This window comes from Shewanella abyssi (genome assembly GCF_023284025.1).
GTDB lineage: Bacteria > Pseudomonadota > Gammaproteobacteria > Enterobacterales > Shewanellaceae > Shewanella > Shewanella abyssi.
Map to the genome: position 1 here is coordinate 1 of NZ_JAKIKR010000008.1, position 57,671 is coordinate 57,671.

Genomic DNA, 57,671 nt, shown 5'->3' on the forward strand with positions numbered 1-57,671 from the left:
TATCTGCATTCTTGTTGCATAAATCTTAACAATGCTTTTAGCGTTATCGCTCTTGCTACACAGTGAGGTTGCCAGCAACCAAGGTTCTTTTTCTCGTTCCGCACTTGCACGAGACTGCTTACTTCGCCTGGCTTTATCACCCATTGCCGTTTTATCTTTTCGTCCTTTAGCATTGCGCTTGAAAATGACTAAACGAGATTTGAAAGAGACTTGCTCACCTAAAAAGTAGACACCGAGATTTTTTGCCCTAGCAGTTGCTTGAACATAGAGGCTTTTAGCTGGCAGCCACTCATCCTCTGAGCGCTTTTTGCAGTGCGTTCTATTTCTAAAACGACCTACGTAATCCCAGTTTAGTGACAAGATTTGCTTGAACCAAGGGATCCTAAAGCCCGCATCGGTCACGATGATAGGCTTACAATCGTGAGGCAACATAGCCTTAAGTTTTGTCAGAAAGAGTAGATGAGTTTTAGGCTTCTCTTTTTTGTTTAACGGATGTATTTCTTCATACAGTGTCAGCGAGCGCCCTTGAGCTGCGAGTGATGCTCGAATGAGAAAGTGCTGCTTCCTGTCGTCAAGATCTGACCAATCTATATGAATGATAGGTTGCTTCACTTTACCGACTAACAAGTAGGTCATGCGGGTATAAATGAACTCGATATCACGATGTAATTTGGTGTTGCTGCAAAGCCTGTCTACGCGTTTAATCTTATGTTTTTCAAAGGCATTACTATCTATATCGCGGCCAAGACCTGTAATTGAAAGAGAGCCACCATTCATTGAACTTTCGATTGCTGAAAACAAACTCTGTCGGCGAGTTTTGTGCATTAATGGGGTGACAAGGGAGAGGCATTTTGATAAAACTTGTTTCGCATTCATGGCATTTACTCGTGGTAACTTTTGTTTGGCGATAAATTTGATCACCAAATGCCATGAATGTTCCTTACTATTTTATCTATCTCATTATTTTCATTTATCTTTTTGTGGGGATTCGTCAGACTCTGACCCCAATTGTTTTTAGCTGTTTCATGATTATTTCCAAACTATATGACGCTAATTAAAATTGAGATCGACTAAAGGAATCGGCGCACAGTATGCTCACTGTTATACAAAACTTCTGTCCGCTGGCGGACAGACCATAGAGCTATGTCTATGGCAGAATTTAAAGCGAGTTATTAGTGTCGCTAAGTGGTTGAAAGCGGTCAGATAGAAAGGCTGGTTACCGTCGTTATGACAGTACTTTTCGCTAAGAATTTAAACAACTTAGTCAAATTGTAGTAATTACACTAATGATGACGTTTATTACTTGAAAACCATACAAAAAATAGGTTATTGTTTCGCCAGCTAAGGAAATGCAGGCAAGACTCAACTCTCTTGTAAAAAGTGCAAGCAATAGAGACATTGCCAACAGGGAAGAAACGCGCACAGCTCTCGCATCCATAATGCAAAGAGTCACGCAAGCATTTGATTTACATCAAACTTCCATTTCAATTCATCACAAAAGTGTGACGAACATGCATATCCAAAAACACCAAATTGTTTAGATTTAACAATGGGTACCCACGTGATTAAATATGGGCAGCCATGTTGCTTCTTTATCCTAAAATACTAAATCAGTTCGATTTGACAATGAGTGTCCATGTTATGATTACACAACTTAACAAAGGTAGATTTAATGAATCAGATGAATTAGATGAATTAGATGAATTAGATGAATTAGATGAATTAGATGAATTAGACTACATTTTACCTCTACCAAACCAAAAATCCATCAATATAATTAATGAATTAAAGGCATCGTCACCCACGCATACATTCACACAGGTTAATTATAATGAAATTGAGGATGAATCAGCTACTTATTCTATTGATAATGAATTTGGAGAAATTATTGGTTTAAACTTAAGTGGTATAGATACAAGTCTGGCCACATTAATAAAAACTGAAATACCAACGTTAAATAAAATATACTTATGTAATTCCAAAATACAATCAATAGATGATATAAAACATTTTACCAACCTCAAAACACTAGATTTAGAGTCATCTACAATTAACGACTTGGCAGGTATGCGCTCACTAAAAAGGCTATTAACACTGAATCTTTCCTTCACGGAAATAGAAGATTTATTTGAAGTAAGTAAATTAAAATCACTAACAGAGTTAAACCTAAGAGATACTAATGTAATTTCATTAAATGGCATTGAAAACCTTAAAGAGCTAGTAACGCTAAATATAGGTATGACGGACATTTCTAGCCTAGAGCCTATAAAAGACCTTGTTAACATTACACGTCTATATTTTTGGGAATCAAAAGTAACTGACATTTCTCATATTAAAAACCTAGTGAACCTCCGTTCCTTATCAATGGCTAGAAATAAAATATCAGACATTGAAGTACTTTCACACTTAAAAAAAGTCAATTGGATTTATGCTCCAGGCTGTGAAATAAAAACCATCCCAAAATCATTATTGGCTCTAAATTTAAACTTTAAAATACTTGATAATATAAGCAGTAACGAATTAGATGTTTTTTGCATTGCGGACAACCCCATTTCTTGCCCTCCAAAAGAAATAATAGCAAGAGGCCATGAAGTAATGGGGTTTTATTATGACTCGTTACAAGGAGAAACAGGAAAGTTAAATGAAGTAAAGTTGATACTACTTGGTGAAGGTTCTGCGGGAAAAACATCCATAATAAATAGGTTCATTGACGACCAGTTTAACCCTAAAGAAGATAAAACAGATGGTATCTCTATTCGTCCATGGTCTGTAAATATTGACCATGAAGAAGTAAAAATTCATTGTTGGGATTTTGGTGGTCAAGAAATAATGAGAGCTACGCATCAACTGTTTTTATCTGAGCGTAGTATTTATTTGATAATTCTAGATGGTAGAAAGGATGAGTCACCTGAATATTGGCTAAAACAAGTAATGTCCATTAGTAAAAACTCTCCAATACTAATGATTTCCAATAAATGTGACCAACACTATGACGACAATTTGACAAGGCAGCAACTTAAAGAGAAATACCCTAACATTGTAGGCTTCTATAAAGTTTCATGTAAGAAAAATGAAGGGGTTGATTATTTAAAGAGTATGATTTTAAGCCAAGTTGCCGAACTGGAAATGCGGAAATTCATACTCGCAAAGAACTGGTTAAACGTCAAGAAATCATTGGAGAAATTAAAAAAATCAGAGGATCACATTTCACATCAAACATTTAAAAACTTGTGTTTTGAAAATGATATCAAGGAGCCTGTCATACAAGATGTATTATTAACCTTATTAAATGATCTCGGTCAGGTAATACATTTTAAAGAACTAGAAGAACTACAAACGCAAGTATTAAACCCAAGTTGGATAACAGAGGGAATTTATACATTAATCAACTCAGAAACCCTGGCTAAAAAGAATGGATTAATTTCAAAATCTGAAGCTGAAAAAATATTAAGGACCAAGTTAGAGAGTAGAAGGTATAGTGGTAAATCTTCATACTTAATGCAAGTAATGGAACAGTTTGAACTATGTTACATGATTCCAACTACTTCTACGGGTAAAAATAAAAACCCAAAATACTTAATCCCTGACCTACTACCAACTGAATTATTAAAAAACCCAAAACTAGTCGATGGCATTGATTTTATTTACAAATACAATGGCTATATACCTCCAGAGATAATGGCTCGTATTATAGTCAAGAGCCATCAATATCAAGTACCTAATAACACATGGCGATACGGGGTATTATTAGAGCATATTGAGTTTTCTAGCAAGGCACTTATAACTATAGATAAAGAAGAGAAAGTTATTAGAATTAAAGTATCTGAAGGAGAGCAAAGATCTTTTCTGGCTGTCATCAGACATTATTTCGCTGAAATCCATAAAAACTACCAATTGGACAACATTGGGCTAAAAGAGTTCTTACCTTTACGCGATGCCATAAACAATAAGGAGAGTTGGATTTCTTACAGTCGTTTGCTCAAAATTGAACAGCGTATTTTATCAGGCTTAGATACCAACACTCAATATGATGATAATTTGGATACTGAATACTCCGTTACAAAATTATTAAATGGAATTGAATCACAAGAATCTAGATATAATAGGTATGATAAGGAACACCTAACCTTGAATGTAAATCAAATAGCAAGCCCAACAATTAACCAAAGCGTAAATCAGAATAACACTCAAACCAATAGCCAAGAGAACCAACAAAAAACCACAATATCTATAAACATTCAACTCCAAGCCTTTCAGTCAAGCGTTACAGATTGGAGCGAAGAAATTATCGAAGATTTATTCGAATCACCTGAGATAAAAGGGAATGAAGACTTTATCAAGCTTGTTCCTAGAGCAGAAAAAGAACTAATCCGAATGGGCTTAGCTTTAGATGATATTAAAAATATAGAAAATCAGGAGCAAGCGATAGGTAAATCAGGAAGTTTTACCAAAGTAAAAAACTTTTTTGAAGACAGTATAAATGGCGTCAATAAGACTGGAGATTTACTCAAAAAAGCAGGTGAAGGTGTCGGAAAATTACAATCACTAGGGAGAGAATACAATAATATTGCTGGCTTATTTGGTTTACCAGTAATACCTACTGTACTTCTCTAGCCTCGCGGCAATAAAATGCACCCTTAATAAGGTTTATTCCCATACTTAAAGGCCAGTGCCAAAAGATCACACCAACTTCCCCTCGGAATCTTTCGCTTCTCAGAAAATTTCGTCGGGGCGCTGGGGAATTTCCAAAAGGGGAACAAGCGCTTTTCTCCTTTAGGTCGGGTGTGGGGTGAAACCCCACGACTTTAGTGGCCACTGGCCATTACAAACAGCCATAAATCCCTTTATCCACACCATCCATGGTGAAAAGGGATAAGTATATCCATATACAAAAAAGCGAATCCTAAGATTCGCTTTTTCTTTACCAAACGTTAGTTATAAGTAACGTGATTATTCATACTCACTGATCGGCACACAGGCACAGAACAAATTCCTGTCACCAAACACGTCATCGATACGGTTAACCGTAGGCCAGAACTTGTTGGCTTTAACCGCTGCCGTTGGGAACACAGCTTCTTCGCGGCTGTATGGACGTGAATCAAATTCTGAGTCCATGATGTCGGCTAGTGTATGCGGCGCGTTGTGTAGCGGGTTGTTGTCGCTTGGCCACTCGCCTGCTTCTACTTTAGCGACTTCGCCGCGGATAGAGATCATAGCTTCGATGAATCTATCTAACTCAACCTTAGACTCAGATTCCGTAGGCTCAATCATTAAGGTTCCCGCTACTGGAAAGCTCATGGTTGGCGCGTGGAAACCGTAATCGTTAAGGCGTTTGGCGATATCCATCTCAGTTACACCCGATGATTCTTTAAGTGGACGCAAGTCGATGATGCACTCATGGGCAACACGGTCATTTCGGCCAGAATAAAGAATTGGGTAATGCTCAGACAGCTTCTTCATCATGTAGTTAGCGTTAAGCAGAGCGACTTGAGTCGATTGACGTAGACCCTTCTTACCTAATAACTTGATGTACATCCAAGTGATAGGCAGAATGCCTGCGCTACCGTATGGCGCCGCAGATACGGCACCATTGTTGTCAGATTCTAGGCCATGCTTGACCACAGTGTGACCCGATAGGAATGGCGCAAGGTGCTTTTTAACACCGATTGGGCCCATACCTGGTCCGCCGCCGCCATGGGGAATAGCGAAGGTTTTGTGCAAGTTAAGGTGGGATACATCGGCACCGATAAAGCCTGGTGATGTAAGACCCACCTGTGCGTTCATGTTGGCGCCATCAAGGTAGACCTGACCGCCGAACTCATGAATAACGTCACAAATTTCCGCGATGGTTTCTTCATACACACCGTGAGTCGATGGGTAGGTCACCATGATGCACGATAGGTTGTCAGCTACTTCTGCCGCTTTAGCGCGCAGATCATCCATGTCGATGTTACCGGCCTTATCACAGGCAGTAACCACGATTTTCATGCCAGCAAGTTGCGCTGAAGCAGGATTAGTACCGTGAGCTGATTGTGGGATAAGGCAGATGTTTCGGTGCGCATCCCCTCGTGACTCATGGTATTGCTTTATCGCTAGTAGACCGGCGTATTCACCCTGTGCACCCGAGTTAGGCTGCAGTGATACCGCATCGTAACCGGTGATATCCACCAACCAAGTCGATAGCTCTTCAAGCAGTTGTGCATAGCCCAGCGCTTGGTTTTGCGGGCAGAATGGGTGCATGTTACCAAACTCAGGCCAAGAGATAGGCATCATCTCGGTGGCTGCGTTGAGCTTCATGGTGCATGAACCGAGTGAGATCATTGAATGGTTCAAGGCCAGATCTTTGTTCTCGAGACGCTTGATGTAACGCATCATCTCGGTTTCGCTCTGGTAGCGATTAAATGTTGGGTGCGTCAGGATAGCATCACAGCGTACTAGCTCAGCAGGAATTGAGCTGCTGCCGTTAGCCACAATAGCGTCATCAAGCTTCGCCACGTCTAAGCCGTGATCTGCGCCCAAGATGACGTCAAATAACTCTGCAACGTCACTGCGTGTGGTCGTTTCCGCCAAGCTCACGCCCAGCATGCCATCGATATCGATGCGCAAGTTCAGGCCTGCCGCTTCTGAGCGTGCAGTCACCGCGGCAACGTCTAGCCCTTTAAGGGATAAGGTGTCGAACCAAGTGCTGTTAACCAGTTCAACGCCGTTAGCGGTTAGGCCTGCAGCTAGAATGTCGGTTAGGCGATGGATACGCTCTGCAATCACCTTAAGACCTTGTGGGCCGTGGAATACTGCGTAGAACGACGCCATGTTGGCCAGTAACACCTGTGCGGTACAGATATTTGAGTTAGCTTTTTCGCGGCGAATATGTTGCTCGCGCGTTTGCATTGCCATACGCAGGGCACGGTTACCGCGAGTATCTTGTGATACACCGATAATACGGCCAGGCAGTGAGCGTTTGTGTGCATCACGAGTAACGAAGAATGCTGCGTGTGGACCACCAAAGCCCATTGGAACACCAAAGCGCTGTGAGTTACCAAATACCACATCGGCGCCCATAGAACCTGGAGACTTAAGGATGACCAACGACATGATGTCGGCCGCGACTGAAACGATGGCCTTTTTTGCCTGTAGCTGAGCAAACAGTTCGCTGTGATCAACAATTTGACCGTAGCGGTTGGTGTACTGGAACTGCGCACCAAAGAGATCGTAGTTAACGGCGTCCTGTGCTGGGCCGACAACCACTTCAAAACCAAAACATTCAGCGCGAGTCTTTATCACGTCGATTGTTTGTGGGAATACGTCATCAGCCACAAAGTAGATGTTGGCTTTTTTCGCTTTAGAAACACGCTTAGCCATTGCCATTGCTTCGGCGGCCGCGGTGGCTTCATCAAGCAGTGATGAAGAGGCTAAGTCAAGGCCGGTAAGGTCCATTGATAGCTGCTGGAAGTTAAGGATAGCTTCAAGACGACCTTGAGCGATCTCTGGCTGGTAAGGCGTATATGCCGTGTACCAACCTGGATTTTCAAGCACGTTACGCTGAACAACGCTCGGGACTTCAGTACCGTAGTAACCCATACCGATGTAGCTTTTGAAGATTTTGTTTTTATCCGCAATGGCGCGAATATAAGCCATGCCTTCAGCTTCACTACATGAATCGCCAACGGCGAGATCACGATTAAGAAGAATTGACTCAGGAACAATTTGTCCGGTCAGATCTGCTAACGATTCAGCACCCACAAAATTCAGCATCTCTTGTTGCTGATCGGCACTTGGGCCGATATGACGACGAAGAAATAATTCGTGCTGCTCTAACTGCGTAAGGGTTTCTTTGGTCATGAGTAACCTAGTTCCATATTTTGCCAGCATCCTGCCTGTAGGGGGCGGACTTACCGGTCTCGTTGTCTTATACCAAGGCCATTCACGCTGAGCAAGCTTGCTCTTGGGATGAATGGTATTGGTATGGTATCTATTTTATTTTTCGTTATTAACCTGGCTTAGACCAAGGGCTATATAACGAACAAAGCCCCAATCTTTAGCAGAGTGGGGCTTTGTTGATTATCGCGACTTATTCGTCGTCAATAACCGCTTGATATCCTTCGGCATCAAGCAAATTTTCTATCTCAGAGAGGTCAGTTGGCATGACGCGGAAGAACCAGCCGTCACCAAATGCATCACTGTTAACAAGCTCTGGTGAATCTTCTAGCGCTTCGTTAACGGCAAGAACTTCACCCGTTAGTGGTGAGTAGATGTCTGAAGCGGCTTTTACAGATTCTGCTACGGCACAATCTTCACCGGCGTTTAGCTCATCGCCAACATCTGGCAGCTCAATAAACACCATGTCACCCAATAGCTCTTGAGCGTGCTCACTGATACCTACTGTGTAGCTACCGTCTTCCTCTTTACGGATCCATTCGTGAGAAGAAGCATATTTAAGTTCAGCTGGGATATTGCTCATTGGTCTTAATCCTTATTCGATAGTTCTAATTCTGTAATTTAATAAGACGTTTACTGATCTGCCTTTATGACTTATATCAGTTTTTTGCGCGTTTGCGCAGCGGTTTCAAACACTCTTTTGCCATTAACCTGATTGATATCATTTCGATAGTCTTCAATAGGATAAGGCGACTACTCATCATTATATTCACCGCTAAGCTAAACGCTAATGAAATATAATTTTTAAAGTGAGCTGAAGCGCAATTTTACCCTAATGGCCAAGTCCATCAACTTAGCCATTAGTCGCTAAATCTATTAAAACGCTTGCTTGCCGTTACGAACGAAACTTGGTTTGATCACTTTAACAGCGACGCGCTTCTTGCGCATCTCTACTTCAGCAACATCACCAATGCTACGCGGTACACGTGCCATGGCAATTGAGTAACCTAGGGTTGGCGAGAATGTACCACTAGTAATGGTGCCCTCTTGCTCAACACCGTCGCTGTCAGTAAAGAACACTGACATGCCGTGACGGATAACGCCTTTAGCTTCCATCACAAGACCGACTAATTTGTCTGCGCCTTGTGCTTTAATCGCTTCGAGGGCCTTACGACCGTTGAAATCACGATCTTCTGGTGCCCAGGCCACAGTCCAGCCCATGTTGGCCGCCAGTGGGTTAACACTTTCGTCCATATCGAGGCCGTAGAGGTTCATGCCCGCTTCAAGGCGAAGGGTGTCACGAGCACCGAGTCCGCATGGCTTAACGCCTGCGTCTAAAAATGCTTGCCATAATGCTTCGGCTTCAGCTTCAGGAACGATAACTTCGTAACCTGTTTCGCCGGTATAACCGGTAGTGGCAATAAAGAGTGAGTCAGCTTGCACACCAAAGAATGGCTTCATGCCTTCGATAGCGGCGTTTTGCGCGTCGTTAAATACGCTGGCGGCTTTTGCCTTGGCGTTAGGGCCTTGAACGGCAATCATTGCCAGCTCTGGACGCTCGGTTACTTCAACGCTGAAACCTTTAACTTGCTCGGCAATCCAAGCTAAGTCTTTTTCGCGAGTCGCAGAGTTCACTACGATGCGATACTCAGTATCAGAAAGGTAATAAGTGATTAGGTCGTCGATAACGCCGCCGTTGTGATCAAGCATGCCGCCGTACAGCGCCTTGCCTGGTACTTGTAGCTTGGCTACGTCATTGGCTAGCAACTTACGTAAGAAGGCACAAGCGTCGTCACCAATCACATCGACCACTGTCATGTGTGATACGTCGAACATACCCGCGTCTTGACGCACTGCGTGGTGCTCTTCGATTTGTGAACCGTAGTTTAGTGGCATATCCCAACCGTGGAAATCTACCATCTTGCCATTTGATTCTAGGTGCTTGTTAAATAGTACAGTTTTGTTAGCCATTTCTATCCCTTCTTTGGGGTATTCGAGTCTGCAACTGGTGTAGGGTGCTTGTCACCAGATCAATTGGGTCGTATTAAAATGCGGCGAAATTATACCTTGAGTATTGCTTTTGTATACAAAAGAATTTTCTAATCCGAACAGTTAAGTCATTAGTTTTTCTCATGCTACACATGTGATTTTTTCACACTAAAAGGCTACTCTTCAAGGACCAAATAACAAGTGCATGAAATTAAACAGTTATTCATCTTTAGCTAAAACAGTTAAATGTTAATCTTGTTCGCTTTGGCACAGCTTAGGCAGGCTTTTTTTGTTGCCGAGCGCCTGCTGAATAAACAGTGTTTTCAATGGCGCAAAATTATCCACCAGATTTAAGCCAAGATCGCGGATCGCTTTCTTGATGGGGTTAGTGCCCTCGAATAGCCTTTTAAAGCCTTCCATTGCGCTGATCATCTCCAGTGCTTCGGCTTTGCGCCAGCGCTCAAGGCTGCGTAGATTTTGGTAATCACCAATGTCTTTACCCTGCTCCTTTAGCTCGCTAACGGTCTCAACAATGCTGGCGGCATCTAAGAAACCCAAGTTAACCCCCTGCCCCGCTAATGGATGAATGGTATGGGCGGCGTCGCCTGCTAGTACCAAACGATGGCGGGCAAAGTGGCGCGCATAACGCATACGTAGCGGAAATGCCTGACGGTCACTTTCCAGCGAACACATGCCTAAACGGCCATCGAATGCGGCGGTGAGTGCACGTTCGAACTGTTGTTTGTCCAGCGCTAGCAGCGCTGCTGCTCTATCGGGAGGCACTGACCACACGATTGAACACAGATTTTTCTCATATAAAGGCAGGAAAGCCAGTGGGCCTTCACTATCGAATACTTGTCTGGCGGTATCACCATGGGGCAGTTCGGTGCGAATAGTAGCGACAATGGCGTGGTGATTGTAGTCCCAGAAGGTCATGGGGATTTTGCACTGTTCCCGCACCCAGGAATTAGCACCATCGGCGGCAATCACTAATGCGGCACTGATGTTTTCGCCATTATCTAAGGTCAGCCACGCCTCGCGCTCACCAAAGGCGATGCGCTCAAGGCGTTGGTTTTCGATGTAGGTGAGCTCGTCAAATTCGCTCGCGCGCTCGGCTAATGCAAAGGCGATAGAGTCGTTTTCGATGATGGCGCCAAGATGAGTTTCGCTTAAGGATCCGGCATCGAAGTCGATTTTACCGAGACTGTCTTTGTCCCACACCTGCATTTTTTGATATGGGCTGATGCGACTTGCAGCAAGATAAGGCCATGCGCCCAAGTTAGTGAGTAAGTGCTGACTCGCCTTGTTGATGGCGCTCACTCTTAGTTTAGGCGCGCCAGAGACGGCGTGAGTTTGCCCAGCATCAATCACTACAACGTTTACGCCTTTCATTGCTAGGCCAATGGCGGTGGCTAACCCCACCATTCCACCGCCAACAATCGCAACATCATAAGTTTTTGTGCTTAACATTTTTAACCCTTACTCATTAAACTAAATAGAATATCTATGGTGCTGATTAACTCAGCTTACTTGGCTCAGCTTGTTTGACTCAACTCTTTACCCAGCCCATGGCCCTACGTGCCACGGGCGCTTTCAGCGGCGGAAACCACGATAACAAACGTAAACCTAAGTTGCGGCCGATCACTAACGGCCAATAATCATTGGAGAAACCGCGCACTAATAACTCAATAGAGGTCATGGTGCTGTCTCTGTCGGCATTGCGACGGGCTAAATAATCATGGGTCACCTGGCTGAGGCCAACATCGACGGTGCTGTCACTATGGCTGAGTGATTGCTTTATCACCTGCAGTAAACTGACCACGTCCCGTAGCCCCAAGTTAAAACCTTGGCCTGCGATAGGGTGCAGCGTTTGCGCGGCATTACCTAAAAACACAGTGCGATGATAGATAGGCCGTGGCATATAGGACAGCATTAACGGATAACTAAAGCGCTCGCCAATATCCATAAAACGCCCAGCTCGGTAACCAAATGCGCTTTGCAGCTTTTCGATAAACTCCGCTTTTGGCACCTTAAGCAGGTGTTCGGCTTCTTGCGGTGACAACGCCCACACCATAGAGAGTCGGTTCTCGCCATGGCGATTAGACATCGGCAGCAGGGCTAACGGCCCTGTTTGAGTGAAGCGTTCAAACGCCCAACCTTGGTGCGGCTGCTCAGTTTGAATATTAGTAATGATAGCGGTTTGCTGGAAATCGACCTGCTCTAATGGCTGCTTAAATGCCTGACGCACTTTTGAGTTTAGACCGTCGGCGGCGACCAAGAGTTTAGCGGCTATCTGCTGGCCTGTGTCTAAGGTCAACAGTTGTTGATTAGCTTGCGCCTCTACCTCATGCAAACTTGCTGGGCAGTATAGCTGGATGTCGCTTTTTGCAAGCTGATTGAACAGTTGTTGGCCGACAGCTTCGAGCTCGACTACTTGGCCTAAATAAGGCAGCTGAAAATCGTCGCGACTAAGCTCAGTCATGCCAAAATTGCCACGCTCAGAGATATGAATATGGTTGATTTTACTGGCAAGCGCGGCAATGTGTGGCCATATCTGCAGTTTTTTTAACTCGAAGATAGAACCATGGGAGATGGCAATTGAGCGAGCGTCGAAACCGGGATGGTCATTATTGGGACGATGCGCTTCAATCAAGGCAATTTTGAGCGGACGCTTAGCTTGCAGGGCGATGTGTGCCAACCCAAGCGCTAAGGTTGCGCCGACCATGGCGCCACCGACAATCGCTATATCGACCTGTTCAACCGCTGTTGTATTCGTCATGGAATGTTTAACCCGATAACTGCTTTTATTGCCGTTATTTATTTTAGTCTCTTAGACTAAAACCGCCATGACACCAGTGCGATGGCGGCTTAAGCAACGGATGGTTAGTGCAACACACCAAGATCTATTGGCGTGTCGTCTTCGATAGCTGGACCAAACTCGGAGTAGCATAGTAATGCGGCCATGCGAGTGAACTCCATCAGTTCGATAAGGGCGGCTTCTGACTCATCGTCTTCGGCAACATCGAACTCTACTTGAGCGATCTCAGACAGGTCTTGGATCACTTCGCGCACCTCTGTCGATGCTTTATTCAATTTAGGTTGAATAATCGCAATCCCAGTCAGGAAGCTCTGCACCCATAACGATAGCGCTTCGACGCGCTTTGGCAGTGACTCCTCCTCTTCAGGCAGCATTGGGTTAAAGCCAAAATCAGTATCGGACAGACGCGTTACCGCATCTTGATATAGCTCTTCAACTAATGCCTGCAATTTTGGCGGCAGTGCTTGGCCGTCATTCATCAGCTCTAATAAAGGCAGAGTCCAACCTTTAGATGATTGTTCTACACCGCCACAGATCAAGCCAACTAATGCGCCGTGAACTTCGACAGGGTGCTGAGCAATTTCAGCTTCGTTGAGTGCCGCAAGTAAGTTATCTATACGCAGCGTTGGGAGGGTCGCCATAAAGTCGTTTCCAGTCACAAAATTACTGGCTTCATGCTAGCAGAACTGACTGATTCGACCAAGAGTTGCTACCATAAAGTGGTTAAAAGTTTGCTGGATCAACCACAAAAACAGCAATCAACAATGCTTACGCTGATGACAATGGCTATCGATGGCTAAAAAGTGATGGAACCAAACAGCAACTTAAGTACAGGCTCAACTACCGCAACAGCCCAAAGCGCTTCATGTTTGTACGCTAATGGTTATCTAAACAACAATTAATCTAAACTATCTCTGTTTAGGTGGAGATCGTGTTGCACTTTGCTTTTTAGACCGATATAGTCCGCACAAGTACACGGTTAAAGGATTCCTTTAGGGATGGGTAACAAGGCGATTGAAATTACCCTTATGGGGCGCACCTACTCTATCGCTTGTCCAGACGGACAAGAGACAGCACTTAGGCACGTGGCTCATAATCTTGAAAACCAGTTAGTGTCGTTAAAAGCACGTACGAATAACATTAGCCGTGAAGAAATTGCCATTATGGCCGCATTAAATACCGGTTATGAGCTGTTAGAAGAACAGCAGAAGAATCAAGATTATAATAAGCAGATGGGTGAGAAAATCGGTTTGCTGCAGTCGACTTTAGAGGATGCGTTAGTAGAACGCGCTACGAAAGACGATTAAAACAGGGTATAATCTCCCTAGCTGATGTTAGTTCAAGTTTGAGCTGAAATTGGCATTTTAAAGAATTATTGTCGTAAGCCATTTGAAGGTCAATTGACCTGCTTACGAATACAAGTTTTGCTCCCTGGGATTCGCGCTAGCTGGCAATGTCCCTGTGCCGATATTTACAAAACCCAGGGTGAACGTTTTACTGACATTGTGCAAGCTCGGCTCGTATCGAGAAGCCTTAGGAGGTATGCGTTTACCCGCCTTGAACTACGGTTCAAGGGCTACGTCAGCGGTCGGTATTCTGGGGAGCAATTTAATTTTGCTATAAAATAGCAGCATAGAGCCATCCATTAATCTGGATGGCTTTTTTGCATCAGCGTCATAGCTCCCAAGAATACCGACGTAGTCGGGCTCTTTTTAACAAGAAGCGGGGAGCAATTTAAATTAACAAAAAAACCACCAATATAGGGTGGTTTTTTTGTATCTGCAATTCCTAACTAACGGTTAGCACTCCCTCAGAATACCGTCGTAGCCGGACTCTTAACTAAAAGCTAAGCGCCACGTTATTGATCAAGTACAACTTTATATATTTGTGGTTCCAATGACCTGCGGTCAGCGCATGTGCAGACGCTACTGAGGCTCGCCGCAAGCACCTCCCTGTGGGCTCAACGAAAACGTCCCTGTTTTCGACGGCCTCAGCCGCATCTACACCGGATTATAAAAGCGCAACAATTCAGTGTTCGAGTTAAACATAAAGCTCAAGATATCTAGAAAAACAAAGCCACAAAAAATAGCTCCTCCCCGTCGAAATAGCCGAAGTACGCCTGCACTCTTTGTAAACAAAAGTGCAGGCGCTACTGAGCGCTCACAGCAACCATATATAAGAATTATCTCAACAAAAGCACCTGACCTCCAAGGGCTGAGGGAAAACCAAATTCTGCATGGAACAGAATTGGCCATGCCATCAAAGGCCACAGCCATTATCTACACTGGGTTATTAAAGCGCAATAATTCAGTATTGGTGTTTGTAAATCAGAGACACAATCCTACAAGTACACGATACTGTTAAGTGAGTAACTATAACTTGCAGAAATCAATTTTCCCCATTGGAAATTTCGTTTTTCAGAAATTTCGCCGGGGCGCTGAGGGATTGACTCTTATGAAATCAACAGCGGGCGCAAGCGCTTTGCCCCTTGGCTCTACTCTTGATTACAAGAATGGTCGAAGCGCCACGACCTTTATCAAACGAAGTTTGATTACTTCAAGCTAAAGTGTAGGCAAAACACCACAAAACTAACTGTTTCTGGTTCCACTTTTAGGTGAAACAAAAGTAATAAAACAAGCAGCCCAAAAAGGGGCTGATCTCTAAGCTACTTTTAGTGTAAAATCTCCTCTTTCGTCAGTCAAAAAGCCAAGTAACTTAGATCCTAGGAATTAGGCCCTAAGAATTAGACCCTAAGAATAAACGATGTCACAGACTCTGTTTTATCTGATGCCTAACGGCAGTAACACCCAGCAGCACGCTCAATTTTCAGCATTAGAGCAGGTGGCTATTTTTGCGTGTGAATTAGCGCAACAGGCTTTTGTAAACCAACAGTGGGTCTACATTCATTGCACTGACCAAGATCAGGCTTATGCCATCGATGAACTTTTATGGCAGTTTGAACCGCTATCTTTCGTGCCCCATAACCTTAAAGGTGAAGGCCCGACTGGCGGCGCTCCAGTTGAAATCGGCTTTGATAGGCTTGGAGCCAACAAAAATCGTCATGTTCTGATTAATCTTGCAGACCAAGTGCCGCAATTTGCGGTAAACTTTGCTCAGATTATCGACTTCGTTGCCAACGACGACAGCCATAAAGCGATCGCACGCGATCGCTATCGGCAATATCGCACTCTTGGGATTGCATTAACGACCCAAGACTTGAGCAATACAACCAATTAATTTTTAGTTTGAGATAAGCACGCTCCCATGGAAAAAACATATAACCCGCAGTCTATCGAACAGTCTCTTTACCAAAACTGGGAAGAGAAAGGTTACTTCAAGCCACACGGCGACGAGTCTCAAGGCAACTATTGCATCATGATCCCGCCACCAAACGTGACGGGTAGCTTGCATATGGGCCACGCTTTCCAAGATACCATTATGGATACCTTGACCCGTTACCAGCGTATGAAAGGCAAAAACACCCTTTGGCAGGTCGGAACTGACCACGCTGGTATTGCAACGCAGATGTTGGTTGAGCGTAAAGTTGCCGCTGAAGAGGGTTTGAGTCGTCACGATTTAGGCCGCGAAAAATTTATCGATCGCATTTGGGATTGGAAAAAAGAGTCCGGTGGCACCATCACTAAGCAACTACGTCGTCTTGGCGCGTCAGTTGATTGGGATCGTGAGCGTTTCACCATGGATGACGGCATGAGTGAAGCGGTACAAGAGGTGTTTGTACGCCTGTTTGAAGATGACATGATTTACCGCGGTAAGCGCTTGGTCAACTGGGATCCAGAACTGCACACCGCTATTTCAGATCTAGAAGTTGAGAACAAAGAAAAACAGGGCAGCATGTGGCATTTCCGCTACCCGCTCGCCGAAGGCGCATTGACTAGCGATGGCAAAGATTACTTAGAGATCGCCACCACGCGTCCTGAGACCATGCTAGGTGATAGTGCAGTCGCGGTTCATCCTGATGATGAACGCTATGCGTCATTAATCGGTAAGTTTATTCACCTGCCGATTGTTAACCGTCTTATCCCTATCGTTGCTGACGATTATGTGGATATGGAGTTCGGTACTGGTTGTGTGAAAATCACCCCTGCACATGACTTTAACGATTATGAAGTCGGTAAGCGTCACGAACTGCCTATGTACAACATTTTGACCTTTGATGCGGCTATCCGCTCATCTGCTGAAATCGTTAACACTGACGGTACTGCTAACACTGAATTAGACAATAGCTTGCCAGAGCGCTACGCCGGTCTTGACCGTTTTGAAGCCCGTAAAGCCGTTGTTGCTGAACTTGATACCTTAGGTCTATTGGGCAAAATTGATCCACACGGATTAAAAGTACCCTATGGCGATCGCTCTGGTGTGGTTATTGAGCCGCTACTTACCGACCAATGGTATGTGTCTGTTGCACCTATGGCGAAAACAGCCATGGAAGCGGTTGATAACGGCGAGATTAAGTTTGTGCCACAGCAATACGAGAACATGTACAACTCGTGGATGCGTGACATTAACGACTGGTGTATTTCACGTCAGCTTTGGTGGGGTCACAGGATCCCAGCTTGGTATGACGAAGCAGGCAAAGTTTATGTCGGTCGTGACGAAGCTGAAGTACGTGCTAAGCACAAGCTTGACGATTCAGTAGCGCTACGCCAAGACAACGATGTACTGGATACTTGGTTTAGCTCTGCATTGTGGACCTTCTCTACTTTGGGCTGGCCAAAAGATACTGCCGAGCTTAAAGCTTTCCACCCAACAGATGTGCTAGTGACTGGTTTTGACATCATCTTCTTCTGGGTTGCCCGCATGATCATGATGACCATGCATTTCATCAAGGATGAAAACGGTAAGCCACAAGTGCCGTTTAAGACCGTTTATGTGACGGGTCTTATTCGTGATGAAGTCGGCAACAAGATGTCTAAGTCTAAGGGTAACGTACTCGATCCATTAGACATGATTGACGGTATCGATCTTGAATCATTAGTGCAAAAGCGTACCGGCAACATGATGCAGCCTAAAATGGCCGCTAAAATTGAGAAAAGCACCCGTAAGGAGTTTAGCGACGGTATTGAGCCACACGGTACCGATGCACTGCGCTTTACGTTAGCGTCTATGGCGTCAACCGGTCGTGACATCAGCTGGGATATGAAGCGTCTTGATGGTTACCGCAGTTTCTGTAACAAGATCTGGAACGCATCACGTTACGTGTTGATGAACACTGAAGTTCAAAATGAAGATGCAACTGACGATGCTATCGGCGAAGCACTCGATTGTGGCCAAATTTTAGTTGATGGCAAGCCTGGCGCAATGGAACTGTCTCTGGCTGATCGCTGGATTATCGGTCTGTTCAATGAAACCGTTAAAACCTATGACGAGCACATGGCTAACTACCGTTTCGACTTAGCCGCTAACACGATTTACGAATTCACTTGGAACCAGTTCTGTGATTGGTACCTAGAGCTCACTAAGCCGGTAATGCAAAGTGGCACCGACGCGCAGCTGCGTGGTACCCGTCATACATTGGTGAACGTGCTTGAGCAGATGCAACGCCTGATGCACCCAATGATGCCTTATATTACCGAGACTATCTGGCTGCGCGTTAAGCCGCTAGCGGGTGTTGAAGGTGAGACCTTAATGCTGGCGTCGTTCCCTGAGTATCAAGCTGGCAAAGTTGATAGCGTCGCGATGGAAGACATGGAGTGGGTTAAGCAAGTGATTGTTGCAGTACGTAACATTCGCGCCGAGCTGAATATTGCACCATCTAAGCCACTTAACGCCCTACTTCGTGGTGTGAGTGAGCAAGATAAGGCACGCATTGAAGCCAACCAAACCTTCTTCAAGACCCTGGCTAAGCTTGAGTCTATGACGATTCTAGCGGACGGTGAAACTGCGCCAATGTCGACCACTCAATTGGTGGGTAACATGGAGCTGCTTATCCCAATGGCAGGTCTTATCGATGTGGCTAAAGAAGTGGCCCGTATCGACAAGTTACTTGAAAAAGCGGCGGGTGAATTCAAGCGCATCGAAGGCAAGCTTTCGAACCAAGGTTTTGTGGCTAAAGCCCCTGCTGCCGTGATTGAGAAAGAGCGTGCTAAGCAAGCTGAATATCAACGTGATATTGAAAAGCTAACTGAGCAAAAAGCACAGCTTGCCAAGCTTGAAACAGAGAGCTAGAAGCGGAAGGTTAAAGAAGGTTTTAAGTTTTAAGTTTTAAGTTTTAAGTTTTAAGTTTTAAGTTTTAAGTTTTAAAACTATAAGCCAGTGCAAAAAAGGTGACCATTTGGTCACCTTTTTTATTTTCTGCAGTAGCATCTGCAGGACTGGCTTTAGCCAGGAAGATTTTCTTCCTATACCTTAGTTATTCCAATAAGTTATCTTTATATTCTCTCGCAGCTAAAGCAGCTCCTACAGGGAAAGATAAACCCCATTAAACCTCACAGCCATAGTTGTAGGACCGGCTTCAGCCGGGAAGCTTTTCTTCGACACCTTGTAAACCTTAGTTATTCCAATAAGGTATCTTTATATTCTCTCGCAGCTAAAGCAGCTCCTACAGGGAAAGATAAACCCAATAAAACCTCACAGCCATAGTTGTAGGACCGGCTTCAGCCGGGAGAGGTGCCTAGCCTATCGAAATCGGTATCCTATTCCTGCCGAAATGCTCACAGGGCCCATCGAAACGTCCCGGAATTTGCGTACCACAATATTGGCACTTGCCGCTGTGATTCAGGTGATACTCACCTAACTCATACCAGTCTCGATTGATGACCAACTTATGACATGACGGGCAGTAACTGCTGCCTCCTTGGGTGTCATGAATATTGCCGGTATAGACATAGTTGAGCCCCTGAGCCAAAGCAATTTCTCTCGCCCGCATCAGTGTCGATGCAGGGGTTCTGGGCTTGTCTAACATATGAAAGTCGGGATGAAAGGCACTGAAATGCAGGGGCACATCATGGCCTAAGTTATCGGCTATCCACTTGGTTTGTTGCTCCAGCTCTTTGACTGAGTCATTTTCATCGGGGATCAAGAGTGTGGTTATCTCGAACCATACCTGAGTCTCATGCTTAAGATAGAGCAAGGTATCGAGCACATCGCTAAGATTTCCGCTACATATCTTGTGATAGAAGTCTTGAGTAAAACCCTTTAGATCCACATTGGCCGCGTCCATATAGCGATAAAACTCGACTCTGGGCTCGGGGCAGATATAGCCGGCTGTCACCGCCACTGAGTTTATCCCTAGCTCATGACAGGCCTGAGCCACATCGATGGCGTATTCGAGGAAGATAACCGGATCGTTATAGGTGAAGGCGATACTCCTGCAGCCCATGCGTTTGGCCGTTGCCGCCAATGATTCCGGACTGGCTTTCGAGCCTAAGGTATCGAACTCACGTGACTTACTGATGTCCCAGTTCTGACAGAACTTACAACAGAGATTGCAACCTGCGGTGCCAAAGGAAAGTACAGAACTACCGGGATAAAAATGATTCAGCGGTTTCTTCTCGATGGGATCGATACAGAAGCCACTGGAGCGACCATAGCTGGTGAGCTTTATCTCATTATCTATGTTTTGGCGCACGAAACAGACCCCACGTTTGCCCTCACGCAGCTGACAATGTCTGGGACATAAATCGCATTGCACCCTACCGTCATCCAGTTGGTGCCAGTACTTGGTTTTTACAGTACTCGTCTTTACAAGACTGCCTTGTGCAATATTAGTCTGTCCAGTATTGCTATTAACCAGATTGGTTTCACCTGTATTGGTACTCGATTTAGACATCATCAGCATGTGTCCTGCTTGGCCTATACTTAAAGCCTAGTTTAAAAAGCTTGGGTCAGGGATCAGCAAGCTGGATATCTGCGCGATATCGAAAAGCTAAATGCGGTCACGAGTCAAACTTGCTCCCAGACCAAAGAGAAAGGCAGTCATTAGACTGCCTTTTTTGTTACCTGCAGTAAAATAAGCAACTAGCAAGGGGGTTAATACAAGGTCTGAAAAACCTATAGAACCTATGTAGGACCGGCTTTAGCCGGGAGATGTGCCAACCATGAGCCATCGCAGCTAAAGCAGATCCTACAGGGAGATATTCCTAGGCTTAACTTATCCGGTAGCGCTCAACCTCTAGCCGCATAGACTCAGCCAGACTAGCAAGCTCACGAGTAGCTACGTTACTCTGCTCCGCACCAGCGGCAGTCTGATCGGAAATGTCGCTGATATTGATGATATTTTGATTTATCTCTTCGGTTACCGAACTCTGCTCTTCGGAAGCCGTCGCGATCTGCGCATTCAGGGCGTTGATCTGTTCGATACTGGCCATAATTTGCTGCAGTGCATCACCGGCTTGCTGTGATTTATCGACACTCAACTTCGCCTGCTCGGTGCCTCGCTCCATCATCACCATAGAATCACGGGCCCCCTGTTGTAGTCGCTGGATCGTCTGCTGGATCTCTTCCGTGGAGTCCTGAGTCCGTTTAGCCAAATTACGAACCTCATCGGCCACGACGGCAAAGCCTCGTCCCTGCTCGCCGGCGCGAGCAGCCTCGATGGCAGCATTGAGCGCTAACAGGTTCGTTTGCTGGGAGATCCCCTGAATAACATCGACCACAGAGCCAATTTCATCTGAGTGTTGCGACAATAACTTCATCGCCTCGGTCGCACTGTCCATCTCTTTAGACAGGGTTTCTATGACCTTAATGCTCTCATCGACAATACTCTGACCATTACTGGCGGCGCCATTGGCTTCCTCTGAGGTTGTCGCGGCGGCAGCGGCGTTCTGAGCCACCTCACGTACCGTCGCCGTAAACTGATGAATCGCGGTTGCGATCAGCTGGGTCTGTTGCTGCTGCTCGACCACATTACGTTGGGTCTGAGTCGACACCACAGAGTTTTCTTCGGCAGAGCTTGCCAATCTGGATGTCGAATCATGGGTGTTTTGCACCGCATGCTGAAACCTGGATGCAATTTGATTCACATACTCTGCAATATGTGAAAACTCATCGTCTCCCCCCAGCTCGATACGCTGGGTCAGATCGCCGTTTGCGATTGCATCGGCGGTATTTTCCAGTTGCGTGACAGCATGATTCATCCGTCTGATGATAAGCATTGAGCCCAAGGTGGTAACCAGAATACTGACACCTGAAAATAGCAGTACTAACAGGGTGAAGGCGGCAATATCCTCTTGGGAGCGAATAAACATGCCTTCGCCCTCTATTATTTGCAATGCTTGGAATTTTTCGGCAGCGGCGTCAATTTTGACGAACAGGGGATTAATCTGTGTTAGTAATATCCGGTCCGAATCTTCATAGGCTCCGCCTTGCAGTGCAGCCAGGGCGGGGTCGAAACCTGTATCTGTGATGCTGTCGAGCCCAGTGGCGAGGCGGTCGATCTGCACTTTTTCTTCGGCTATCAGCGAGGCGGTGAGCAGTTCATCGTCGACGATATAATGCAGTGAGTCGAGGGAGGCTTTCACCGCCAGTACATGCCTATCTAGCGAGTGGTCATGCATGGCCGCAGCCTTAGTGCTAGGATCATGTTGCAACGCCAGCAGCAATTCACTACGGGCATTGCCCAAGTCGTTAAGAACCTTACCTATATTGATACTATGTTGCATACCCTGGCTGTATAGTTCTTCGATGGAAGCTCCCGCCTCCTCCATCCCGGAAATGCCCTTGTATCCTAAAAAAACGAATGCGATAACCGTCAATAGGACTATCGCTTGCAACTGGAATCTGATCGACTTCATCCGCTGTAGCGAACCGGAAGTTTGCCGGTGAGCAACAACGACGGCAGCATCGGTCCTCTCCCCCTGAATAGCTAAGCCAACTGACATGAAATCCCCTTTTTATTGTTAGTGTGATTATGTAATTATGTAAGGTGCAATGGCGTAATGGTGTAATGGTGTAATGGTGTAATGTTGCGATGGTGTAATAGTGTAAGCACTTAATATATAGACTAATGCGAACCAAGTTATTGAGATAAGCCACATTTTTGATTGCGAGCGCCAACAGTACCTACTAATAGGTATTGACATTGACTGGTAACTGGAAGTTAAAGTAAGTATTGGCAGGGTTAGTTTCATCTGTCTTTGTACTCGATTTAGACATCATCAGCATGTGTCCTGCTTGGCCTATACTTAAAGCCTAGTTTAATGAGTCTGGCCAGATATCAGATGCTAAGTTCCATTCGCCCTCCCGCCGTCGCAGGACTGTTTTATCCGGCAGATCCTATGGTGCTATCCGCTGAGCTAGCCAGCTATATGGCTCAGGCTCAGGCGCCGCTAGAACAAATATCCAATACGATACCTAAAGCAATTATCGTGCCTCATGCGGGTTATATTTACTCAGGCCTGGTGGCCGCTCATGGCTTCTGCCACATCGAGAACAACAAACATAAAATTAAACGCGTGGTTTTACTCGGTCCCGCCCATACCCTTTATCTGCAAGGCTGTGCCATCCCCGCAAGCAGCCACTTCTCCACGCCCCTGGGCAAGTTGACCATTAACCGTTCTGACGCTGCAAAATTGGCTGCATATGATGCCGTCACCATCTCCAACATTCCCCATAGAGAGGAGCACAGCCTGGAAGTCGAACTGCCTTTCCTGCAGCATTGCCTGGATGAATTTGAGATCCTCCCCATCCTAGTGGGTGACATAGCCCCTGAGCTGATGGCCGAACTGTTGGAGTTAGTCTGGGGTGGAGAGGAAACCTTGATTGTTGTCAGCTCAGATCTAAGCCACTTTCATCCCTATGATGAAGCTAAGCGATTAGACCGGCAAACTTGCCAGAAAATCCTGGCCAATAACTGCGACATATCTTCCGAGCAAGCCTGCGGCTGCCGTTCACTTAATGCGCTTTCTCTGCAGCTTATACGTCATAATTTAAGCATCGCTCAGCTGAGTTATCAAAACTCGGGTGACTGTATCACTAGCTATGCAGCTGACAAAAATCGGGTGGTCGGCTATGCCAGCTTTGTCATCAGTTAACCTGACCGAGTCTGAGAAATGTCGATTGTTAGCACTGGCGCGTAGCAGCTTAGTTGATTCATTTGACTCAGTTCCAGCGGTCAATCGCCCCCCCACTTCGTATCATCAACTCCCCACTTCTCATTGCAAACTCCCAGATGAAGCCGTTATCGAATTGAAGCTAGGTTGTTTCGTTACCCTGACACTCGATGGTGAACTCAAAGGCTGCATGGGCTGCATAGAAGGTGAGCAACCTCTGTCTAAAAGCATCCCGGATCTGGCCACCAGCAGCGCCTTCGACGATCGGCGCTTCTCACCGCTACTGGAGTCTCAGTTAGGCCGAGTCTCAATAGAGATATCTCTGCTCTCACCTCTTACCCCCTTAAATGTCAGCAGCCAGGCTCAGCTTGAGGAATACTTAGCGCGGGATCATTGTGGTTTAGTGCTTAAAGAAGAGGGGTTAAGAGCCGTGTTTCTTCCTCAGGTCTGGGAGCACTTTTCCGGCCCCAAAGCTTTTATCGACGCCCTGAAAGTGAAGGGCGGCTGGCCCGGAAATTATTGGTCAGATAAGATAGAAGTTAAGCTATTTAAGGTTATCCACTTCAGCGAAAAGTCGGGTCTGGAAACCTAATTAAGCATTAACAGCAAATTATAGATTCAAACTCATATTGATGTATGAATATGAGCTCCCATCTATCCTAAACATACTGTGTTTACTGTTCTTTATTCCAGGCGTGCTCCACGCGTTATGGGTTGTCACCAAGTAGCATTTTTCCAGCACTATCCTTGTGCTCAGTTAGCACAGTCAACGTGATATTGAAAAGCTAACGGAGCTGGCCAAGCTTGAAGGTTAAGCCTTTTAACTTAAGCTAACCTGATAAAGAATAAGGCAACCTTGCGGTTGCCTTTTTTATTGGTCTTCAGCCAAGTGACTCTATGACTTAGCCTTTAAGGCCGCAGTCCTTCTTTGCTACAAGGCATTTTAGCGCATTAACAACCAATAACAAGCTGCCAAAAGATATGAACTAGCAACTAGAGTAAATTATGCTTAGTCAACTCAGAGGCCAATAATGATTGGTGAAAGCCGTTAATTATTCGATTGCCTATAACAATTTTTGGCACACCTGCCAAGTCAATAGAGGAGTACAGCTTGTCGGTAGTCGCATCACCCTGCTCTATATCTCTCTCGGTAAAAGCGATATTATTCTCGGTTAAATACTCTTTCGCTTTCTTACAATAAGGGCACCATTGAGTGGTATAGATGACCACTTTATTATTGGTTTCCTCAAAATGTGCTTGGGTATTCACATCGACATAATCTGGCACTTGATTGTACCACTGCCAACCTTGCTTAGCGCCTAGCCCGAGCCCTAACCCTACAGCGATAATCAAGGCATAACTAGCAACATTTCTAATTTTAGTTAACCATCCGCTACTCATATTTTGACCTTTTAATTTTAAAATCGTTGCAACTCGATGTAACGGTTTACATCATTCAATCACGAAAAATGGCACCTTGATGCAAGATGCCATTTTGAATCTAAATAGCCCTAACAGTGCTATTTAACGTGGCCCAGAACCTGGGCAGTAACGTCGTAGCATCTCGCAATACATAGAACCCGGATCATTAACATCATCACACATTTCCTCCAACGAACTACAGCTCGGGATTGCGACTACCGAGGTAGACATCGCTCCCATGCCTACGCCAAAACTTAATGCCAATATCGCGACCTTTAACTTTTTATTCATTTGAAAAATTCCATTTAATCTATTTAATAATTTACTCAGTAATCGAGTTAGTAACTGATTGAGTAATTCCCTTAGTAATAGCCCTATCAAGCAGCTATTTATTCGCCTTTCAGCGAACTCTATCTTAGGCGTTACTCACAACATCACGGTAAAACAAAATCGACCAAAACTAGCACTAGGAGGACAGAAACAGCAACCAAATGGACATTCATGTAACGCTCTCAAGGATCGAGTTTATGAGACCTTTGACAGTGATTTTAACTCTGTACAATAAATCGAAGTATTAAGCTGCAATTGATATTGTTTCGGTGAAACCCCAAACTCTCGCCTAAAACATTTTGTGAAGTAAGAGCTAGAGGAGAAACCCACTTGTTCGCAAATCTGCACAATTTGCAGTTCCCTTTCAAACAACGCCAGCGCTTTATTGAGTCTAAATCGACACAAAACCTGGCTAAAGTTCATCCCAAAAGCTACCCGTAATTTTCGGTGTAAATGCCGATGACTCATCGACAGGCTTTTAGCTACGTCAACATGGTTTAACGGCTGGTGATAATTTCCGGCTAAAATAAAACTGAACCTTTCAGTAAAATTGCCACCTTTATCTCCTATGACTTCTGGCGGAAGCGGAGGTAGACAGGGCAACGCCTGAGTACGACTCTCCTGATTGAATGAGTAAGTTTGCATAAAATCCATTTATCCTACTAATAAAGTCCAATTTCATTAATTGCTAATAAAATATTTATGTCATACTGCATAACCGTATACAGGATACAAAACACACCTTATTGTTACACTAAATTACAGCAATTTAAAATAGCTTCATCCGTCTAAACGCTCACACAGACCGATAGCCAATAATCGATTTAAACCGTTACTTCCATTCTCTTAGCCCCCCCACAGGCCATAACGTTTACAAAATCACTATTTTAGATTAAGTTTATATTTACAGTCTAAAGCAGCCGTCATCTTGGCCAGTTGCTGGTCGTCAATAACAAAGCTATTATCTTACTAAAGGGAAATACTCTATGGATACCAACAAGTTATTACTGATCATCATTGCGATATTATTACCACCAGTGGCGGTTTTCCTCAAAAGTGGCGTGGGTAAAGACTTAGTTATCAATATCATTCTGTGTTTACTGTTCTTTATTCCAGGCGTGCTACACGCGTTGTGGGTTGTCACCAAGTAGCATTTTTCCTGTACTATCATTGTGCTCAGCTATCGCAGTCAACGCGTAAAACAACCTTGTTTTAGGCTTTTTTATTATCTTCAATTAGCTGCAGCTTAACGAGCTCTATCATCGCTTTTGCGGCAAATGAGAGCGTCTGCTGTTTTCTCCAGAACAGAGATAGCTCCCAGCGCAGATCACGACTGGCTAGCGGCACGTTAACCACCGCATCCACTCGATAACGCTCAGCAATAATCTGTGGCAACAACATCACCCCAGTCCCTGCAGCCACCAGCGCGATACCGAAATCAGCATGACTGACGCGAGTAATTTCAGTCGGGGCAAAGCCGGCTTTTTCGCAAGCACTCAAAACCAATTCGTAAAGTGTGTATTCACGCTCGAACATCACTTGGGCTTGCTGGCGCAGATCATTAAGCTGAAGCTGTTTATATGAAGCCAAAGGGTGGCTCTTTGGTACCACGACCACCATTGGCTCATTGCGAATTCGCAGGCCATCAAACTCATCATCAAAATCAATAATCCCCGTTGCTAGCTCAATGTCATCTTTTTTGAGTGCCGCGGTTTGCTCTATCCCGCCGCGAACCAGCAACTGCATCTCAATTTTGGGATACTGTTGTCTAAATTTGGCTATCGCTGGTGCAAATAGCTCTGCGCTACCCAAGGGCGCTAACCCTAACCTTAATGTGCCTCCGGTCAGATTACGTAAGCCATCGAGCTCCGCCAGCATTCGTTGGCGACCATTGATAAGCTGCTCTGCATGGCGGTAAACCACTTTTCCGGCAGCGGTAAGCTTAACTTGCGTGCCGCGCTTACCTCGCTCCAACAACACCATTTGCAGCTCCTCTTCGAGCAACCTAATTGCCTTGGAAAGTGCAGGTTGGGTTAGAAATACCGTTTTACTGGCCTTTGAAAAACCACCCGCATTGACCACCTCAACAAAGTAGTGCAGCGTTTTCAGATCCATTTAGATAACCAATAGTTATAGAGTCTATGCATAATATTCATTTTTTCTATTGAATAAGCAAGCGTAAACTAACGTTATCAACTAAGGCCGCTATTCGATTTTCTATAATTCGGCATTCGGCATTCGGCATTCGAGATTAGGGATCCACATGGCTGCGAAGCAAAGTTCTATGGCGTTAATGATACCCAGTAATCTAAGCCCAAAAACACAATTCCACTTACAACGTATGTTGCAGGTGGCGTTATTTTGCGCTTTTGCTTGGGCCTGCCAAGTTATTGCCACTGAGATTAACTCTCCACTTCCAGGTAGCGTCATCGGGCTTGGACTGTTGTTAGCACTACTGTCGCTAAAATGGGTGCCCGAGCAAACGGTAAGTAGCGGGGCCGCTTGGTTAATTGGTGATCTGCTACTGTTTTTTATTCCGCCTGTGGTCGCGGTCATTAAATATCAAGCATTGCTCAAGGATTTTGGCCTAGTGTTAGTCAGTTCTATGTTAGTCGCCAGCACGATTGTTTTGCTTGGCACTGCCTTTACCGTTGATAGATTGTTTAAGCTGGAACGTAAACACAGATTAAAACTGCAACTCACTCAAGGGGCAAACTAATGAGCCTATCGCTATGGGGCGGATTTTGCTTAGCACTCACCTTAATGGGCTACTACAGTAGTAAGGCGCTTTATCGCCGTCAGCAAAAGATTTGGTTTGCGCCCATTGTTATCGCACCGCTGATGATCTTGTTGGTGGTGGTCACCTTAAACATTCCACTGGCTGACTATTTTAAATACACCCATTGGTTAGCCGCATTATTAGCGCCGGCGACTATTGCCTTTGCGGTGCCCATATACCGTGAACGGGCATTGATAAAGCAATATCCAATCACCTTGAGTGTTGGCGTAATGGTCGGCTTGCTACTGGGTATTGGCTCCTCTTGGTTAGTTGGCTACTTCACCACCCTGCCCGCAGAGCTATCCAACAGCTTGATGGTGCGCTCGGTTTCAACGCCTTTTGCCTTGGAAGCCACTAGCGCCTTTGGCGGGGTACCTGAGCTGACAGCCATGCTGGTGCTTATTACAGGCGTGATGGGGATGCTTATCTGCGAACCTCTGTTTAAGGTAGCCAAGATCCGCAGCTCGGTAGCAAAAGGCGTCGCCCTTGGCGCATCGGCTCATGGGGTTGGCGCCGCTAAAGCCAGTGAGATAGGCAGACAAGAGGGAGTCATCGCCAGTTTAACCATGATTTTTACCGGTATTGCGATGGTGATTATGGCGCCAGTGTTTGCATATATCGTTAACTAGCTTCAACCCGCATTTTTAAAATCCACAACCAAATACATCGTTATCAAAGACTGAATAAATAACCTTGATCCCAGCTCCCCGCTATTCACCTCAGCTTCTATATCATGAGTTCCTCTCAAACTGCCATTAACGCATTGGTGTTTGTCATCAAATTAGGTAAAGTGTCGACTGCAATTACAAGCTTGCAGCGTTTTGGCAAAGAACATTACCTTCATCTCACCCAAAACCAACATAAAAATGCTTCTTAAATACGAAAGCAATTATAAATATAAATAATTAAAACAATTAGAGGAAAGTTATGAGCGAGTCAAATGATGCTTACGCAGATAACGACCTACGGGAAGTCAAACAGCTGGGAATGTGGGCCTCGATTGCCAGCTTAAGCTATATTTTTTGGATTGTCGGCGGCATGGAGCTGGTCGAGCGCATCGCCTATTACGGTGTTAAAGCCAGTGCAGGCCTTTACGCTAAAGCGCCGCTATCTGAAGGTGGTCTTGGCATTAGCTTAAGTGACTACGGTATTATTATCGGTCTCTGGGCATTGATGCAGACCTTCGTTCCGGTATTTACGGGTGGCATTTCAGACCGTGTTGGTTATAAAGAGACTATCTTCGCTTCAACGCTAATCAAAATCTCCGGCTACTTGGTGATGGCGTTTTTCCCGAGTTTCTATGGCTTCCTTTTTGGCGCTATTCTTCTTGCCGCAGGCACCGGGGTATTTAAGCCCGGTATTCAAGGCACACTAGTCCTCTCCACCGGGCGACAGAACACCTCGATGGCTTGGGGGATCTTCTACCAAGTGGTTAATATTGGTGGTTTCTTAGGCCCACTCGTTGCCGTGCATATGCGCCAACTCTCTTGGGACTATGTATTCTTTGCCTGCGCCGCGATTATCTCCTTTAACTTTCTATTTTTACTGGCCTATAAAGAGCCCGGTAAAGAGGAGCGTTTGGAGCGTAATCGTAAGATTAAGTCAGGCGAAATTAAGCAAGTGGCACTGTGGCGTGATGCATTGCACGAGCTGAAAAAACCGATCGTAATCTACTACATGCTTGTGTTTGCAGCTTTCTGGTTCCTGTTTAACTCACTGTTCGATGTATTACCTATCCACATCGCTGAGTGGGTTGATACTAGTGTGATTGTGACCTCACTATTTGGACCTGAAGGGACCACCAATGGTTTCTTCCAGTTCTGGCTAGGACTCGATAATACCGGTACTAAGGTGATGCCTGAAGGCATGCTTAACCTTAACGCGGGTATGATCATGACCACCTGTTTCTTAGTAGCAGCATTAACCGCAAAGTACCGTATCACCAATGCGATGTTAGCCGGCTGCTTACTGAGTATTTTGGCTTTTGTGCTCATTGGCGCGACGAACGCTGCTTGGATGATAGTACTCGCTATTGCGATGTTCTCCTTCGGTGAGATGATGATTAGCCCGAAGAAAAACGAGTTTATGGGTAACATTGCCCCTGAAGGCAAAAAAGCCATGTATCTTGGTTTTGTGATGCTACCCCAGGGCATTGGCTGGACGCTTGAAGGTTTCTTTGGCCCTAAGCTCTATGAAGCGTATGCCTCGAAAGAGATCTTCTCGCGGGAGTTATTGGCAGATCGTGGCATGAGTGCCAGTGATATTAGCGCCATACCTTTAGGTGAGGCGTTTACAACCTTAGTCGCTTATACTGGTGAACCTGCTCAAGCGCTAACCACATTGCTTTATAACACTCATAATATCGGTATGGCGTGGTATATCATTGCGGCAATCGGTTCAATTTCTGCTATTGGGATCTTCCTCTACGGCAAGTGGTTGTTTAAGCTCCAGCAACGCTAAGTGCATACTTAGAATAAAAAGCTAGAATAAAAAATTGGAACCAAAAAAAAGCTGACATCAATGTCAGCTTTTTTGTTATTAAAACCAGCTAAAACACAGCAGGTTTATGCCGCTTTTAGTGGGCTGTTCACTGCAACTACCGCAGGTGTCGCAGCAAAGCGCGCTTTACCTACCGGCAGAATAACTCGGCCATATTCAGCGTTAAGCACTTGAGCCATGGCAAAGTACATCGCGCTTAGTCCACAGAAGATCCCTTCAAATCCCGCAATCGTGCCGATAAGTTCGCTGCCAGTAAAGTCACGGGCGGCCAATAGGAAGAACAGTATCGTCAGTGAACCAAATACAATCTGTTTCGCTAACGGATAGCGCATTGAGCCGATGAACATAAAGCCGGTGAAGATGCCCCACAGCGACAGATACCATCCCATAAATCCTGCAGGACTGGCTGCTAAGCCCATTTTAGGCATCACGATAAGCCCGACTAACGTCAACCAGAACAAACCGTAAGAGGTAAATGCAGTGGTACCAAAAGTGTCACCACGCTTGAAACACATCATGCCGACTAATACTTGACCAATACCACCATAAAATATGCCCATCGCGAGGATCATTGAATCCATCGGAAAAAAGCCTGCGTTATGAATATTAAGTAAAACGGTGGTCATACCGAATCCCATTAAGCCAAGTGGAGCTGGATTTGCGAGAGAGTTTGTAAGCTGTGTAGACATTGAGTTCCCCTACAGGAAGTGATCAATAAGCAATAAGATGTTTAGCGGTTGCGCTCAACCGCACTAGATTAGCTGTCGTTGATGAATGTTAGTTAATCTTAGCGCCGCGGATTTTAGTGAAAGCTGTCACCGCAAGCAAATGCGCACTAGGTAAAACAGCTGATGGTGAATTGAACAAAAAAACACTAATTTAAGTTATTATCAGTAACTTAAGACAAACACAACCGGGTCAAGGTAAACCCTCGCACCAACCCACACCAAGATCTCACTTTGCAGCATTAGCCGATCATGATCACACTTATCTACCATTACCACTTTAGCAATTGCTAAAACGGCAGCGGTTTACTGCTGATTAATTGCACTGGATCACAAATTTGAATATCGGTTCATTTTTATTAAAAATAACGGCTGCGCTGACTCATGCAACGCCATGATCTAAAGCGAGGTCAACAAAAGAGCCGAAATAATAACGACAAGGCGTTTTTCTGAAGCTATGCTCCGCGCCGAAGCTCCAAGATAGTGGCAAAAAAAGGGGAGCCCGAAGGCTCCCAAGAGGTTCAAAGGCGATGAGAAGCAGGGATCTCATCGCGGGTGAAACTTTTATAGTTTTAAGTTAGTGAGCGCCTCCCATATGCATCTTGTCGATACCATAGGTCTTACCTTCGGCGTGACAGGTTGCACAAGACTCAACTGGAAGGTCTTCACCATCCATTAGAGTAATACCGTCAACTATTGCGCCGTTGCTCTCGAAATGCGCCTTAGCAGCTGCACCTGAGTGAGCGTGACAAGTACGACATGCTTCAGCAACAGGGCTAATGAACGTAGTTGCTCCAGCATCAACAGCAATATTTCGCTTACCAGAAGTTAGGCCACCATCGGCGGCGAACAAGTTCACACCGTCTTTATGACAAGCTGTACACTGAGTTGCCACTGCAGGATAACCTTGAGTTTCCATATCAGAATTTAAGTGAATTGCAGGGAAGCCACGGTTGTCATCCCATAAGCCACTATGGAAACGGTGAGCTACCGCAAAGAGGTCGCGAGTGCTGTAGTTTAGCCCTTCAATCGCTTCGAAGACTGGATGGCCATCAGCATCAACTTCGTCTGTCTTGTACTCAGGTTGAACATGGTATGAACCACCCCAAGTATCATTATGACAACCAACACATTGGTCAAAACGCTCATTACCATAATGCTTTGCGATACCTAGCGAAGTATGACAAGTATTACACTTGGCTTCGTCCGCGGTAACGCGTAGAGGGTCACTGAAACGAGAGATATTTGCACCGCTGCCATCAGCATTGGCAAGATTCCAATATGTTGGAGCCATGGTGATAGCAACATAACCAACATCGTATTGTGCTTCACCATTTGCATCTAAGCATTCGATTAGCGCGCCTTCTGAGTCGGCACAGACTGAGAATCTCGGCGTAATCGCAATGCTCTTGCCGTCGAGGTCATAGTTAGCTAGTTGGGTAACAACTAACTTGCCACCTGCTGCTACAACACCGTTAAGATTGACTGACGAGCTGCCGTAATAAGTACCGTCAGCATTTACCCAACCTGTCTTCATTTCGTCATACTTGGTATAGTTGGTGAATTCGAAACCATCAGCAACGGGAGCACCATCAATCATGACGTCAAATGTTATTACGATTTCATCTGCATCAATTGTGGTACTTTCAGTATAAGAGACTGAACTGACAGCTATCTCAATTGAGTCTGTTGCGATTGCACGGGCACCCACACTATGGGCTTGCACAGGGCTTAAAATACCCGCACCGTGACAGCCAGAACAAGCAGCATCACTTCCAGGCACTATGCCAGCGTGACCATCACCGGTTTCAAAGTTAATGTCCATATGACAAGAGACACAGGCTTCAGCATAGACATTGTCGTTCCACTGGGTGCCATTATCATGACAAGTAGTACAATCGTTTAGCTCTGCAGGGAAGCCTATCTCACCAAATTCTTCTTCAGCTTCACCCGTTAATGGAACAAAACTTTTATGACCGCTGTGCAATGTATGGATCATTGCGTTCCAGTTTGCATTCCAGCCTTTTTCTGGATCTGCTTCACCGCCCGCATATGCTGGGTTATGACAAGCAACGCAATTTTCTACTTTTTGATAGTTATGATGAGCACCTATATTGGCGATGCGGATGTCAGTAACCGCGTAACCTTCTAGGCTACTATGACACTTGATACACGCGGCATTAGACACTGAATCTTTTACCGATACCGCAAGCTCACCGGTAGCAGGAATAAAGTCGACAGGAGTAGAGAGTAGCTTGTCAGAGATGCCGGCGCCTGAACTATCGACGACATTATAAGTACGTACCATCACGCGGAACAGGTTGTTGGCATCGCCTTCGGCGAGTACCACTGGTGCATTACCATCATGCTCCCAAGTACCGGTGTAAGTGCCAGGGTTGGCTTCATCTTCAACTAAGGTACAAGCTTCAACCTCTGCGCCGCCTCGAGCAGTGGCCATACCCGTTGGCGTACAATACATGCTTGAGCCAAACTCGTTAGCCAGTGCATTGTTTTGCCACAATACTGGCGCGCCGGTATCGGTAGCGTTTGCGGCTTGGTTCATCACATATAGCGCTACTTTTTCTAACCCAGTAAAAGGCATTGCTTCGCCCTTACTGTCCTTGCCTGTTACGGTAAATTTAATCGTAAAGGCATCAGTACCCACCACGACGATATCTGCAGGTGCCATTGTTAGTACGAAATCAGCAGCACTGCTTACCGTGTCAACCGTGATACCAGCAGGTGTACCCGGTGTTCCAGGAGTACCTGGTGTTCCAGGAGCACCTGGTGCGCCATCTTGACCATCGTCACCATCACTACAACCGGCTAAACCGATAGCAGCAATTAATGCCACCGCCAATAAAGACTTCTTATGTGTTCTCATCATCATATCCCTTTATAGGTATTTTAGTTCTGCATACGCAGTGAGTTAAATATAAAACAAACTCAAATATACGAAACTTATTTGTATGAATGATGTGACAACAATTTAGAGATTCAGTTAATGAAATTGCGATAAATGTAATTGGCAATATCGATTATTGAAATCAACCTCCATAAAGTAACTATTTTGGGCTCTTAGCGACTAATAGCTCTGAAACAATTCCCAGTAACAACGCCTTTCTAGCCGGGGTGTAGCGTCTATTTTTTTCATTTTTTTCAATTAGATAATATTGTGGAGCCATCATTTGCCCATGTAGTAGCCGTGTCTGTTCGCAGGGTAAAACTTCTGTCCTTAACGCTGAAATTTCATTGCTAATATCAACCTCTATCGCAGGTGTAAAAGCCAAGCTCCCCATCGTCAGTAGATGACAAAACCACTCCTCTCTGGTGCTTACCTTGTCGATGTTATCCAGTGGAATTCTAGCATTACGACAGTAGAGTTCTAAGGGGTCGATCTTATCGTTAAAGCCCTTACTTTCGAGGTATAAGAATGGATATACAGCAATATGTTCCAAGGTGATATCGGGTAGGCTTTGCCAGATGGGGTGCTCTCTGCGTCCAGCAAGGTAAACAGAATCAAGTGAACCTATGAGCTCGTTTTTCAGCTCGACGCTATATGAGGTGTCAAAAGAGATCCCAAGGTCTAACTCACCATTGTGGATCAATTCAGCCGATGATGGATCCCAGCAATGTAGACGAATATTGCCTATCGCGCCTTTATCTGAATGCTGGCTTATTGCTACCGCGAAGCTATTCATTATATTTTGGGTCACTGCGATATCTATGGTGGGCAGTAGCGTGGGGTCGGCCACCTCCGATGCGACCTGTTCAATATGAGCTATCGACTGATAGAACCGGCAAACAGGTTCATATAACTGTTCAGCCAAAGGGGTGGGTTTAAGCCCATGCTGACGGCGATAAAATAGCTCATCGTTAAAAGCTATTCTCAGCGCGGTAAGGCAACGGCTAATTTTCGGTGCCGATACTTGCAGCTCTATGGCGGTAGTGTTGGCGTGACCATTCTCGTAAAGTGTTTTAAATACCACCAGGCAAAAAACATCTAACTCAGTTATTTTCTTTAAAGATTCATTAAGCATTATTTGGAGACCTGTTGAATACTTAATTATAGGTATAGCATATAGGTCAATATCAAAGCGTGACCAACGCAGTTAACCAATAGCCAATACAGAAATATTAGCACTACATCACAGCGACTTAACCACCTAAAACGCTATCCTTTTAGCTTTTAATAGCGTCCAAAGCCATCCAGGATAAGATAAAAAGTCGATTACTTAAGTCTGACGAAGAACCGCAAGCGAAATCAACTTAAAGCAGAGCCTTAAGCCTAAGTTTGAATTATGAGTTATGAGTTATGAGTTATCACAGCTAGAGGCTAATGAGGCTATGTTGCTATTTCTACAGCTGTTAATTCGCGACTTTGCCCTAACGCTAAGTGAGGGTCGAGCACAATAGTGCCGACGGAAATACGGTGCAGGCCAATGACGGGGTTACGAAAACGGCCGAACATGCGTTTTATTTGATGATAACGCCCCTCCATCAAGGTGACTAATGCCGTGTGACTATCAACAATTTCCAGTTTGACGGGGGCGGTGGTGATATCTTCAAACTCAAAGTACATGCCATCGAAGAACGCTTTAATGTATGACACATCGATAGGGTTCTCTAGTGTCACCCGGTAAAGTTTTGCTACTTTGTGCTCCGGAGACATTAACCGCTTCGACCAGCGCCCGTCGTTAGTTAACAGCAATAATCCTGAGGTGTTGAGATCTAAGCGTCCGACAATATGCAGTTGCAGCTTGTCTGCTCGGGTTAGCAGATCGATGACCGTCTTATGTTTATCATCAACAGTCGCGCTGACAATCCCCACTGGCTTGTGTAGCATTACATAGCTTGGCGCGTTGGCTTGCAGCACTTTCCCCTCTAAGCTGATATGGGAGAACTCATCGATGATTTGATCAATATCTCGCGCCACTTGGCCGTCAACTTCAACCAGCCCTTGCGCCAGCAGCAGTCTTACATGCTTGCGATTGATGTTGGTTTTAGCACTAATAAACCGGTCTAGCCGCGCTCGTTTAGATCCCACCTTCTCTCCTATCATCTGTCATCTATCATCTATCATCTATCATCTGTCATCTGTCATCTGTCATCTGTCATCTGTCATCTGTCATCTGTCATCCGTCTACCGTCTACCGTCAATCGTCAATCGTCAATCGTCAATCGTCAATCGTCAAGCGGCACAATCTTATAAGCGCAGCGACGGGCTCCTTCAATAATATGCTCTTCACGGCTCACGCTGGCATCTTCTTTCAGCAGCGACTGAAACAGCTGCAGTTCAGAGCGGCAAAAATTGAGGCACGAGGAAGCCGCGGCGCATATTGGACAATGGTTCTCTAGCAGCCAATAAACATTGTCGCTCATGTCAACGGTGGCCATATAACCCTCTTCCGTTCGCAGTTTAGCCAACACTGCTAACTTGGCTGGCAGATCAGCGGCATCGGCGAAGGCGGCTTGGTATTGCTTAAAAGATGCCTGTTCACGATGAGTGATCAGCTGCTCTAAGCCTTGATCACCAAAAATAGTTTTCACAGAATCAATCAGTTGTACTGTCAGCTCTTCATGGCGATCTGAAAAGTGACTGTTACTTTTTGCGGTTAACGACCAGTATCGCGTCGGCCGGCCACGAGTCGCTTTTCTATCTTCAAAAATAACATCGCGACTCTCTTCGAGGCTTTGTAGATGCTGACGTACACCCATGGTGGTTAACTCAAGTTCTGTCGCTATGACTTTGGCTGTCAGCTCGCCTTGGGTCTTTAACATCTGCAAAATTTTATCGCTGGTTTTCATAAATACCTCTTTTACGCTTATTGCACATTATTACTGAATCAGCTCTTATGTAAACTTTTTTCTTTACTTTATTAAGTAAGGCGTTTACTTTACTTAATAAAGTAATAAATAAAAAGGTTTACTTAAATGGAATTAGTCATTGTCAGCGGAAGCCAACGCAAGGATTCGCAAACTGCAAAAGTTGCTCAATACTTAATGCAACAAATGCTAGCGACTCATAATGTAAAACACATTGAGCTTTGCCAGTATCAACTGCCTTTTTGGGACGGCGATCCCCAGAGCAAAAATGTCGACGGGAGTCGCTGGCCTTTTATCGCGCAACAGATTAAACGTGCAGATGCGCTAGTATTGATAACACCAGAGTGGGGCGGCATGGCTTCACCATTGATTAAGAATTTTTTGTTGATGTGCGACAACCAAGAAACAGCCCATAAGCCGGCGTTATTAGTGTCGGTTGTCAGTGGGATGAGCGGCGCTTACCCGATCGCAGAGCTAAGGATGAATGCCTTAAAGAACAATAAACTGGTGGCGACACCTGACCACCTTATTATTCGCAATGTTGCAGAGGTGCTAAACCAACAACAGCCAGTAAATGAGCGCGACCAACACTTACGTGAGCGCATAAGTTACTGCTTGCATATGTTGTCGCAGTACAGCGATGCATTGACGACGATACGTAGCAATCATGAAGCCATGCCCTACTCTAAGCAGCAAGAGTACAGTTATGGCATGTAAAAAATACAGCTTATTTACTATTAACCAATTAACCAATTAACCAATTAACCAATTAACCAATTAACCAATTAACCAATTAACCAATTAACCAGGTAACCAATTAACCAGGTAACACAGCAAGCAATTAACCAAGCAAGGAGCAACCCATGATGCATTTAGAACATTTAAATTTAGTGGTAAAGGACATATCGACCACACTGGTTTTTTACCGAGCAATTTTTCCCCACTGGAAAACCCGCGGTGGTGGAGTGAGTCAATGGTATGGTGTTGATCGCAACTGGATCCATTTTGGTGATGATTACCAATACCTGACGTTTAACGATGACGGCGTTGGTAATAACCGCGATTTGAGCGGTCATCAAGTCGGCTTGGCTCACTTTGCTTTTGTCGTCGATGACTTAGACGGCATAATAGAACGCCTCGCGGCGATAGGACATCCTGTCGATAAAGCGGGGGCAGAAGACCCTTATCGACGCAATGCATATTACATTGACCCCGACGGTTACGAGGTTGAATTTGTCCAATACCTTAGCGATATTCCAAATGAACGTAATCGTTATTGATAGCACAACGGATAAGTCACTATGGTCAGTAACGGCAAGTCATAATCAGTAATGACAAGTCATAGTCAGTAACGATGAGTCTGATCAACTCATTTTTCGTAGCCAAGCATCGGGGAGCACGCGCAACACCCAATGCAATAACGACCATGGCCAACTGGGGACAAAACTATTGGCTTTTTCAGCTTCAATGGCTTTGACCATGGCGCGGCAACCTACATCGGTGTCGACAATAAAAGGCACTTTTTCGACCTGCTCATTAATTTCACTGCGAATAAATCCAGGATGAATACAGCTAACACTGATAGGGGTGTGCATCACATCAATACGGATCCCTTCGCTCAGAGAGGTCACTGCCGCCTTTGTTGCCGCGTATACTGTCATGGCTCGCCTGAAACCACGCACCGCACTAACCGATGATATGGTGACTAGGTGACCCGAATTTTGCTTTCTAAAAATCAGCATTGCAGCTTCAGCTTGAGCGAGCAAACCAATAAAATTAGTTTCTGCTGTTTGCTTGTTTGCCTCAAAATGCCCTGTACCAATAGAGGCTCCCTTGCCCATACCGGCATTAATAATGACTCGGTCAATACTGCCTAACTCTTGATTAAACTCATCAAACACATCGAAAACTTGCTGATGCTCAGTGACATCTAAAGATTTAATGGAGACGCCAATACTGGGGTTAAGCTGTTCAAGCTCACGCTTTAGGGCTTCTAACCTATCTATACGCCGTGCGCACAGCGCTAGATCTCGTCCCATCTTGGCGAACTCCAATGCCATTCCACGGCCAAGCCCTGAACTGGCACCGGTGATCAGAATCGTTTTTCTTACTGTCATATGATTTGCTAATGTTAGTGTTATTTCTAGCTAAGCTAATGTTGATTGGATGAAAAGTAAACAGCCGTTTGAACTCGTTAAAGCAATATAAATGCAGCGGTGTTAAAAGTATAAAGCTCAGTTAACCGAGCCAGATAGCTATCATCAGCAAACAAAGGTAGAACGAAACCCCTACGATAAATGTTGTATTGAATGGGTCTTTCTCTTGGTACTTGCGACGGCGGAAATAACTAAGGGGTGTTAACGGGTGGCGGGTTTTCCCAAAGGTAAAGATACGGATTACTAATGCGCCTGTGAGGCAAAATACAGCTGACAACACAAAGTCCCAAAGCAACCAAAATACCCATTCCATTGCAAATAAAAACATAGCCTTTCCTTAGCGAGTTATAGCCATTAATAGCTTTGAACCATTCCTAAAACAGGGCGTAAATTACAGCTAAAATTACAGCTCACACCTAGTAACATTATATTAACAAACTGATAAAACAGTGTCATGTTAAACATTATTAACATGAATACACATCAACATTGGCACCGACTAATGCTTGAAAGTATGTGAATTTTACAACGGATGCCATAAGGCTTCTGAAACAAATCAGTTAGTTAATATTGAGTATATTGAATAGCACTGTAGAAGCGGATTTTAAGCGCTATTCGTTATCAATAAAACGGTGTGTTCATGGGGTTTTCGTCTACAGTTGTTCAGAATGGAGTGAAAGGAAAACGGAGTACTTCACTATGATCTCGTACCAGCATACGTTAGCACTAGTAGACAACCATTCGCCAGCGCAGTTTGCCCTAAACAAAGCGCTACAACTCGCCTATAAGACCAAAGCCAAAGTCACGGCCCTAAAGGTTGAGAGGCCTTACAATAACATTCTCAGTCGCTTAGGTTTGATCCCAAACAATGCGCTGGATCCAATGCTTTTTGTCAATAAACTACTGAGTAAATTTCAACATCTAGGCGTCAATATAGAAGTAAAAGTGATCAAAAATGTCAAAGACCATGTGGCGATCCTCGAAGAAACAAACAGCGGTGATTACGACTTGGTCGTCATCAATAATCAGCACCACAATAGCATTGTCAGGGAATTTATTTCCAGCTGTGAGGCGCACCTACTGCGAGAGAGTCAACTACCCATTTTGATTGTTGGTAATAAAGGTTGGCAACGACAAGGGCATATTTTAACCGCACTAGAAACGGCTGAATCAAATATTGCTCATAAAGCGTTAAATCAAAATTTGCTAGATGATACTCAGCAATTAGCCAGTTTGCTGGAAAATGACATCCACCTGCTTAACTGCTATCAATTGAAAAATTGGAGTATGTCGGTCAATCGAGACCAGACATTGTTCACTGACGCGGAGCAAAGAAGCCTACACTGGAATCACCTCTTAGACTCGGCGAAACCCTACCAACTGGATGATGACCACCTCCACCTTGAACAGGGACTACCGGATCATGTTATTCCCGAAATTGCCCATAAATGTAATGCTAACCTGCTGGTCATTGGCGCAGGCGAACATCATGGCTTTATGAGCGAGTTAAAGGGCCACACTTCATCGGTGATTATTGATCAATTGAAATGCGACATATTAGCGATTAAGCCAGTACACCACTAGAACGCTGTATCTCTTTAATCTTGCCGCCATTAAACAGTATTCAATGACGCTATGATATTTTAACTGGCGTCTCTTTCACTTTGGTTTTCTGTCACTATCTCTGAGCCCGCTTGCGCCCAAAAATCGACTCTAAATTTGGTGTCGTCGCTGAGCAATTCTACTTTATGCCAATATTGCGGCGGGGATATAGCGGTCTGCCCAACCTCTATCACGATCTCTTGCTCTACCTCTGCCCGCCTATCTTTAAAGCCATAAAATTTTAGCGTGCCCTTTAAAACGTGAATTTGACCAAATACACCCGCTTTTGTGTTGTGCAGATGCAAGAACATCTTAGGCACTGTGTCCTTATCAAACAATGATGTTGATTTATAATTTACAAAATCTGTTGGTATCGTTGCCATAATGTCTTTTAATCCCTTTATCATTACCACGCTTTGCTTCAATATAGCTTGATTAAGCCTGAGTTAATCAACTATCTGCACACTTAAGCGTATTAGTATCCAAAGCATCAGCCGATGCGTAGAATTAATGAGCCACTATGAAATCTGAATACCGCTATACCACCCAATATACACTAGATAAAAGTCACTTTAGCGAGTGCTTCGATGAGTCAGTTGTTATCGATACTTCAATACGTGCTTATCGAAAGGCTATCATTTTTACGCTTATGGGTATTTTGCTATTGCTGACCGGGATTAATGCCTACGCTTCTTGGTTTTTAATCGGCTTAGGCGTATTAGAAGCATTGAACATTCGTTACAAAAAGCCTTGGTGGCTTATGCGCCAAATGATGAGTAAAGCGGCCAGCAATGAAGTGACGCTCACAATCGATGAAAACGGGATCTCCAATGATTCGTTTTATGTTAAAGGGACCATTCTGTGGCAGGACGTTGTGTCTATCTCTGAAACAAAACAGGGCTTTTTAATCAAACAAACGAAAACCGTTAGTTATCTGTCCAAACGTAGCCTAGATGAAGAGGCCATTAGGTTCGTCTGTGGTAAAATGGCGCAATATTAAACCGAGTGGCACTTAAGATGAATAGCCTCATATAGAGTCATTTTTGGCTGAACGAATCACTAACATCGTTCAGTCAAAAAATGTGAACAATGTCGAGATAGTTGAACAAAATGTAACAATTAATTTACTCGGCAAAATTGTTAATCATTAATGCGACGTGTACAGGCTAGAAGCTTAATCTCTATTAAAGAGGGAATACAAAGATATCACCTTCAGTACTTATACTTACTGCAGCACAGAAACCTTCGACTATTCAGCGTTCTAAGTATAGAGCTAAAGCAGTAATTAATGCTGGAGGATCGAATCAACTATGACACCAAGCTCGAGCCAATGATTCAAACAGACTAATTTGTGAACTGTATCACTTTGCAACAAATTGACTCCCCCCCATGATGCCATTAGCGATTAGTGATACTCTATATTCTCTTTTGTTAATTTTGTAATCATAAGTCGATATCACTCTATGCATTATTTGTTGGCGCTAATCCTTACCATTAGCTCTTTTGCAGCCACTGCGCACGCTAGCGACGATGCTTGCGACAATAACACCGACTGTATTGAAATTGGCCGTTGGGATATTGGTATTGCACTTGGCTATGGCACTAAATCTAATCCACTTAAAGATTTTGATGATATCCCCCTCTATGCTGTTCCAACTATTGCCTACTATGGTGACCGTTGGTTTTTTGATAACGGTAATATTGGTTACACCGTCACTGAAGGTGAAAATTACACTGTCAACATAGTCAGCACTTTTAGTACTGATCGTGCTTTTTTCTATCGCTGGGATCCGTCTAATATTTTCCTTCTCAGTGGTAACGGTGTTGAGCGATCTACAGGTATGTCAATCATGGACACCCCTGCTGAGCCGGTGATCGATTCCAATGAATTAAAAAATAGAAACTTTACCTATCTTGGCGGAGTCGAAGCATTTCTTTACACAAGGTTTGGTATAGTCAAAGCCTCTGTTACACATGATCTTTTTAATGTACACAACGGAACTGAAGCACAGCTGAGATGGTTGTACAATATCCCACTTGATAGTTGGAATTTTGAGTTCGCAGCTGTGTTAGACTGGAAAAGCGAACAAGTCGTTGACTATTACTATGGTATTAGACCAAGTGAGAGCCCCTATTGGAGCGAGAAGTACCAAGCGGAGTCAGCTTTGAATCAAAGTATCGAATTCACAGGACAATATGTGCTAACTGAAAATTGGAATCTTTTGCTCGTTGCGCGTTATACCGATATTGCCGATGAAATTGTCGATAGCCCTCTGCTCGATACCGATTACACAACTACCTATTTTGTAGGCGCAGCATATAGGTTTTAACGCCAGTGTTATCGATGACTAAGAAAATATCATTGTGTCTGCTTTTTTGCTCATCTTTGAGTGGCTATACTGTCGCTGAAGATATTGAACTGCTTGCAACAAGCCTTAGCCTATCACCCAAAATTTGTATCACCAGTAAAGATGAAGAGATCTGTAACGTCGAAGTTGTACTAGAGTGGCGATTGTTGCAAGAGCGCTCAATATGCATCCTTTCCGATTACAAAGAACTAAAAAAATGGTGCAACAGTTCACCAGGCATTAACTCTTTAGCGGTCAATATCAGTGCAGACAAAGATATTCAGTTTGTCATGATAGACAAAGATACCCACGAGACACTCGCAGGTGTAAAATTAAAAGTTACTCAAGCTTCTTCGCCTCAAGTCAGGCGTCGCTACCGCAACCCATGGAGTTTATTCTAATGACCAACTCTCAATCTACGCATAGAGTCCTACTCGTAGAAGATGACATTCGTCTGGCCAACTTGATCGTAGATTACTTAAAATCGCATGGCATGCACGTCGAAGTCGAGCGTCGCGGAGATACCGTATTAACCCGCCTGATCAACTATAAACCTGACATCATTTTACTGGATATTATGCTACCAGGCATGGACGGTCTTACCTTATGTGAGAAGCTACCAGACTACTTTGCTGGGCCAATCTTATTAATGAGCGCATTAGGCTCAAATGAAGATCAAATTAAGGGCTTAGAGCTTGGCGCCGATGATTATGTGGTTAAGCCTGTCGAACCCGCGCTATTAGTCGCAAGAATTAATAACTTACTGCGCCGTCAGGCAAAGCCGCCACAGGTAGAGTCTCACTGCCTAAGCTTTGGTAAGTTAAGTATCGATCCTCACACTCAAGCCATTCGTTTGGGTGAAATAGAGATTGACCTCACTAGCCATGAGTTTGAACTGTTATGGTTACTCGCCTCTCAGGCAGGGCAAGTCATGAGCCGCCAATATATTTATCAATATTTACTGAATATTGACTTTGACGGTAAAGACAGAAAAATTGATGTGCGTATTTCACGCCTTAGAAAGAAACTGGGTGACAATATTGAAACACCTTTTAGGATTAAAACAGTCTGGGGACAGGGATATCTATTCGCGCCAGAAGCATGGAATAGCTAACCTCCACACGAGTCAAAAATGAAGCGTCTATTTTTAAGCTTATATTTACTGTTAAGCCTTGGCTTTCTCGGTATAGGTTGGACGCTCGACAGTCTGTGGAAAAACAATGTCGACCAAGAAGGTGCACTCGATGCACCTTTAGTGGCTTTGGCGCAGGTGTTAACAAAACTGCCCGCGCAAGAGCGACAAGAGATGCTCGACAGCATCAGTCGTAATCCTGACTTTCCGTTAACATTGCTCGATGCTGACCAGGTGGCCTTTTCAGACGAGCAGATAGTCCATAGTGACGCCGTTATCGCCACGCCATATGATCGCAATCATGAACTGCAATTCATTGCCGTCGGCAAACAAATCTTAATGGCTGGCCCCATAGAGCTTGATCCCGACGCCAGCCTGCGTGGTCTTTATAATGTCTTCTTTTACCTCTCATTAGCTTTTGTGGCACTGATTTGGGTGTGGCCACTGTCTAAAGACTTAAAAACCCTGAGAAACGCAACAAAAGAGTTTGGCCAAGCAAAGTGGAATACCCGCATTCAGCTCACGAAAGGCTCACAAGTACTACCATTAGCCACCACTTTTAATGATATGGCAGCCCACATTAGTGCGCTCATCGAAAACCAAAAACACCTTTCAAATGCAGTCTCCCATGAGATAAGAACCCCGCTAGCACGGCTCAAATTTGCACTCGCGTTAATCCCGCAATATTGTTTGCCTGAGTCTGATGAGCTGCGCCGCCAAGCGTTTCTCGAAGAGATGCAGCTCGATATAAAGGAGATGGAAAACTTACTACAAGAGCTGTTGACCTATGCCAGTTTAGAAACTCAACGAGAAGGGCTGCAATTTGAACTCTGCGACTTAAACAGCTTAACAAAGCAAACCATTAAACGTTTACAGTCACAGCACTCGACGCCTATTGAGTTAGTTGAGCATCAACAAACGGTGCAACTGAAGGCCGAACCGTCGTTAATTGAACGGGCCCTACAGAACTTAATCACCAATGCTCAACGTTTCAGTGTAGAGAAGATCACCGTCGAAATTAGCACTCAAGGTAAGCAGATATTACTGAGTGTGGCTGATGATGGTGAAGGGATATTAGCGCAAGATCAGCTAAAGATATTTGAACCCTTTTATCGCTGTGATACCCGTTATAATGGCAATAAAGGCCATGGTTTAGGCTTGGCCATCATCAAGCGAATTATGGAACGTCATCAAGGGGATGTATCGCTAAAAAGCCATCCAGGTTTTACTCAATTCACCTTAAGATGGCCTAAGCCATAATTGACTTCGGCACTAATTCAAACCTGTTTAGTCTAATTTAAAATCACTCACATCAGCGGGTTCGGCGGTTTGTTGGTTAAAATCTAAACTAGGATTGGCTCTCGCTCTCTCCTCTATCAGCTGTGTTTTCCTTGCCTTTAGCATCGCCAGTTGGCGACGACGCTTACGCTGCTTACAAAGCCTGATAACATCAAATTTTTGCGCATCAGAAAACTCGAGCCACTTGAAACGTTCGTCTCGATTACGTAAACACCCTTTGCAATATCCCCTCACATCACTTTGGCATACACCAATGCATGGACTGGGGATCTCAAAAAACTCTAATTGCTCCATACTCTAAACATATACTATGGAAAGAGTAATACCAATTGCATTAGGTATTTAATCAATTCAGAAGCGCTCAAGCTTTTCAATTCAAGGCGCATTGACGACAGAATGGTTATTCCCTTATGAGCCAATGCAAAGCAGAAGTGGAATGCGTGAGCGCTTCCCGTAGGGTGGGTTTCAAAGCGCTGCATGCTACGCCGAAAACTCTTGATATAGAATAACTATTAGCTTCAAGTTCCCGGCTTGCCTTCATCGCTTTGAATTCCCACTGAATGAACAGATACTTAATGCAATTGGTATAAACCAATTGCATTCGCTAGGCTAGCTATCAAAATACTCAATAAAGCAGCATACTAAATGAACGTGTTTAGCTAAAAACAGATCGTGATCAAACAACATAATGGGGCTAATGCCTTAAACTAGAGAGGCTAGATAATGAACACAGTAAAACGAACCTTATTAACTTGCATTTTATCACTAGCGCTACTCACTCTAGTGGGCTGCAGTTCAACCCCAAAGAATGATTACGATCTTAATGTCGACTTCTCTCAGTTAAAGACCTTCTCACAAGTAGCACAGGTGCAAACGACCGATCCGCTCAGCGCAGCAAGAATTCAGCAATCTATTGCTGCCGCACTGACCACTCAAGGGTTTATCCAGCAAGATGAAGCCGCTGACTTTATAGTGACTTATGGCTTTAGAGTAGATGATAAACCGAAAGATTCAGGCTTTTCTATTGGACTAGGTGTTGGCTCATGGGGGAGTTCTAGTGGCGCATCAATCGGCACCAGTGTTGATGTCCCTGTCGGTAGCGATACTGCTAAAATCCAGACCATACAAATCGATGTTATTGACCCGCAAACACAGAAACTGATTTGGCGCGGCAGTGACACGTTTTCTTTTGATGATGGCGGCGAAGAAAAGGCACAAGAAACCAACATCACCGTCGTTAAAATATTGGCGCAATTCCCGCCCCAGAAAAAGCCTTAAAAGTCATCAAATTTAAGACATTAAAAAAGGACGCATTGCGTCCTTTTTTGTCCCCAATATTATTCGGGATTAGTGTGCGTGTGCAGCACTTGCTTCTGCAGCTGGAGCATCCGCTTTTTGAATATCTAACAACTCAACTTCAAATACTAACGTAGAGTTAGCTGGAATAGTGGCTGTATCACGATCGCCATAGGCTAATTCTGCAGGGATAACAAACTTAAACTTAGAGCCCACAGACATTAGCTGAACGCCTTCAGTCCAACCAGGAATAACGCGGTTCAGTCCGAACGTAGCAGGCTCGCCACGAGCAACTGAGCTGTCAAATTCAGTACCATCCGTTAGTGTACCAACATAGTGAACTTTAACGGTATCAGCAGCGACAGGCTGCTCGCCAGTACCTGCAGTTAATACTAGGTACTGCAAGCCAGATTCAGTCGTTACAACACCGTCTTTAGCTTTGTTTGTTTCAAGGTATGCAGCGCTATCAGCCAAACTCTTCTCTGCTAGTGCAGCCGCCTTTGTTTGGCGCTTTTCGTTAAGCTTCTCATCAAGAGTTTGCAATACTGCTTGCATCTCTTCTTGAGTAAGCTTTAGCTCGCTGTTCAAGCCTTCGCTGAAACCAGTCACGATTAGGTTTCTGTCTACAGCAAAACCGAGTTCCTCTTGCTCCTTGATATGGCCAGCCATATAAGTACCAATCGACGCGCCAACGCTGTAGGCTTCTTTTTGCGCTTCAGTGTTCAATTCAACAGGAGCGGCGACGGCTTCTTGCTCTTGATTACAAGCACTAAGACCAACAACGGCCAAAGCCACTAGTGAATATTTATAAATCGATTTCATTTAAAGCTTCCTCAGCATCTACAGGTGGTTACTATAACCTTTACTTTTATTAGGCGAACCACTTTATACTAGTTAAATAGGTTATTCCAATCTGAATAGACAAAAGCAACACCACCGTGATTCAACGCACTTTTTCAATACGGATGAATATATTACATACATAGCCTGTCATTAGCCTGAACGACTATTGCGCTTGTATAAACAATGATTCATTTAAAAGACAACATTAAATTGAACAAGTTCATAGCATATCTATTAACCTGGCTAATTAACGCTCTTTTTTACGTTTAACCCTTACTGCGCCATAAGAATTGAGCTAATAGCCGATATTGTTGGATATGTCCTTAAAGCGACTATCCCAAAATATACCGAGCCGTTGTATACTCGAGCGATAATCAAAGGTAGCTGCAATGAGCATTTGCCAATCCATCAGAGGTAAACGTGGATAATATAGAATACAGAGTTGAAGAGTTAGAGATGAAGATGGCGTTCCAAGACGGTACGATCGAAGAACTCAACCAACAAGTCATCAAGCTAAATGAGGTGGTGGCAATACAACAGGAGCAGATACGGTTATTGCTCAATAAACTGCAGTCAGCTGAACCGAGTAATATGGCATCCCAAGCGGATGAAACACCGCCGCCACACTTTTAACTTCCAATGGATACCTATAGTGGCTAGATTAATAGCTTAAAATCTTGCTATATTTAAAATAGTAATAGTTATTGTGCATTCATGTTACGTTCAGATTTGATATGTTAAAAATACACTGGTATCGATGAAATTTGTAAGTTTATATAAATTCTCATCGCTGATTATTTTTATCATTTATAATGCGTTTTAGTGCTCTAACCACTCCCCTGAGCTAACAAGGAAGCCAATGCAACTAGCACACATTACCGAGACGTTTACATGAGAAGTGTCTTATTGCTGGCGTCCATGATGATAAGTTTAACTGGGTGTGCATTTAACAGCGTATTCATTAATTACCCTTCGCAGATTGCGCCGGTAAAAGCGCAGCTCAATTCAGCAACGCCCCAGCAAGCGGCCAACATTGTAGCAGCTGAAGTGACCAGTGCTGATGGCCTGCTGTACGCTCAGGAAGCTGGACGTTCGGCACAAATCGCGGGGGATTTTGATGGCAGTAAAATATTCTATCAACAAGCTGCCAATGCCTATCGGGTGTTTGACGATAAGGCCAAACTCAGTTTAAGTGATGCCGGAGCGACTGCCACCAGTCTGTTCATCAATGACAATGTAATCCCCTACCGCGGCCCTGGTTACGAGCGAGTGATGCTCCATCAATATCAAGCGCTTAACTACCTTTTTAGTGGTGATGCGGAAGGTGCGTTAGTGGAAGTTCGTCGCAGTAATGAACTACAAAGTTCAGAGCAAGCGCGCTATCAAAAGTCTAATAAGTCTGTGCAAGCCATGGCAAACGGCACCATTGACGCCGAGGTCAATAAACTCGGTAAAGCCGCAGGAAGTACCACCAGTTCATTTTTAAATGCCTATAGCTACTACACCACTGGTATGTTGCATGAAATTTTAGGTGAAGCTAATGATGCCTATATCGACTATCGCAAAGCAGCGCAAATATCGCCAAATAACCCATACTTACAGCAGGATTTAGTCAGACTGGCCAAGCAATTATCGATGCCACAGTATGACGAATTTAAAAAACGCTGGGGCGAGGCCATATTGCCGCAAAAGGAAGAGGGCCAAGTTATCGTTATGCTAGAGCGTGGCTTTGTACCTGAAAAGAAAAGTCTGACCGTGCCTTTTACCATTCATGGTAACTGGCAAACAGCGTCACTGGCGACTTACTTTCCCACTAAGCAAACAGTGAGAGCCGGACGCATACAAGGACTCGGCACAGTGTTAGTTGCGGCGCCCATAGCCAACATTGATGCATTAGCGATTACTGCGCTAAAAGAAGATCTCCCCGCCGCACTGCTAAGGCAAGCTGCCCGGGTATATGCAAAATCAGAGATGGCACGAAGCGTGGAAAGTGACAGTAAGCGCCGCAGCAATCAAACCGATTATGCCGCCATTGCAATGCAGATATTTAACGTCATCACCGAGCAAGCCGACAGACGTAGCTGGCTAACCTTGCCACAACAAGCACAAATTGCCCGCACTTATGTAAAGGCAGGTAACTACTCCGTTAAGCTCGATAATGCAGCACCGAACTCGATTGAGGTAAAAAGTGGCCGAACCACACTTATTTGGCTCATTGATACCGGTAATTACACCCGTTTTTATTCAATAATCATTTAGCAATCACTTGTATGGAACTCACTATGAAACATTTAAACGTTATTTTTATTCTCGCGGCAGTCATTGGCTTGTCAGCGTGCCAATCAAAAGTTGAATACGGTGATGCCACGGAAGTGGAAACCGTCAATGAGAACTTTGGCTCAACCGATCTGCAGGCGATTGCGGCTAAGATGGTCGATAGCATGCTGACTTTCCCACCGGTTGTCGCGCTTACCGCTAACGATCGTCCTATTATGTTTGTTGATAAAGTGAAGAACAAAACATCTGAGCATATCGATACGGAATCGGTGACCGACTCCATCAGTAATAAATTATTACGCTCAGGCAAGTTCCGCTTTATCGATATGACTAAAGTTGACTCTGTCCGTAAACAACTGGATTACCAGAATAATTCTGGCATGGTTGATCCATCAACGGCGATTAGCTTCGGCCGTCAAATTGGCGCCCAGTACATGCTTTATGGCAACCTATCGAGCATCGTTAAACAAGATGGCAGCACTAAAGACGTTTACTACAAGATGACGATGCGTTTGATGGATTTGGAAACTGGCCTTATTGAATGGTCTGATGAAAAAGAGATCCGCAAAGTTAAGTCGAAGTCTTTCCTAGGCCTATAATGCTAAGTTAGTGCTAACGACCATTAAAGCCAGCATCTCGCTGGCTTTTTTATTGATCCAAGAAGCCGATTTTAACTTCTGCGCAACGCTGAAATAAGGTACCGTACCTAGCTCGATCTTTAGCACTAAATCGCTTATTAAAAGGATGCTGTTTTGAACCTGCTTCATACTGCTTTAGTTATTGTGTTCTCAGTTGTACTTGCTGCCTGTAATTCAACACCTCGTGAGCCCCTGTCATCACGAGATGCCTCCCCCTACATTAGCCAGCAGTCAGCGGCAATGCGCTCAGCTAGGATCTCTGATGTACATTATGACTTAGACTTTACCTTAACAGGTGCAGCAAGGTTTTCAGCCACGACTAAGGTCGACTTTAACCTTAGTGATACCAGTAAAGCGCTGACACTCGATCTCAATCAAGCGACGATCAGCCACTTTAGTATTAATGGCAAAAAGGTTTACCCAAACTATAACAACAGCTATATAACCCTCAATCCAGGCTTGTTAGTGAGTGGTAGCAACACGGTTGAAGTGCAGTTCACTCGCGCCCATAGCACCAACGGTGAAGGGCTACATCGTTTTGTCGATCCGGTTGACGATAAAGTTTACCTTTATTCTCACTTCGAACCCGCTGCGGCTCAGCAGATGTTCGCTGTTTTTGACCAGCCAGATCTTAAAGCGACCTACACCTTGTCGGTTACGGCGCCAAAAGAGTGGACCGTTATCAGTGCGATGCGAGAAACATCAACAACACCGCTTGGCGATACTCGTCGGTGGCTGTTTCCGCAATCGCCTAAGTTGAGCCCCTATAACTTCTCGATGCATGCAGGTCCCTATCATCAGTGGACCGATAGTAGCGGCCAATATCCACTGCGCCTATTTGCGCGGCAATCTGTTGCAGACCAAGTCACGCCACAAGATTGGTTTACCTATACTCAGCAGGGGCTTACGTTTTTCGATGATTACTTTGGCATCCCCTACCCATTTAAAAAGTATGACCAAGTGCTGGTGCCAGACTTTCTTTATGGTGCCATGGAGAATGCAGCGGCTATCACCTTCAGCGAAAGTCGCTTCCTGTTTAATAGCGATATGACCGCCACCCAAAAACAACGCCTAGCGGGCGTGATCATGCATGAGATGGCGCATCAATGGTTTGGTAACCTAGTGACGATGAAATGGTGGAATGGTTTGTGGCTAAATGAAAGTTTTGCTTCATTTATGGGCACACTTGCTACCGCGGAAGCCACCGAGTTTACCCATGCTTGGCGAACCTTTTACGCCAACAATAAGCAAAGTGCTTACCACTTAGACAGCCAAGCCAGCACTCACCCTATTGAAGTCCCCGTCGCCACGACACAGAATGCCTTCGATAATATCGACGCAATTACCTACTCTAAAGGGGCATCGACCCTAAACCAACTTAACCATCTTTTAGGTGAAAAGGCGTTTCAAACTGGAGTGCAGAATTATCTGACTCAATACAGTTATCAAAATGCTGAGTTAAACGACTTTATTAAAAGCCTAGCAAAGGCTGCCAATAGAAACCTCACCAGCTGGAGTCAGCAGTGGCTTTATGAAGCTGGCGTTAACAGTATTCAAGCCAGCTTTATTTGTGAAAAAGGTCGAGTCACACAATTTAGCCTTAAGCAGTCTGCAGCGAGTGATGTGCTACCCACCTTGCGTGAACAGCATGTTCAAATAGGTCTGTTTACTAAAGGGCGTAAGCGACTGCATCACAATATCAGTATGCCGGTGACTTATAGCGGCAGCACCACCAATGTCACCAGTCTTGTGGGGATGCATTGCCCCGATCTCGTCTATCCCAATTATCAAGATTGGGGCTTTGTAAAAGTGAATTTAGATCCTGTTTCATTTAAGACTGCAAAACAAAGTTTGCGCTTGGTAAAAGACCCGCTATTACGCTCAATGTTGTGGCAAAGCTTGTGGGATAGCGTTGAAGAGGGCAATCTTTCACTGAACGACTACATCGGCACGGTACTGGTTAATTTGCCAGGAGAAGCTGATTACACCATTGTAGGGCAAGTGCTTGCTAGCTTATCTAAAACACGTGTTTATCTTGATAAGATGGCTCCCATCAACCAGCGTTATGCCAAAAAGGCCATTCGCGCCATTGAGCAGATGAGCCTTAGAAAGGTGATGATAAATAGCAATGACCGTGATTTTCAGCGACGTTGGTTTAGCAACTATATCGCCTTTGCGCGCAGTCAAGATGCACTAGATAACATCGATGCCATGCTTAGCGATAAAGCGAGTATTAAAGGCTTAGTGTTGGATCAAGATCTTCGCTGGGCCATGATTAGCCACTTAAACCGCTATGATCATCCAAGTGCCATGTATTGGCTGCGTAAAGAGCGTGAGGTCGACACGAGTGATGCTGGGCAGAAATCTGCACTTGCCGCGGAAGTCTCTCGTCCAGACGCATTGAAGAAGCGTCAGTGGTTAACCCGCATTCAGCAGCAAACAAATCTGCCGTTCTCCAAACAACGCACCATAATGGCGAACCTTTATCCCAGTGAGCAAAAGTCCCTGAGCGCAGTAACCGCGGAGCAGCGACTCACGACACTCGCGTTGCTCGACAAAGAGAAAGGTCCGGTATTTATGCGCAGTTACGCAAAATACTTAATCCCAACAGATTGCAGTTATGGCAATGTCAGTGCATTACAAAACTTGCAGGCTAACAATAAACAGTTGTCTGACGGCACAACTCGGGCGCTAAAAGAAGCGATTCAGCAGCAGCAAAAATGCCTGCTGATTCAATCTAAAATGAACCGATAGCAAAACATAAGTTTGGGCTATCCATAAAAAAAGCCACCTTCGCGGTGGCTTTTACATTTAATAAAATCACATAACCCTATTGAATTGATTCTATGGGTAAATCGATTCAATCTGTACAGCCATTAAAGACTTAAACGAACAAATGTTTAATGTTCTTTAAATCGCTCTTACCTTGCGCTAGCTCTTCAACAGAAAGGCCTGAGACTTCATGGGGGAACACTAACCACTCTTCAGATTCATGAATATAGTAATCAGGCTTTAATGGCACTGTGGTGTTTTTAGGCTTGTAATAAGGACAAGCAATACGCACATCTTTAGGCATGTTTAAACGCATCAATTCACTTAACTTATCTTTAAGGGCATGGACACTGCGGCCAGAATCAAATACGTCATCAACAATCAATAGACCGTCACCCGCATTGGCATTTTCAACAATATAGTGCAAACCATGTACTTTAATCTGCTTACTTTGTTGATTAATCCCATAGTAAGAGGAAGTACGTACTGCGATATGATCTGTTTCTACTTTCTTGAAGTCAAAATACTCCTGCACGGCGATACCGATTGGTGCACCACCACGCCAAATACCCACAATAAACTGCGGACGAAAGCCACTTTCATAAACTTGTGCCGCTAAACGAAAAGAATCCTCTAGTAATTCTTGCGCCGTAATAAAGCATTTCTCTGACATCTGACCGTCCCCATCTTGGTATAGTTATCTTATTTGGGTCTCAAAATGCAGTTGATGGCAACTATTCCAAACTCTGAAATAGGACCTTGCTAGCGATCTCGCCGCTCAACTGTTTAAAGTGTAGGCATCCACCCGATTTTGGAGGCGAATTTTATACTAAAAACAGCACTAATGCTGTAAAAAAGCAGCAAACTTGTGGCTTGAACACAAAAAACAAAAACGGCTACCTATGGGTAGCCGTTAAATTAAGCCTATTTGAAAGCTTGCTTAGAAAGCACTAAAGCGCTGCTAAACTGGGTATTCCAGCTTTGGTAACCATAGCGTGGTTCCGCTCAGTGTCTTCGACAAAACCGCGAGTCGTAATGGTATCGACATAGCGCCAATCACTGCGCACCTCTTCGTGAGTGAAGGTCAACGTCAACAAGCCACGATTCATTAAATTGGCATATTTTAAGTTATCAACCAAGCCGATGATGGCCTCTTCTGTCGCAGGAATATCCTTAGCCTCGATGCCTAAGTAATACTCAAGTCCTGGTGATGATACCGAGCTGGTGGCAAACTCAACACCGACCGCATCGCCTGCAGCATCTTTAAGCTCATTCGCCCAAGCATTATGAGTATCACCTGCGATCACAACGAGGTTTTTCGACAACGACTTTGCGGTCGCAAGAATCACTTCTCGCTCATAGGCATAGCCATCCCATGAATCTAAGTTGTAAGGAATAGATGGCAGTTGTAGCAGCGCCATCGCCTCTGGCGTCAACTTGTGACCATAGAACTGCAGATATTTAAGCTCATCAGCAGTTAACGTCGGATCGCCGGCTTGCGCTCTTGCAGCAAATCCTGCCAGCGCGGCCAGTTGTCCAAACTCCGGGATAGACAATTGTTGAGTGGCAATCGCCGCTGGCAGCATCATCTGCCCCATTAACACCTGCTGGCCAAGCACTTGCCACTTGGCAGTTGAGGTTAGCAGTGTTGATTGCAACCACGTCAGCTGCTCCTGTCCCAACATCGTGCGGTTAACGTCGGTGACGTCAGCCATAAAGCGGCCGCCGTCCAGCCCACCAGTGGCAGGATCCATATAATCAGGGTATTCAAGCGGCTTATCTCGGCCCAGTAGTCGCGTATCTAACATGTGTAAGTCTACAAGGTCACCAAACTGAAAACTGCGGTAGATCTCTTCATGATTGCCCTCTCGCCAAGGACGAATGGGTAGCCATTCAAAGTAGGCCTGCAACGCTCCCTCTTTGCGGGCGTCAAAATCGCCTTCGTTGTCGTTATGATTTTCTGCACCTTCGCGCCAGCTATCATTGGCAACTTCATGGTCATCCCAAACCGTAATAAAGGCCGTTTTGGCATGCAACTTTTGCAAACTCAAATCACCACGATACTGGCTATAACGAGTACGGTAATCGGATAAGCTAAAGAGTTCGCCTTCCGGTAATACCTCGCGCCCGAGTTCTGCTGCACGTTCACTGGCATACTCACCACGAGCGTATTCATAAATATAATCACCGAGATGAATAACCGCATCCAAGTCATCCATTCTCGACGCCATCTCATAGACATTGAAATAACCCGCAGGGAAGTTAGCACAAGACACCACGGCAAATTTTGCTTGGGCTAATGCGCCTTGTGGCAAGGTTTTAGCCATGCCTGGAGGTGACATATTTTTGCCGGCCTTGAAGCGATAGTAATATTGGGTGCCCGCCTCAAGCCCAGTGGCATCGATTTTTACGGTGTGGTCTCTATCACTATTAGTGATCATTTCACCGTTGGTGATAACTTGACTAAATGCACTATCGGTCGCCACTTCCCAAGTCACCTTAATGTCTCCGGCAGACTTAGGTGTCACACGGCTCCATAAAATGACAGCATCATGGCTTGGATCTCCACTGGCGACACCGTGTAAGAACTCTGCTGCAATCACATTTTCGTCATCGTCACTGCTACAGCCCATGAGGCCATATGAAACTACTGCTGCGCCAACGCCCTTGGCAGACATGGCTAAAAAATCTCTTCGTGAAAAAGGTCGTTTCATTATTATTATTCCCTTAATATTGCTCTACTTTAGTGGTACGAGGTCTAATGAGTTGAGATGGTAAACGGCCACTATTACACATATGTGACATTTTGGTAAAGTATTTGTTAATGCCGATTGTAAAAGTGTCTTAATGGCTGTTGTTTCAAATGAAACAGTAAACTTAAAGAGGAAATGTCGGTAACAGATACACACTATAATATTGATAAGGTTCGATTTGTGTTAGTTTCATGAGTCCACAGAATGTCAAAATGCTCTGTCACACTGCATAAAAAAAGCCCACCTAAAAAGGTGAGCCTTTCCCTACTGGCTAAGCCTTTTTAACTATTCACCACCTGTAAGCGCGTCTTCAATGACAAAAGCATTGTTGGTGTCGTTCAGCAGAGCAACACCTAAGCATTTACCTGAAGTGTCGGTGATCATTAACCGATCACCCAACTTCCAAAATGTCTCTGAATATGACTCATCTTTTGTTAATGAAGCATACTTACCAGCGTACTTGGTACCCGAGGTTTTACTGACCCAATACAATTCAACTTCAGTATCGGTGTTATTAGTTACCGTTAAATCTTCGGCATTCTTGGTTGATGTGGTGTATTTCTCCATTAGGTTACAGCTTCCAATTGTGCCTTTTGCTGGCCAATAAGGCATATAGGGCTCAATCTCTGCGGTTATATCCATTGGATCTGGCAATGCAACCGTGCAATCTGCGCCAGAACACACCGACAGATAAACATCAACGATATCCGCACCAGCAAAGCTATCTCCTGCGACGATGTAATACTTGCCAGCAGTCGGCGTAGTAATAGTCACAGTTTCTTCATTGCTATCCTCAGTGACAGACTGAGCAGTAGCAGGCACTACGTTACTAGGGTGGTAAGCTGCACCTTGGTTCACCCACAAATCGATATCAGCTGAACCACCGGAGGTGGTGACGGTAATCGAGTCTGTTCCAGCAGGTACATCAATAGAATACAAACGGCCGCTACGTCCACTGAGTTGTGTATATTGACCTACGGTCATTGCCGTTGCACTAGCAACATAATCAGATCGCAATTGACCAGCATACCAAGTCCCGAATTCAGCTTGGTTATCAATTGCAACTTGTTCGAGCAGCGTGGTTAACTCGGTCCAATCACCAGCACGCATATGCGTCAGGATCTGCGTCACTATTGTCGGTTTTTGTTCTAATAAAAATGTAACGGCCAACTGGCCCCAACTGTAAGGTTCATCGCCATTAAAGATCTGCTCTAAACTGTATTTAGTCGACTCGCTAGCGGTGGTCATATTTTGGTAAGGGTTGTTATAATGAACACCTATGT

Annotated in this window: 50 protein-coding genes and 1 other RNA gene (1 of these 51 running past the window's edge); 25 read left to right on the forward strand and 26 right to left on the reverse strand. The window is 44.7% G+C overall.

What is annotated here, in order from left to right; genetic code table 11:
- The coding region (locus tag L2755_RS05365; protein ID WP_248979709.1) for an IS4 family transposase at positions 1–876 on the reverse strand (876 nt) is incomplete at its 3' end.
- A gap of 765 nt (positions 877–1,641) precedes the next feature.
- Here L2755_RS05365 and L2755_RS05370 point away from each other — a divergent pair.
- Positions 1,642–4,614 (forward strand): COR domain-containing protein, encoded by a 2,973-nt coding sequence (locus L2755_RS05370; protein ID WP_248979710.1) that lies wholly within the window; start codon positions 1,642–1,644, stop codon positions 4,612–4,614.
- Between the two features lie 336 nt (positions 4,615–4,950).
- On the opposite strand, the gene gcvP is transcribed toward L2755_RS05370, so the two are convergent.
- From gcvP to L2755_RS05400, 6 genes are all read right to left on the reverse strand, one after another.
- A complete protein-coding gene (gene gcvP, locus L2755_RS05375) occupies positions 4,951–7,839 on the reverse strand; it encodes an aminomethyl-transferring glycine dehydrogenase (protein WP_248979711.1) in 2,889 nt (962 codons plus the stop codon).
- A 229-nt stretch (positions 7,840–8,068) separates the two neighbouring features.
- Positions 8,069–8,458 (reverse strand): glycine cleavage system protein GcvH, encoded by a 390-nt coding sequence (gene gcvH, locus L2755_RS05380; RefSeq protein ID WP_248979712.1) that lies wholly within the window; start codon positions 8,456–8,458, stop codon positions 8,069–8,071.
- A gap of 293 nt (positions 8,459–8,751) precedes the next feature.
- Complete coding sequence (gcvT, locus tag L2755_RS05385) at positions 8,752–9,846, reverse strand: glycine cleavage system aminomethyltransferase GcvT (protein ID WP_248979713.1); 1,095 nt, start codon at positions 9,844–9,846, stop codon at positions 8,752–8,754.
- A 267-nt stretch (positions 9,847–10,113) separates the two neighbouring features.
- Entirely contained in the window at positions 10,114–11,334 is a 1,221-nt protein-coding gene (locus L2755_RS05390) for an FAD-dependent monooxygenase (protein WP_248979714.1), read from the reverse strand.
- A gap of 79 nt (positions 11,335–11,413) precedes the next feature.
- Positions 11,414–12,643 carry a 2-octaprenyl-6-methoxyphenyl hydroxylase gene (gene ubiH, locus L2755_RS05395; protein WP_248979715.1) on the reverse strand — a complete coding sequence of 410 codons (1,230 nt, stop codon included), beginning with the start codon at positions 12,641–12,643 and terminating at the stop codon, positions 11,414–11,416.
- Between the two features lie 104 nt (positions 12,644–12,747).
- Positions 12,748–13,323 (reverse strand): UPF0149 family protein, encoded by a 576-nt coding sequence (locus L2755_RS05400; RefSeq protein ID WP_248979716.1) that lies wholly within the window; start codon positions 13,321–13,323, stop codon positions 12,748–12,750.
- 357 nt (positions 13,324–13,680) lie between these two features.
- Between L2755_RS05400 and L2755_RS05405 the strand changes: the two genes are divergently transcribed.
- The 4 genes from L2755_RS05405 (at position 13,681) to L2755_RS05420 (ending at position 18,868) form a co-directional block, all read left to right on the forward strand.
- Entirely contained in the window at positions 13,681–13,989 is a 309-nt protein-coding gene (locus L2755_RS05405) for a cell division protein ZapA (protein ID WP_248979717.1), read from the forward strand.
- Positions 13,990–14,107: 118 nt separating this feature from the next.
- Positions 14,108–14,289, forward strand: a non-coding RNA gene (ssrS, locus tag L2755_RS05410) — 6S RNA.
- Positions 14,290–15,445: 1,156 nt separating this feature from the next.
- Positions 15,446–15,919 carry a DNA polymerase III subunit chi gene (locus L2755_RS05415; RefSeq protein ID WP_248979718.1) on the forward strand — a complete coding sequence of 158 codons (474 nt, stop codon included), beginning with the start codon at positions 15,446–15,448 and terminating at the stop codon, positions 15,917–15,919.
- A gap of 27 nt (positions 15,920–15,946) precedes the next feature.
- Complete coding sequence (locus tag L2755_RS05420; protein WP_248979719.1) at positions 15,947–18,868, forward strand: valine--tRNA ligase; 2,922 nt, start codon at positions 15,947–15,949, stop codon at positions 18,866–18,868.
- 445 nt (positions 18,869–19,313) lie between these two features.
- Here L2755_RS05420 and amrS read toward each other — a convergent pair whose 3' ends face one another.
- The gene (amrS, locus tag L2755_RS05425; protein WP_248979720.1) at positions 19,314–20,480 is read right to left on the reverse strand and encodes an AmmeMemoRadiSam system radical SAM enzyme; all 1,167 of its coding nucleotides are present in this window, start codon (positions 20,478–20,480) and stop codon (positions 19,314–19,316) included.
- A gap of 307 nt (positions 20,481–20,787) precedes the next feature.
- Positions 20,788–22,521 (reverse strand): methyl-accepting chemotaxis protein, encoded by a 1,734-nt coding sequence (locus L2755_RS05430; protein ID WP_248979721.1) that lies wholly within the window; start codon positions 22,519–22,521, stop codon positions 20,788–20,790.
- 339 nt (positions 22,522–22,860) lie between these two features.
- On the opposite strand from L2755_RS05430, the gene amrB reads away from it, so the two are divergent.
- From amrB to L2755_RS05445, 3 genes are read left to right on the forward strand one after another with little or no spacing between them, the layout of a single operon-like run.
- The gene (amrB, locus tag L2755_RS05435; RefSeq protein ID WP_248979722.1) at positions 22,861–23,673 is read left to right on the forward strand and encodes an AmmeMemoRadiSam system protein B; all 813 of its coding nucleotides are present in this window, start codon (positions 22,861–22,863) and stop codon (positions 23,671–23,673) included.
- Positions 23,651–24,283, forward strand: coding sequence for an AmmeMemoRadiSam system protein A (gene amrA / locus L2755_RS05440; protein ID WP_248979723.1), 633 nt, complete (start codon positions 23,651–23,653; stop codon positions 24,281–24,283). Before amrB ends, amrA begins: the two co-directional genes overlap by 23 nt.
- 40 nt (positions 24,284–24,323) lie before the next feature.
- Positions 24,324–24,419: a YqaE/Pmp3 family membrane protein gene (locus L2755_RS05445; RefSeq protein WP_248979819.1), complete on the forward strand. Its 96-nt coding sequence runs from the start codon at positions 24,324–24,326 to the stop codon at positions 24,417–24,419.
- A gap of 265 nt (positions 24,420–24,684) precedes the next feature.
- Here the strand turns inward: L2755_RS05445 and L2755_RS05450 are convergent, their stop codons facing one another.
- The 3 genes from L2755_RS05450 to L2755_RS05460 all read right to left on the reverse strand — a co-directional run bounded on the left by L2755_RS05450 (position 24,685) and on the right by L2755_RS05460 (position 26,097).
- On the reverse strand, positions 24,685–25,092 hold the full coding sequence (locus L2755_RS05450) for a glutaredoxin family protein (RefSeq protein ID WP_248979724.1): 408 nt from the start codon (positions 25,090–25,092) through the stop codon (positions 24,685–24,687).
- A 123-nt stretch (positions 25,093–25,215) separates the two neighbouring features.
- The gene (locus L2755_RS05455; RefSeq protein ID WP_248979725.1) at positions 25,216–25,404 is read right to left on the reverse strand and encodes a hypothetical protein; all 189 of its coding nucleotides are present in this window, start codon (positions 25,402–25,404) and stop codon (positions 25,216–25,218) included.
- A 234-nt stretch (positions 25,405–25,638) separates the two neighbouring features.
- The gene (locus L2755_RS05460; protein ID WP_248979726.1) at positions 25,639–26,097 is read right to left on the reverse strand and encodes a helix-turn-helix transcriptional regulator; all 459 of its coding nucleotides are present in this window, start codon (positions 26,095–26,097) and stop codon (positions 25,639–25,641) included.
- A 332-nt stretch (positions 26,098–26,429) separates the two neighbouring features.
- Between L2755_RS05460 and L2755_RS05465 the strand changes: the two genes are divergently transcribed.
- Positions 26,430–26,594, forward strand: a complete 165-nt coding sequence (locus tag L2755_RS05465; protein ID WP_202288246.1) for a YqaE/Pmp3 family membrane protein — start codon at positions 26,430–26,432, stop codon at positions 26,592–26,594.
- 61 nt (positions 26,595–26,655) lie between these two features.
- Here L2755_RS05465 and L2755_RS05470 read toward each other — a convergent pair whose 3' ends face one another.
- Positions 26,656–27,558 (reverse strand): LysR substrate-binding domain-containing protein, encoded by a 903-nt coding sequence (locus L2755_RS05470; protein ID WP_248979727.1) that lies wholly within the window; start codon positions 27,556–27,558, stop codon positions 26,656–26,658.
- Between the two features lie 148 nt (positions 27,559–27,706).
- On the opposite strand from L2755_RS05470, the gene L2755_RS05475 reads away from it, so the two are divergent.
- The 3 genes from L2755_RS05475 (at position 27,707) to L2755_RS05485 (ending at position 30,682) form a co-directional block, all read left to right on the forward strand.
- Positions 27,707–28,162, forward strand: coding sequence for a CidA/LrgA family protein (locus tag L2755_RS05475; protein ID WP_248979728.1), 456 nt, complete (start codon positions 27,707–27,709; stop codon positions 28,160–28,162).
- Positions 28,162–28,851, forward strand: a complete 690-nt coding sequence (locus L2755_RS05480; RefSeq protein ID WP_248979729.1) for an LrgB family protein — start codon at positions 28,162–28,164, stop codon at positions 28,849–28,851. Before L2755_RS05475 ends, L2755_RS05480 begins: the two co-directional genes overlap by 1 nt.
- 298 nt (positions 28,852–29,149) lie before the next feature.
- Complete coding sequence (locus tag L2755_RS05485; RefSeq protein ID WP_248979730.1) at positions 29,150–30,682, forward strand: MFS transporter; 1,533 nt, start codon at positions 29,150–29,152, stop codon at positions 30,680–30,682.
- Between the two features lie 104 nt (positions 30,683–30,786).
- Here L2755_RS05485 and L2755_RS05490 read toward each other — a convergent pair whose 3' ends face one another.
- From L2755_RS05490 to L2755_RS05510, 5 genes are all read right to left on the reverse strand, one after another.
- On the reverse strand, positions 30,787–31,410 hold the full coding sequence (locus L2755_RS05490; RefSeq protein ID WP_248979731.1) for an acetate uptake transporter: 624 nt from the start codon (positions 31,408–31,410) through the stop codon (positions 30,787–30,789).
- A 613-nt stretch (positions 31,411–32,023) separates the two neighbouring features.
- Entirely contained in the window at positions 32,024–34,330 is a 2,307-nt protein-coding gene (locus L2755_RS05495; protein WP_248979732.1) for an OmcA/MtrC family decaheme c-type cytochrome, read from the reverse strand.
- Between the two features lie 181 nt (positions 34,331–34,511).
- On the reverse strand, positions 34,512–35,486 hold the full coding sequence (locus L2755_RS05500; protein WP_248979733.1) for a LysR family transcriptional regulator: 975 nt from the start codon (positions 35,484–35,486) through the stop codon (positions 34,512–34,514).
- A gap of 305 nt (positions 35,487–35,791) precedes the next feature.
- A complete protein-coding gene (locus L2755_RS05505; protein ID WP_248979734.1) occupies positions 35,792–36,493 on the reverse strand; it encodes a pseudouridine synthase in 702 nt (233 codons plus the stop codon).
- 137 nt (positions 36,494–36,630) lie between these two features.
- The gene (locus tag L2755_RS05510) at positions 36,631–37,254 is read right to left on the reverse strand and encodes a helix-turn-helix transcriptional regulator (RefSeq protein ID WP_248979735.1); all 624 of its coding nucleotides are present in this window, start codon (positions 37,252–37,254) and stop codon (positions 36,631–36,633) included.
- A 126-nt stretch (positions 37,255–37,380) separates the two neighbouring features.
- Between L2755_RS05510 and L2755_RS05515 the strand changes: the two genes are divergently transcribed.
- Both L2755_RS05515 and L2755_RS05520 read left to right on the forward strand, forming a co-directional pair.
- The gene (locus L2755_RS05515; RefSeq protein WP_248979736.1) at positions 37,381–37,989 is read left to right on the forward strand and encodes an NAD(P)H-dependent oxidoreductase; all 609 of its coding nucleotides are present in this window, start codon (positions 37,381–37,383) and stop codon (positions 37,987–37,989) included.
- Between the two features lie 146 nt (positions 37,990–38,135).
- A complete protein-coding gene (locus L2755_RS05520) occupies positions 38,136–38,552 on the forward strand; it encodes a VOC family protein (RefSeq protein ID WP_248979737.1) in 417 nt (138 codons plus the stop codon).
- Between the two features lie 84 nt (positions 38,553–38,636).
- Here the strand turns inward: L2755_RS05520 and L2755_RS05525 are convergent, their stop codons facing one another.
- Both L2755_RS05525 and L2755_RS05530 read right to left on the reverse strand, forming a co-directional pair.
- Complete coding sequence (locus tag L2755_RS05525; RefSeq protein WP_248979738.1) at positions 38,637–39,389, reverse strand: SDR family oxidoreductase; 753 nt, start codon at positions 39,387–39,389, stop codon at positions 38,637–38,639.
- Positions 39,390–39,510: 121 nt separating this feature from the next.
- Positions 39,511–39,756: a hypothetical protein gene (locus L2755_RS05530; protein ID WP_248979739.1), complete on the reverse strand. Its 246-nt coding sequence runs from the start codon at positions 39,754–39,756 to the stop codon at positions 39,511–39,513.
- Between the two features lie 371 nt (positions 39,757–40,127).
- Between L2755_RS05530 and L2755_RS05535 the strand changes: the two genes are divergently transcribed.
- Positions 40,128–41,012: a universal stress protein gene (locus tag L2755_RS05535; RefSeq protein ID WP_248979740.1), complete on the forward strand. Its 885-nt coding sequence runs from the start codon at positions 40,128–40,130 to the stop codon at positions 41,010–41,012.
- A gap of 59 nt (positions 41,013–41,071) precedes the next feature.
- On the opposite strand, the gene L2755_RS05540 is transcribed toward L2755_RS05535, so the two are convergent.
- Positions 41,072–41,413 (reverse strand): TehB family protein, encoded by a 342-nt coding sequence (locus L2755_RS05540; RefSeq protein ID WP_248979820.1) that lies wholly within the window; start codon positions 41,411–41,413, stop codon positions 41,072–41,074.
- Positions 41,414–41,550: 137 nt separating this feature from the next.
- On the opposite strand from L2755_RS05540, the gene L2755_RS05545 reads away from it, so the two are divergent.
- The 5 genes from L2755_RS05545 (at position 41,551) to L2755_RS05565 (ending at position 45,770) form a co-directional block, all read left to right on the forward strand.
- Positions 41,551–42,030 (forward strand): YcxB family protein, encoded by a 480-nt coding sequence (locus L2755_RS05545; RefSeq protein WP_248979741.1) that lies wholly within the window; start codon positions 41,551–41,553, stop codon positions 42,028–42,030.
- A 463-nt stretch (positions 42,031–42,493) separates the two neighbouring features.
- On the forward strand, positions 42,494–43,360 hold the full coding sequence (locus tag L2755_RS05550; RefSeq protein WP_248979742.1) for a MipA/OmpV family protein: 867 nt from the start codon (positions 42,494–42,496) through the stop codon (positions 43,358–43,360).
- A gap of 14 nt (positions 43,361–43,374) precedes the next feature.
- Positions 43,375–43,779: a DUF3019 domain-containing protein gene (locus L2755_RS05555; RefSeq protein ID WP_248979743.1), complete on the forward strand. Its 405-nt coding sequence runs from the start codon at positions 43,375–43,377 to the stop codon at positions 43,777–43,779.
- The gene (locus L2755_RS05560; RefSeq protein ID WP_248979744.1) at positions 43,779–44,492 is read left to right on the forward strand and encodes a response regulator; all 714 of its coding nucleotides are present in this window, start codon (positions 43,779–43,781) and stop codon (positions 44,490–44,492) included. Before L2755_RS05555 ends, L2755_RS05560 begins: the two co-directional genes overlap by 1 nt.
- Positions 44,493–44,510: 18 nt before the next feature.
- On the forward strand, positions 44,511–45,770 hold the full coding sequence (locus tag L2755_RS05565; RefSeq protein ID WP_248979745.1) for an ATP-binding protein: 1,260 nt from the start codon (positions 44,511–44,513) through the stop codon (positions 45,768–45,770).
- Between the two features lie 27 nt (positions 45,771–45,797).
- Here the strand turns inward: L2755_RS05565 and L2755_RS05570 are convergent, their stop codons facing one another.
- Positions 45,798–46,103 carry a DUF1289 domain-containing protein gene (locus L2755_RS05570; RefSeq protein ID WP_248979746.1) on the reverse strand — a complete coding sequence of 102 codons (306 nt, stop codon included), beginning with the start codon at positions 46,101–46,103 and terminating at the stop codon, positions 45,798–45,800.
- Between the two features lie 429 nt (positions 46,104–46,532).
- Between L2755_RS05570 and L2755_RS05575 the strand changes: the two genes are divergently transcribed.
- Entirely contained in the window at positions 46,533–47,087 is a 555-nt protein-coding gene (locus tag L2755_RS05575; RefSeq protein WP_248979747.1) for a DUF4136 domain-containing protein, read from the forward strand.
- A 69-nt stretch (positions 47,088–47,156) separates the two neighbouring features.
- On the opposite strand, the gene fkpA is transcribed toward L2755_RS05575, so the two are convergent.
- The gene (gene fkpA, locus L2755_RS05580) at positions 47,157–47,927 is read right to left on the reverse strand and encodes an FKBP-type peptidyl-prolyl cis-trans isomerase (RefSeq protein ID WP_248979748.1); all 771 of its coding nucleotides are present in this window, start codon (positions 47,925–47,927) and stop codon (positions 47,157–47,159) included.
- 441 nt (positions 47,928–48,368) lie between these two features.
- Between fkpA and L2755_RS05585 the strand changes: the two genes are divergently transcribed.
- The 4 genes from L2755_RS05585 to pepN all read left to right on the forward strand — a co-directional run bounded on the left by L2755_RS05585 (position 48,369) and on the right by pepN (position 53,617).
- Positions 48,369–48,581, forward strand: a complete 213-nt coding sequence (locus L2755_RS05585; protein WP_248979749.1) for a SlyX family protein — start codon at positions 48,369–48,371, stop codon at positions 48,579–48,581.
- 258 nt (positions 48,582–48,839) lie between these two features.
- The gene (locus L2755_RS05590; RefSeq protein ID WP_248979750.1) at positions 48,840–50,207 is read left to right on the forward strand and encodes a COG3014 family protein; all 1,368 of its coding nucleotides are present in this window, start codon (positions 48,840–48,842) and stop codon (positions 50,205–50,207) included.
- 23 nt (positions 50,208–50,230) lie between these two features.
- Complete coding sequence (gene lpoB / locus L2755_RS05595; protein ID WP_248979751.1) at positions 50,231–50,824, forward strand: penicillin-binding protein activator LpoB; 594 nt, start codon at positions 50,231–50,233, stop codon at positions 50,822–50,824.
- Positions 50,825–50,977: 153 nt separating this feature from the next.
- Positions 50,978–53,617 carry an aminopeptidase N gene (gene pepN, locus L2755_RS05600; RefSeq protein WP_283102731.1) on the forward strand — a complete coding sequence of 880 codons (2,640 nt, stop codon included), beginning with the start codon at positions 50,978–50,980 and terminating at the stop codon, positions 53,615–53,617.
- Positions 53,618–53,747: 130 nt separating this feature from the next.
- Here pepN and L2755_RS05605 read toward each other — a convergent pair whose 3' ends face one another.
- The 3 genes from L2755_RS05605 to L2755_RS05615 form a co-directional block, all read right to left on the reverse strand.
- Positions 53,748–54,308: a phosphoribosyltransferase gene (locus L2755_RS05605; RefSeq protein WP_248979752.1), complete on the reverse strand. Its 561-nt coding sequence runs from the start codon at positions 54,306–54,308 to the stop codon at positions 53,748–53,750.
- 277 nt (positions 54,309–54,585) lie between these two features.
- The gene (locus tag L2755_RS05610; RefSeq protein WP_248979753.1) at positions 54,586–56,349 is read right to left on the reverse strand and encodes an alkaline phosphatase D family protein; all 1,764 of its coding nucleotides are present in this window, start codon (positions 56,347–56,349) and stop codon (positions 54,586–54,588) included.
- 324 nt (positions 56,350–56,673) lie between these two features.
- Positions 56,674–57,671 carry the 3' portion of a collagenase gene (locus L2755_RS05615; protein ID WP_248979754.1) on the reverse strand. It continues 955 nt past the right edge of the window, so only the last 998 of its 1,953 coding nucleotides appear in the window; its start codon lies beyond the right edge, outside the window; its stop codon occupies positions 56,674–56,676.

What these genes read in the sequence shown, in the direction of transcription:
- gcvT (WP_248979713.1), bottom strand. Translation starts at nt 9,846, where the DNA reads ATGGCTAACAAAACTGTACTATTTAACAAGCACCTAGAATCAAATGGC.
- L2755_RS05605 (WP_248979752.1), bottom strand. Translation starts at nt 54,308, where the DNA reads ATGTCAGAGAAATGCTTTATTACGGCGCAAGAATTACTAGAGGATTCT.
- L2755_RS05570 (WP_248979746.1), bottom strand. Translation starts at nt 46,103, where the DNA reads ATGGAGCAATTAGAGTTTTTTGAGATCCCCAGTCCATGCATTGGTGTA.
- L2755_RS05590 (WP_248979750.1), top strand. Translation starts at nt 48,840, where the DNA reads ATGAGAAGTGTCTTATTGCTGGCGTCCATGATGATAAGTTTAACTGGG.
- L2755_RS05415 (WP_248979718.1), top strand. Translation starts at nt 15,446, where the DNA reads ATGTCACAGACTCTGTTTTATCTGATGCCTAACGGCAGTAACACCCAG.
- fkpA (WP_248979748.1), bottom strand. Translation starts at nt 47,927, where the DNA reads ATGAAATCGATTTATAAATATTCACTAGTGGCTTTGGCCGTTGTTGGT.
- L2755_RS05510 (WP_248979735.1), bottom strand. Translation starts at nt 37,254, where the DNA reads ATGAAAACCAGCGATAAAATTTTGCAGATGTTAAAGACCCAAGGCGAG.
- L2755_RS05490 (WP_248979731.1), bottom strand. Translation starts at nt 31,410, where the DNA reads ATGTCTACACAGCTTACAAACTCTCTCGCAAATCCAGCTCCACTTGGC.
- L2755_RS05540 (WP_248979820.1), bottom strand. Translation starts at nt 41,413, where the DNA reads ATGGCAACGATACCAACAGATTTTGTAAATTATAAATCAACATCATTG.
- L2755_RS05450 (WP_248979724.1), bottom strand. Translation starts at nt 25,092, where the DNA reads ATGAGTAGCGGATGGTTAACTAAAATTAGAAATGTTGCTAGTTATGCC.
- L2755_RS05520 (WP_248979737.1), top strand. Translation starts at nt 38,136, where the DNA reads ATGATGCATTTAGAACATTTAAATTTAGTGGTAAAGGACATATCGACC.
- L2755_RS05525 (WP_248979738.1), bottom strand. Translation starts at nt 39,389, where the DNA reads ATGACAGTAAGAAAAACGATTCTGATCACCGGTGCCAGTTCAGGGCTT.
- L2755_RS05500 (WP_248979733.1), bottom strand. Translation starts at nt 35,486, where the DNA reads ATGCTTAATGAATCTTTAAAGAAAATAACTGAGTTAGATGTTTTTTGC.
- L2755_RS05565 (WP_248979745.1), top strand. Translation starts at nt 44,511, where the DNA reads ATGAAGCGTCTATTTTTAAGCTTATATTTACTGTTAAGCCTTGGCTTT.
- L2755_RS05480 (WP_248979729.1), top strand. Translation starts at nt 28,162, where the DNA reads ATGAGCCTATCGCTATGGGGCGGATTTTGCTTAGCACTCACCTTAATG.
- L2755_RS05610 (WP_248979753.1), bottom strand. Translation starts at nt 56,349, where the DNA reads ATGAAACGACCTTTTTCACGAAGAGATTTTTTAGCCATGTCTGCCAAG.
- amrB (WP_248979722.1), top strand. Translation starts at nt 22,861, where the DNA reads ATGCTAAGTTCCATTCGCCCTCCCGCCGTCGCAGGACTGTTTTATCCG.
- L2755_RS05455 (WP_248979725.1), bottom strand. Translation starts at nt 25,404, where the DNA reads ATGAATAAAAAGTTAAAGGTCGCGATATTGGCATTAAGTTTTGGCGTA.
- gcvH (WP_248979712.1), bottom strand. Translation starts at nt 8,458, where the DNA reads ATGAGCAATATCCCAGCTGAACTTAAATATGCTTCTTCTCACGAATGG.
- L2755_RS05445 (WP_248979819.1), top strand. Translation starts at nt 24,324, where the DNA reads ATGTATGAATATGAGCTCCCATCTATCCTAAACATACTGTGTTTACTG.
- L2755_RS05555 (WP_248979743.1), top strand. Translation starts at nt 43,375, where the DNA reads ATGACTAAGAAAATATCATTGTGTCTGCTTTTTTGCTCATCTTTGAGT.
- L2755_RS05465 (WP_202288246.1), top strand. Translation starts at nt 26,430, where the DNA reads ATGGATACCAACAAGTTATTACTGATCATCATTGCGATATTATTACCA.
- gcvP (WP_248979711.1), bottom strand. Translation starts at nt 7,839, where the DNA reads ATGACCAAAGAAACCCTTACGCAGTTAGAGCAGCACGAATTATTTCTT.
- L2755_RS05575 (WP_248979747.1), top strand. Translation starts at nt 46,533, where the DNA reads ATGAACACAGTAAAACGAACCTTATTAACTTGCATTTTATCACTAGCG.
- L2755_RS05550 (WP_248979742.1), top strand. Translation starts at nt 42,494, where the DNA reads ATGCATTATTTGTTGGCGCTAATCCTTACCATTAGCTCTTTTGCAGCC.
- L2755_RS05530 (WP_248979739.1), bottom strand. Translation starts at nt 39,756, where the DNA reads ATGTTTTTATTTGCAATGGAATGGGTATTTTGGTTGCTTTGGGACTTT.
- amrA (WP_248979723.1), top strand. Translation starts at nt 23,651, where the DNA reads ATGCCAGCTTTGTCATCAGTTAACCTGACCGAGTCTGAGAAATGTCGA.
- L2755_RS05470 (WP_248979727.1), bottom strand. Translation starts at nt 27,558, where the DNA reads ATGGATCTGAAAACGCTGCACTACTTTGTTGAGGTGGTCAATGCGGGT.
- lpoB (WP_248979751.1), top strand. Translation starts at nt 50,231, where the DNA reads ATGAAACATTTAAACGTTATTTTTATTCTCGCGGCAGTCATTGGCTTG.
- L2755_RS05475 (WP_248979728.1), top strand. Translation starts at nt 27,707, where the DNA reads ATGGCTGCGAAGCAAAGTTCTATGGCGTTAATGATACCCAGTAATCTA.
- L2755_RS05390 (WP_248979714.1), bottom strand. Translation starts at nt 11,334, where the DNA reads ATGTTAAGCACAAAAACTTATGATGTTGCGATTGTTGGCGGTGGAATG.
- L2755_RS05460 (WP_248979726.1), bottom strand. Translation starts at nt 26,097, where the DNA reads ATGGATTTTATGCAAACTTACTCATTCAATCAGGAGAGTCGTACTCAG.
- L2755_RS05495 (WP_248979732.1), bottom strand. Translation starts at nt 34,330, where the DNA reads ATGAGAACACATAAGAAGTCTTTATTGGCGGTGGCATTAATTGCTGCT.
- L2755_RS05560 (WP_248979744.1), top strand. Translation starts at nt 43,779, where the DNA reads ATGACCAACTCTCAATCTACGCATAGAGTCCTACTCGTAGAAGATGAC.
- L2755_RS05420 (WP_248979719.1), top strand. Translation starts at nt 15,947, where the DNA reads ATGGAAAAAACATATAACCCGCAGTCTATCGAACAGTCTCTTTACCAA.
- L2755_RS05485 (WP_248979730.1), top strand. Translation starts at nt 29,150, where the DNA reads ATGAGCGAGTCAAATGATGCTTACGCAGATAACGACCTACGGGAAGTC.
- L2755_RS05430 (WP_248979721.1), bottom strand. Translation starts at nt 22,521, where the DNA reads ATGTCAGTTGGCTTAGCTATTCAGGGGGAGAGGACCGATGCTGCCGTC.
- L2755_RS05405 (WP_248979717.1), top strand. Translation starts at nt 13,681, where the DNA reads ATGGGTAACAAGGCGATTGAAATTACCCTTATGGGGCGCACCTACTCT.
- L2755_RS05370 (WP_248979710.1), top strand. Translation starts at nt 1,642, where the DNA reads ATGATTACACAACTTAACAAAGGTAGATTTAATGAATCAGATGAATTA.
- amrS (WP_248979720.1), bottom strand. Translation starts at nt 20,480, where the DNA reads ATGCTGATGATGTCTAAATCGAGTACCAATACAGGTGAAACCAATCTG.
- L2755_RS05515 (WP_248979736.1), top strand. Translation starts at nt 37,381, where the DNA reads ATGGAATTAGTCATTGTCAGCGGAAGCCAACGCAAGGATTCGCAAACT.
- ubiH (WP_248979715.1), bottom strand. Translation starts at nt 12,643, where the DNA reads ATGACGAATACAACAGCGGTTGAACAGGTCGATATAGCGATTGTCGGT.
- L2755_RS05535 (WP_248979740.1), top strand. Translation starts at nt 40,128, where the DNA reads ATGATCTCGTACCAGCATACGTTAGCACTAGTAGACAACCATTCGCCA.
- L2755_RS05400 (WP_248979716.1), bottom strand. Translation starts at nt 13,323, where the DNA reads ATGGCGACCCTCCCAACGCTGCGTATAGATAACTTACTTGCGGCACTC.
- L2755_RS05545 (WP_248979741.1), top strand. Translation starts at nt 41,551, where the DNA reads ATGAAATCTGAATACCGCTATACCACCCAATATACACTAGATAAAAGT.